This window comes from Acidovorax bellezanensis (assembly GCF_025421555.1).
Taxonomy (GTDB): domain Bacteria; phylum Pseudomonadota; class Gammaproteobacteria; order Burkholderiales; family Burkholderiaceae_C; genus Comamonas; species Comamonas bellezanensis.
This window is the reverse complement of the sequence record NZ_JAODYH010000014.1, coordinates 57,423-111,367: the sequence shown is the minus strand read 5'-3', so window position 1 is coordinate 111,367 and position 53,945 is coordinate 57,423. Positions and strand designations below refer to the sequence as shown.

Sequence of the window (53,945 nt, the reverse complement as noted above, 5' to 3'; positions counted from 1 at the left end):
GGTCACCGCCTGCGGCCCTTGCCTGAAAGCAGCCTGCTCGGTGATTGCCGGCTCCACCCCGCGCCGGCCGCACCCGGCGCGGTTTTGTCAGCTGCGCTTTTGCAGGCTCTGGACCACGCTGGAGAAGTCCAGTGCCCCATGGCCGGCCATGGAGTGCATGGCGTAGAGCGACCGTGCCATGCCGCCCAGCGGGGTGGCGGCCTTGACGGCCGTGGCATTCTCCTGGGCCAGGCCCAGGTCCTTGAGCATCAGATCGGTGCCGAAACCGCCGGCATAGCCTTTGCTGCTGGGCACGCTGTCCTGCACGCCGGGCCAGGGGTTGTACTTTTCCAGCGCCCAGTTGCCGCCCGAGCTGCGGCGCATGATTTCGGACAGCACCTTGGGGTCCAGGCCGTTGGCCACGCCCAGGGCGATGGCTTCGCTGGTGCCGATCATCAGAATGCCCAGCAGCATGTTGTTGCAGATCTTGGCCGTCTGGCCCGCGCCCACGGCGCCCGCGTGGAAGATGTTGGCCCCCATTTTTTCCAGCAAGGGCTGGGCGCGCGCCAGCTGCGCATCGCTGCCGCCGACCATGAAAGTCAGCGTGCCGGCAATGGCGCCGCCCGTGCCGCCCGAGACGGGGGCGTCGATGAAGTCAATGCCCGCGGCGTCGGCGGCCTGGGCGACCAGCTGGCTGGTGGCCGCGGCGATGGTCGAGGAGTCGATCACCAGCGTGCCGGCAGCTATCTGCGACAGCAGCCCCGGCTGGCCGGGCTTGCCCAGGTACAGGGCCTGCACATGCTGGCTTGCGGGCAGCATGCTGATGACGACTTCGGCCTTTTGCACGGCGGTCTGGGCGTCGGCGGCGATGTTCAGTCCGGCGGCGGCGAACTTGTCGCGCGCGGTGGGCGACAAGTCGTAGGCCGCGACGCTGTGGCCGGCTTTTTGCAGGTTCAGGGCCATGGGGCCGCCCATGTTGCCGAGTCCGATGAATGCGATGCGCATGTTTGTCTCCTGTGGTGGTTTTGGGGGGAATCAGGTTTCGTCGACGATCAGCGCCTGGCGCGCGACCAGTTCGGCGCGCAGCTGCGAGCGGTGGCACAGGGCTTCGTCGGGGCAGTAGCAGCCCACGGACAGGGCGCTGTGTTGTGAAAGAGCGGCCAGCAGGTCCAGCGTGCGGGACGCGTCGGGCGCGGCCAGTTCCTTGCGGAAAGCCTTGAGAAACTGCTGCCAGGCTTTTTGCCCGGCTTCCGGGTCCCGCGCCACGAGCTGCTGCGCCTGCTGGGCCATGTGCATGGTGTCGGGCTGGGGTGACAGCAGGGGCAGCCACACGTCATACCAGTCCTGGCTTGCGAATTCGCTTTTGGGCACGCCGCGCGGCGGGCGCCGCACCGTGCCTATGCGCGTACCTTCATCAGGAGCGCGGGGGGAGCCGAGTCGGACGATGCGCAAGGGCATGGGTCAATCCTCCAGGACGCGCCGGGGTGGGCGCGCGGATGCGGGTTTGCGTGGCGTGGATGCTGTCGCCGCCTTGCGCGGCGGCGTGGCGCGCGCCTGCGGGTTGAAGGCCAGGGCCTGGTCGATCCAGTACTCCCACTGGGCGCGGCGCGCGTAGCCGTCGGGGTCGATGAAAAAGAAGCCCAGCATGCCGCCGCGCGGCGACAGCTCGCGCACGCCGGGCATTTCGAGAAACTCCGCATGGCGCTCGGGCGGCAGGCGCACCAGCAGCTCGTCGCGCTTGATGCCCAGGCATATCTTTGCGTCCACCATGAAGCACAGGCAGCCGAACATCTCACGCTCCTGCACGTCGGCGCGGCCGTCCAGCGCCTGGCGCAGGGCTTGCACCAGGCCGGCAGAGAAAGCGTCGGGATCGCGCGCCATGGCCGGGTTTCCTTCAGCGGATCGCGTCGGGCGCGTCGCTTTCCAGCATGCGCCGGGCGATGATCACGCGCATGATTTCGTTCGTGCCCTCGAGGATCTGGTGCACGCGTGCATCGCGCATCAGGCGCTCCAGCGGGTATTCGCGGATATAGCCATAGCCGCCGTGCAGCTGCAGTGCCTCGTTGCAGACCATGAAGCCCGCGTCGGTGGCAAAGCGCTTGGCCATGGCGCAATAGGTCGAGGCATCGCGCGCGCCGGCGTCGAGCTTGCTCGCGGCCAGGCGCACCATGTGCCGCGCGGCGACCAGTTCGGTCGCCATGTCGGCAAGCTTGAATTGCAGGGCCTGGAAGCTCGCCAGGCTTTTGCCGAACTGCCGGCGGGCATGCATATGCTGCTGGGCCTGGCTCAGTGCGCCCTGGCCGGCGCCGACCGAGCAGCAGGCGATGTTGATGCGCCCGCCGTCCAGGCCTTTCATCGCGATCTTGAAGCCTTCGCCCTCGCTGCCCAGCAGGTTCTGGACCGGCAGGCGCACGTTGTCGAAGTGGATGAGGCGCGTGGGCTGGCTGTTCCAGCCCATTTTTTCTTCCTTCTTGCCGTAGCTGATGCCTTCGAGGTGGGCGGGCACGGCAAACGCGCTGATGCCGGCCGCTCCCGAGCCGGGCTCGCCGGTGCGGGCCATCAAGACCAGCATGTCGGTGCTGCCGGCGCCGGAAATGAAGGCCTTGCTGCCGTTGATCAGGTAGTGGTCGCCTTGGCGCTGGGCGCGGGTGACCAGCGCGGCGGCATCCGAACCGGCGCCGGGCTCGGTCAGGCAGTAGGACGCGAGCTTGGCGCCGCTGGCCAGCTGCGGGCCCCATTCTTCACGCACCGCATCCTGGGCCCAGGTGCCCAGCATCCAGGTCGCCATGTTGTGGATGGTGATGAAGGCCGTGGTCGAAGGATCGACGGCCGCCATCTCCTCGAAGACCAGCGTGGCGTCCAGCCGCGGCAAGGCCAGGCCGCCGGCGTTCTCGGGGGCGTAAAGGCCGCAAAAGCCCAGTTCGCCGGCCTTGGCAATGGCGTCGCGCGGAAAGTGGCCTTCGGCGTCCCAGTGCGCCGCATGGGGCGCGAGTTCGGCCTGGGCAAACTGGCGCGCGGTGGCGGCAAAGGCCTGCTGTTCGTCGCTGAGTTCAAAGTCCATGGAGTATTCCTATCGTTGTCCGGGGGGCTCGCCGTTTTGCAGCCAATGCATCAATGCGGCGCGGCGAGCTTCGGTGGTCAGGCGCAAACAGTGGTGATAGCGCGCGGGCCAGTCGGCCAATGCTTCCTCGCTTGCGTGCGCCGTCTTGCATCCCGTGATGCGCTGGCGCGCCCAGGCGGTCTGGTCCTTGCGCAGGGCCGGACGCTCGTGCGCCGACAGCGCGCGCATCACGTCGCCATACAGAATGGTGTTGGCGGTGTCCGCGGCCTGGAAGTCGAGCACGGCGCAGGCGTTGCGTGCGGCCGCGCCGTTGGCGTCGCGCTCGCAGGCCGCACCGGCCTGGGCCTGGCTGGCGCCGGGCAGCAGCGCCAGCGCCAGGACGGCCGCGGCAAGAATGGGGCGGGGGGCAGAATCATGCAAAGCGTTCATGCCTCCATCATCCCAGCCTTGGCAGCCTTGTCAGTGCAGATTGATCGTCGTGTTGACGCGCGCCGCGGTCGTGTTGTCGTCGAACCAGCGCGCCGTGACGGTCTTGGTCTGGGTGTAGAACAGCACGACCTGCTTGCCGTAAGGGCCCAGGTCGCCGAGCTTGGAAGCGCGGCTGCCGGTGAACGAGAACATGGGCACGGGCACGGGAATCGGCACGTTGATGCCGACCTGGCCGACGTCGATCTCTTCCTGGAACTTGCGCGCTGCGGCGCCCGACTGGGTGAAGATGGCCGTGCCGTTGCCGTTGGGGTTGGCGTTGATCAGCGCGATCGCCTCGTCCAGCGTGTCGGCGGCCATCAGGCACAGCACGGGGCCGAAGATTTCCTGGTCGTAGATCGCCATGCCGGGCTTGACGCCGCTGAAGATGGTCGGGCCGACGAAATTGCCGTTGGCATAGCCTTGCACGGCGGGCTTGCGGCCGTCGAGTTCCAGCTTGGCGCCTTCGGCTTCGCCGCGGGCGATCAGGCCTTCGACGCGGGCCAGCGCCGCGCAGGACACCACCGGGCCGACATCGGTGCCCGACTCGACACCGGCGCTGACTTTCAACGTGCGCGCCTTGGCGACCAGCTCGGGAATCCAGTTTTGCGCTTCGCCCACCAGCACGGCGGTGGACACGGCCATGCAGCGCTGGCCGGCCGCGCCGAAAGAGGCACCGGCGAGCGCGTTGAGCGTCTGCTCCTTGTTCGCGTCGGCCAGCACGATGGCGTGGTTCTTCGCGCCCATCATGCATTGCACGCGCTTGCCGGCCAGGCTCGCACGGTTGTAGACATGGGTGCCGACCTGGGTCGAGCCGACAAAGCTGATGGCCTTGATATCGGGGTGATCGCAGATGGCGTTGACGGCCGCTTCACCGCCGTGGATCACATTGAGCACGCCTGGGGGCAGGCCGGCTTCCATGGCCAGCTCGCACAGGCGCATGGTGACCATGGGATCCTGCTCGGAAGGCTTGAGCACAAAGGTATTGCCCGTGGCAATCGCCATGGGGAACATCCACAGCGGAATCATCGCCGGGAAGTTGAAGGGGGTGATGCCTGCGCACACGCCCAGGGGCTGGAGGATGGAATAGGTGTCCACGCCGTTGGCGACGTTGTTGGCCAGTTCGCCCAGTTGCAGGTTGCCGATGCCGGCCGCGTGCTCGACCACTTCCAGGCCGCGGAACACATCGCCTTCGGCGTCGGCCAGGGTCTTGCCCTGTTCGGCGGTGAGCAGGGCGGCGAGTTCGCCCATGTTCTCGCGGATCAGCTGCTGCAGCTTCAGGAAGATGCGCGAACGCGTGCCGATAGGCGTCTTCTTCCAGGTGGCGAAGGCCGTCTTGGCGCTGCTCACGGCCAGGTTGATTTCTTCCGGCGTGGCGAAGGGCACGCGGGCCAGCACTTCCTGCGTTGCCGGATTGACCACGTTGCGCCACTGGGTGGTGCGGGATTCGACGAGCTTGCCGTCAATCAGCAGCTTGACGCTGGGGGCAAGAACCGAAGCGGCGGTAGGGGCGTTCATGGCAAAGTCTCCTGAGGGTGCGTGGGGTGGGCGTCTGGAATACCGTGACGATGCACTATGCTAGCTGTGCAAAATTCACACAGCAATAGCGGTTTATGCATTTTCGATTTGCAAAAATGCACAGGTCGCGCAAGCCGCGCCAGCCTTGGGGCGCGGGTTTTTTTTAAGGGTTTTCATGGACTGGGAACATCTGCGCTATTTCGCCGCCGTGGGCCAGCACGGCAGTCTGTCGGCCGCGGCCCGCGTGCTGCAGGTCGAGCACAGCACCGTGGCGCGGCGCATCCAGGCGCTGGAAAAAAGCCTGGGCCAGGCGCTGTTCACGCGCGAGTCGGGCGGGCTGCGCCCGAGTGAAGCGGGGCGCGCGCTGCTGCCGGCCGTGCAGGCCATGGCCCAGGCGGCGCAGGGCATAGAGCGCAGCGCCGACCAGGCAGCGGCGTCGACGGACGGCCCCAGCGGCCTGGTGCGCGTGGGCACGACCGAAGGCCTGGGCGCGACGCTGCTGGCCGCCAAGCTCGCGGCGCTGACCTGCCGCCACGCCCAGCTGTCCATCGACCTGCTGGCCTTGCCGCGCCTGCTGCATCTGTCGCGGCGCGAGGCCGACATCGTCATTTCGCTGGACCGGCCCAAGCGCGGCGCGGTGATCGTCAGCCGGCTGGCCGACTATGACCTGTATCTTTATGGGCAGCGCGAATACCTCGCGCGCCGGCCGCTGGTGCGCGAGACGGCGGATTTGCGCCACCATGCGTTTGTCCACTATGTCGACGACCTGCTGTTCACCAAGGAGCTGCAGCTGATCGACAGCCTCTACCAGCCCCAGCGCTACGCGTTTCGCAGCACCAGCATCACGGCCCAGTACGAGGCCGTGCGCGCGGGCGCGGGCCTGGGAGTGCTGCCGGCGTTTCTGGCCGACAAGGACCCCTTGCTTTCCCGCGTACACCAGCCCCAGGCGCGCTTCACGCGCACTTTCTGGATGTCCATGCCGCAGGAAGCGCAGTCCGTGCCGCGCATCCAGGCCGTGTGGCGCTGGCTCAAGGAAACGCTGCGCGAGGAGGCGCAGCGCTTGCAGCCGCCCGCCTGAGCGCTCGCAGGTGTTGCGTACAGCATTAAAAAACAATCAGGGTAAACCCTTTTGTAACGTGCAAAGCGGCATTCGGCGGCCCGGCATCGTTCACGGCGGGGGAGACTGCTTCAATAATAAGCTTGCCCGCACGGGTAAGGTTACTTTTGGAGATACGGGAGTTTGGCCCACATAGCATGGAGCTATTGCGCTGAAGGCCCACCGACCTGCTTGTCATGACCACCTTTTGCCCTGAAGAACTCGAACGGCTCCCCGGCTTTCATATCCGCCGCCTGCAGCAGATTGCGGTCGCCGTATTCATGGAAGAAACCCAGGATTTCGGTATCACGCCCGTGCAGTTCGCGGCCATCTCGGCCGTGCTGCGCCAGCCCGGCATGGACCAGCGCTCGCTGGCTCGCTTCATCGGCTTCGATACTTCGACCATTGGCAGCGTGATCGACCGGCTCGAAGCGCGCGGCCTGATCGTGCGCAACACCAGCCCGACCGACAAACGCGTGCGTTTGCTGACGGTGACGGCTTCCGGCACCGACCTGCTGCGCGAGGCCCAGCCTGCCGTGCTGCGTGCCCAGGAGCGCATGCTCGATCCCTTGCCCGTGGAGCAGCGCGAACTTTTCATGCAGATGATCACGCGGGTCAATCGGGAAAACCAAAGCCGCACTCTCGCGCCCAGCCTGTCGCGCGAACCGGCCTGAGCGTCGAGGCGCGCAGGGGTGCACAATGGTCCATCCGTTCATTCCTTTCAAGGTGCCCGCATGATTGTTACGACCACCCCCAGCGTTGAAGGCCAGCGCATCACCCGCTATCTGGGCGTGGTGGCCGGCGAAGCCATCCTGGGCGCGAATGTGTTCAAGGACTTGTTCGCCGGCATCCGCGACATCGTCGGCGGCCGCTCGGCCACCTACGAGAAAGAGCTGCAGAAGGCGCGTGAGATCGCGCTGCTGGAGATGCAGGAGCGTGCCCAGGCACTGGGCGCGAATGCCGTGGTGGGCGTGGACCTGGACTTCGAGGTGCTGGGCCAGGGCAACGGCATGTTGATGGTTTCGGCCAGCGGCACGGCCGTGGTGCTGGACGCCCATCGTCAGGAATGATGACCGTGAGTGCCTGCGGGCTGCGCAAATCCGCGAAAATCGCGGATTGAACGCATTCTTCAATGCACTTGAAAGGTTTCCATGAACGACAAGACCCAAGCTCCCGCACTGCCCGACCACCTTTGCATCGACCCCAGCAGCCCGCACCACGTCGCTGCCGTGTTCGAACACGACATCGGCATCCGCTTCAATGACAAGGAGCGCTTCGACGTCGAGGAATACTGCATCAGCGAAGGCTGGGTCAAGGTTCCCGCCGGCAAGACGCTGGACCGCAAGGGCCGTCCCCTGCTGATCAAGATCAAGGGCAAGGTCGAAGCCTTCTACAAGTAAGCGCCAGGCGCCGGCGCGCCCCGCTTGCCAAAGCGCCTCAGGGCGCTTTTTTTGCGTCCGGCCGGCGCAACCAGCCCAGCGCCCGGCTGTGGGCGATGCGGCCCTGGGACTCCAGGGCGTAGCGTTCGCGTGTCGTGCCAAAAGGGCCGGGGTTCTGCTGCACGACTTCGATGAAGTCCGCTCCCACGGCACTCACGATGGCCACATGCCCGTAGCGGTTGAAGGCCCAGGGCGCGAACACGATCAGATCGTCTTCCTGGGGCGTGGTGCCCGCGCCGTTGCGGTACTGGACCAGCATGCGCTCGGTATTCAATGCGCCATGCGGGACGCGGGCCGAGAAGAATTCCTTGGCGTTGCCCATGGCGTTGGGCATCCGGTGGTCGAAACGCTGGTAATAGTAGCGCTTGACGAATTCGACGCACTGGTAGCGCAGACCGAGGTTGTAGCCGTCGCTGGTGGTGAGGCGGCCCGAGACATGGTTGATCGCGCCGTTGTAGTACACGCCCACGCCCTTGAACTCGTCGAGCTGCTCGCCGGGCGTGTGCATGGGGTTGATGTTCACGCGCGTGGCGACGAGGTAGCCGGCGATCAGCAGCCCGGCGCAGACGGCGGCGATGAGCAGCGCCGCTTTGGCGGCAGGTCGCAGGGTGCGGCGGGCTTGGGCGTTGGCGGCGGCAATGGGCTTCATGGGGCAGGGCGGGCGGTGGACACGGCCAGCCTACCCTAGCGGCGGCGCCGCCAACGGGTTTCAGTCGGAAAATTCCGGGTCTTGCGCCCCCAGTGCCTGCGCCAGCGCGATCAGGCTGCGGTCGCTGCCGGCCGGCCCCAGCAGGCCCAGGCCCAGGGGCGCGCCCTCACGCCCGGCCAGCGGCAGCGAGATCTGCGGAAAGCCGCTCAGGCCCGCCGCGCACAGCATCTGCACGGCCCGGTTGCGGTAGTCCTCCAGCGTGGCCTCATCGGCCGCGCGCAGTGGCGCGATGTCGGGCATGGTCGGCAGCACCAGCACGCCGTCGCTGCCCAGCAGCGCGGCCAGGTGGGCGCGAAAGCGCGCGCGGAAGGCCTGGGCCTGGACCACCTGGCCGTCCGTCACCTGGGCCGACCAGGCAAACCGCTCCTTGACGCCCGGGCCGAGCACGGGTGCGTAGCGCGTGATGAACGGGCCATCGGTCATCCAGGCCTCGCGGCCCTGGAGGTAGCGGAAGTTCCAGTACATGGCGTCGAACGAATCGAGTGCCACGCGCGCGGCGGCGGGCGTGCCCAGCACCGCCTGCACCCGGGCCAGTGCCGCATCCCAGGCCGGGCGCACGACCGGATCCACCAGGTCCCAGATGTCGCTGGCCAGCAGCAGGCGTGGGCGCACCGGCAGGGGCGCGGGATCGGGCGCGAGCAGCACATCGGCCACGCGCGCGAAAGTCCGGGCATCGCGGGCCAGCCAGCCGCAGGTGTCGAGGCTGGGCGACAGGTCCAGCGCCCCCTCCAGGCTCACCCGGCCGTGCGTGGGGCGGATGCCGTACAGGCCGCAATGGCTGGCCGGCGCGCGCACCGAGCCGCCCGTGTCGGTGCCCAGTGCGAAGTCGCACAGCCGGCTGGACACGGCCGAGGCCGAGCCCGAGGACGAGCCGCCGGTGATGCGCTCGGGCGCCGCGCCATTGAGCGGCGCGCCGAAATGGGCATTGCTGCCGTTCATGGAGAAGGCCAGCTCGTCGGTCACGGTCTTGCCGGCGAAGGCCGCGCCCGCGTCCAGCAGCTTTTGCACGCTGGGCGCGGTGCGGGTCTTGGTGCCCGACAGGGCCAGCAGCAGCGGATTGCCGCCGCCCGTGGGGTAGCCGGCCACGTCGAACAAGTCCTTGACGCCGAAATACAGGCCGCTGAGCGGGCCGGTGCCGGCATGGGGCACGGGGACGTCGGGGTAGGGAACAAAGGCGTGGGCGGGATCGTTCAGTGGCATGGGAGCTTTCAGGGCAGGTGTTCAGGCGGGAAGCAGGGTCGGCGCCAGGGCGGCCGCGGCGTCGGTGCGCAGGCAGCGCGCCTGGTGGCCGGGCGCCACGACCACCGGCGCGGGCACGGCCTGCAGGCAGTCCTCGGTGGCCAGGCGGCAGCGCGGCGCAAAGGCGCAGCCCGGCGGGATGGCCGTCAGGTCGGGCGGGGCGCCGGCAATGGTCGACAGCGGCTGGCCGCGCTGCATGGCGCCATGGGCGCGGCTTTGCAGCAGGGCGATGGTGTAGGGGTGGCGCGGGTTGCGGATCAACTGCTCGGCCGTGCCTTCCTCGACGATGCGGCCGGCATACATCACGGCAATGCGGTCGGCGACCTCCACGGCGGCGCCGATGTCGTGGGTGACGAAGACAATCCCCAGGCCCAGATCCCGCTGCAGCTCGCGCAGCAGCAGCAGGATCTGGATCTGCACCGTGGCGTCGAGCGCGGTGGTGGGCTCGTCGGCCAGCAGCACCTGGGGATTGCAGGCCAGGGCCAGGGCGATCATGGCGCGCTGGCGCATGCCACCGGACATCTCGTGCGGGTAGGCCTTGAGGCGTTGCGCGGGACTGGGAATGCGCACGCGTTCGAACAGCTGCAGGGCGCGTTTTTCGGCGTCCTGGCGGCTCACCGCTTCGTGGCGGCGGATCGCGCCGACGATTTGCGCGCCCACGGCATAGACCGGGTCCAGGGCCAGCAAGGGGTCCTGGAAAATCATCGCGCAGGTCTTGCCACGGTACTGGTTGAGCGCGCGCAAGGGCATGCTCAGCACGTCGTGGCCGGCCACTTGCACGCGGCCCTGCATCACGGTCTTGCGTTCGGGGTGCAGGCGCAGCAGGGTGCGCAGGGTCACGCTCTTGCCAGAGCCGGACTCGCCGATCAGCGCCACGCATTCGCCGCGCTGCACGCTCAGGCTCACGCCGCTGACCGCCTGCACGGGTTTGCGGCCGCCGATGAAGCGGACGTTCAAGTCCTCGATCTGCACCAGAGGGGTCGTGGGAGAGGTCATGCTGTGCTCCATCAAGTGGCCAACGCGGGGGCGGATTGGGCGACGGGGGCCAGGGGGTGGCCGCTGCCCGCCTCGTGCACCAGGCAGCGCGCGTGGTGCAGGCGCTGCACCGGTGAGACGGCGGGCACCTGCGTGGCGCAGACCGCGGCGGCCTGCGGGCAGCGCGGATGAAAGCGGCAGCCCGCAGGCGGGTTGATCGGGTTGGGCGGATCGCCCGCGAGCGGCGCCTGTTGGGTGCGGTGGCGCGGGTCCATCGACGGCACGGACGACAGCAGCGCCTTGGTGTAGGGGTGGGCGGGCGCCGAGAACAGCGCTTGCGAGGGCCCGATCTCCGCCACCTGGCCCAGGTACATGACCATCACCCGGTCGCTGATGTAGTTCACCACGCCCAGGTCGTGGCTGATGAAGACATAGGTCAGGCCGAATTCGCGCTTGAGGTCGGCCAGCAGGTTCAGCACCTGGGCCTCGACCGACTTGTCCAGCGCCGAGACGGCTTCGTCCAGGATCACCATGCGCGGCTTGAGCGCCAGCGCGCGCGCAATGTTCACGCGCTGGCGCTGGCCGCCCGACAGCTCATGCGGGTAGCGCTCGGCAAAGCGCGCCGGCGCCAGGCCCACGCGCTCGAGCAGGTCGCGTGCGCGCGCCACCGATTCGCGGCGCGAGACGCCGTGGACCTGCGGGCCGAAGGCAATCGAGTCCTCGATGGTCAGACGCGGGTTCAGCGAGGCATAGCTGTCCTGGAACACCATTTGCACCTGGCACAGGAATTCCTTGCGCGACAGGGCGCGCGAGCCGACGGTGCGGCCGTCGAAGATCAGTTCGCCGGCCGTGGGGTTCATCAGGTGCATCAACAGGCGGGCGGTGGTGGATTTGCCGCAGCCCGACTCGCCGACCACGCCCAGGGTTTCACCCTTGAGCACCTCGAAGTCCACGCCGTCGACGGCGCGCACCACGCCCGCGCCGTGGGACAGCGGGAAATGCTTGACCAGGCCGCGCACGGTCAGCAGCGGCTGGGCGGGACCGCCGACATCGACAAAGCTGGAAGAAAGAGTCATGGCTTATCCCTTGTTGTCCATGGCCGTGCGCAGGCCGTCGGACAGCAGATTGAACGAGATCGAGGTGAGGAAAATCATCAGGCCCGGCAGGGCCGCGACCCAGGGCTGGGTGTAGATGGCGGTGCGCAAGGTGTTGAGCATCAGCCCCCATTCGGGTTCGGGCGGCTTCACGCCCAGGCCCAGGAAGGACAGGCCCGAGGCCAGGATCATGGACACCGCGATCAGGCTGGTGGCGTAGACAAAGATGGGCCCGAGCACATTGCCCAGCACATGCACGCGCACGATGTGGAAGGCGCTGGCGCCGGTGGCGCGGGCGGCTTCCACATAGTCGCGGTTGCGGGCCTGGGCGGTGACGCTTTCGGCGACACGCACGATCTGCGGGATGAAGACAATGGTCAGCGAGACCAGCGAGTTGACGATGCCCGCACCCAGCGCGCCTGACAGGGCGATGGCCAGCAGCACCGAGGGGAAGGCATAGAACACGTCGACGGTGCGCATGATCACCGTATTGACGGGCCCGCCGGCATAGCCCGCGAGAATGCCTATGCCCGTGCCGATGGCGAAGGCCAGCAGCACCGGCGTGATGCCGATGAACAGCGACAGGCGCGCGCCCACCATCAGGCGTGAGAGCATGTCGCGGCCCAGCTCGTCGCTGCCCAGCGGCAGGCCTTCGGTGCCTATGGCCTTGAGGCGCTTGAGGATGGACGCGGCATAGGGGTCGGCCGGCGCCAGCCAGGGGCTGAACACGGCCATCAGCACCAGCGCCAGCACCACGCAGGCCGCGCCCACGGCCACGGGGTCGTGCAGGAAGCGTTGCAGCACAGAGGCCCAGTAGCCGCGGCTGCGGTGCTCGGGCAGTGGCTTGACGGCGGCGCCAGGCTTTCCAGCAAGGGTCAGGGAATGCATCGAGGGTCTCCTTGGAATGGGGCGTCAGCGCACGATGCGCGGGTCGAGCAGGGTCTGGACGACATCGACGATGAGGTTGAGCAGCACGAAGAACACGGCCAGCACCAGGATCGAGCCTTGCAGCAGCGGCAGGTCGCGCTGGAAGATCGCCTGGTTGAGCAGGAAGCCCGTGCCCGGCCAGGAAAACACGGTCTCGATCAGGATCGAGCCGCCCAGCAGGTAGCCCAGCTGCAGGCCCATCACCGCCAGCGCCGTGGGCGCCACGTTCTTGATCACATGGCGGAAGATGCCGGCGTGGGTGAGACCCTGGGCCTTGAGGCCGACGATGAATTCCTGGTCCAGGATTTCGGCCACCAGGGCGCGCACGGTGCGGGCGATGATGCCCATGGGAATGACCGACATGGTGATGGCCGGCAGCAGCATGAATTGCACATGCTCCCAGTTCCAGGCCCAGTCGCCCGAGCCGCCGGGGCCGGCACCGGTGGCGGGCAGCCACATCAGCTGCGACGAGAAGACGATGACCAGCACCATGCCCAGCCAGTAGTGGGGCACGCTCACGCCCAGCACCGACAGCAGGGAGGCGCCGCGGTCCAGCCAGGAGCCGCGGAAATATCCGCCGACAAAGCCGAACAGGCTGCCCAGCACAAAACCGATCAACGTGGCCACCACGGCCAGGCGCAAGGTGTTGACCACCGCCGTGAGCACCTCGCTGGTGACGGGCCGGCTCGTGGCGATGGACATGCCCAGGTCGCCGTGCAGTGCGCGCCAGCCCCAGCGCAGAAACTGTTCGGGCAGGGGCTGGTTGAAACCGTACAGCTCCCGCATCTGGGCTTGCAGCTCGGCCGAGGCGTCGGGCGGCAGCACCGACACCAGCGGGTCCCCGGGAGCGATATGCACCAGGGCGAAGCACAGCAGGGCCACGCCGAGCAGGATGGGAAGGGTGTAGAGAATGCGGCGGACGAGGTAGGCGAGCATGGGCGGGCGGGCGTTGGGGGTCTTGGAAGGCGCGGGCCGAGGTCCGCGCAGGAGACGTCCCAGGCCGGGCGCGGCCTGGGAAACGCGGCGCTTACTTCAGGGTCATGGTCGCGATGTCGATGAACCAGCTTTGCGGCTGGACCACATGGCCGACCTTGGCCGACATCGCGCGCGGCCCGACGTCATGGGCCACGAACAGGAACGGGGATTCATCCACGATCAGCGTGTGCAGCTCGGCCAGGGCCTTGTCGCGCTCCTTGGCATCGAAGCTGGTGCGCGCCTTGTCCACCACGGTGTCGACCTGTTTGTTGCTGTAGAAGCCCCAGTTGTTGGACACCGGCGGGAAGGCCTTGGTGCTGACGAAACGCACCATGGCAAAGAACGGGTCCATGGTCGCGGCCGTCACGTTGGTGGCGCTGGCCTTGTTGGCGCCCGCATCCTTGGCACCCAGGCGCCAGCCCGAGAACAAGGTGTTCCACTCGACCACGTCGAACTCGACATCGAAGTGGCAGGCCTTGAGGTTTTGCTGGATGAACTCGTTCATCGGCAGGGGCTGCATCTGGCCCGATCCCGAGGCCGAGGTCTGGATCTTCACTTTCAGCGGCTTGGCCGCGCTGTGGCCGGCCTGCTGCATCAGTGCCTGGGCCGCCTTCACGTCGTACTTGATCTGGAAGCTCGGGTTGCCGCGCCAGGGGTGGCCGGGCTCGAACATGCCCGTGGCCGGCTCCATCTGGCCGTTGAGCAGCTGCTTCATGCCGGCGCGGTCCACGCACAGGTTGGCCGCATGGCGCACGCGCTTGTCCAGCCAGGGCGAGCCTTCGGCGAAGGAGAACTGCCAGGGCCAGATGTGCGGCTGGAGGTTGGAATACAGCTTGAAGCCCCGGCCCTTGAGGGTGTCGACCGCGTCGGGCGCGGGCGCTTCGATCCAGTCCACCTGACCGCTCATCAGGGCCGCGGTGCGCGAATTGGCTTCGGGCAGCGGCAGCAGCACCACCTTGTCGATGGTGGGCGTGCGCTTGGGATCCCAGTAGGCGCTGTTCTTCACCATTTCGAAGCGTTCGCGCGGCACGAAGCGCGAGCCCTTGAACGGGCCCGAGCCCGAAGGATCTGCGGCGAACGCGGTCCAGGCGGCCTTGCTGCGCTCGGCTTTGCCGCTGACCGAGGCGGGCACGGCGGCCAGCTTCTTCGCCCAGTGGGCGGGCGACGCCATGAACAGGTTGGACAGGTTGATGGGCAGGAAGGCATCGGGCTCGGACGTGGTCAGCTCCACCGTCAGATCGTTGATCTTGCGGGCCGTGCGCAGCGTGGGCATGCGCGAGGCCGTCACGCCGACCTGGGCGGGATCGAAGTGCTCGGCGTCCTTGTCCAGCACCTTTTGCACGTTCCACACCACGGCGTCGGCCGTCAAGGCGCTGCCGTCATGGAACTTGACGCCGGGACGCAGCTTGAACACCCACTTGGTCTTGTCCTTGGCATCGGCTTCCCAGGACAGGGCCAGACCGGGAATCAGCGCGCTGGGCTGGTCGGTCTTGCTCAGGTCCCACTGGGTCAGGGCGTCGTACAGCGGAATGCCGGTGAAACGGTTGCCTTCGAAGCCCTGGTCGGGCTGGCCCGAGGTGCGGGGGATATCGGCGGCCGTCATGGCAATGCGCAAGACCTTTTCCTGCGCCAGAGCGGACGTCGCGCCGCCGGCCAAAGCCATCGCCACTGCCAATGCCACGCCGTTGAACGCGGGCTGGGAAACAGAGAAACCAGAAGACTTACGCATCGGAGACCTTCCTAAAGGGGCTGGGGTATGCAGCCCGATGCAAGTGTCGTGCCAACATGAAGGTATCGTTAATCGATACAAAAAGTATCGATTTCGCTATATCTGGCATGCTTTATGCGGTTCATGCGTCTTTCACCAAGGAGGGCATGGGTATGAACACAATGGCTACGGGTTTGCGAATCGATGGGGATCGCCTTTGGCAGTCGCTGATGGATCTGGCGCGGATAGGCGCCACCCCCAAGGGGGGTGTCTGCCGCATTGCCTTGACCGACGAGGACCGCGCGGGGCGCGACCAGGTGGTGCAGTGGATGCGCGAAGCCGGGCTGGCGGTGCGCATCGACGAGGTGGGCAATGTCTTTGGTCGTCGTGCGGGCACCGATCCGGCTGCCCGGGCCGTGGCCACGGGCAGCCATATCGACACCCAGCCCACGGGGGGGAAATTCGACGGCAACTACGGAGTGCTGGCCGGGCTGGAAGTCATGCGCACGCTCAATGCCCACGGCATCCAGACCCTGGCGCCGCTGGAGGTGGTGTTCTGGACCAATGAGGAAGGCACGCGGTTCACGCCGGTCATGATGGGTTCCGGTGCATTTGTGGGTGTATTTGGTGCAGAAGACGTTCGCTTGCAACAAGATGGCGCAGGCCTGCGGGTGGGGGCCGAGCTGGAGCGCATCGGCTATCGGGGTGATGTCGCCTGCGGCGATGTGCCCGGCGGCCCGTTCGCGGCCTACTTCGAGGCCCATATCGAGCAGGGCCCGGTGCTCGAAGCCTATGACATGCCGATAGGCGTGGTCAGCGGCGCGCTGGGCCAGCAGTGGTATGACGTGACCGTGAGCGGCATGGATGCGCACGCCGGCCCGACGCCGATGGAGTTGCGCCACGATGCCATGCTGGCCGCGGCGCGCATGGTGGATGCGGTCAACCGGATTGCCCATGACGAGGCCCCGCACGGTCGCGGCACCGTGGGCCATATGCAGGTGCTGCCCAATTCACGCAACGTCATTCCCGGGCAAGTAAAGTTCACGGTGGACTTTCGCAACCTGTCGCAGGACGGCCTGGATCGCATGGACCGGATCATGCACGACCAGTTCGCGCAGCTGGCAGCCCGATGCCGGTGCACGGTGGAGATGGAACAGGTGGTGAAGTTCGCGCCCTGCCACTTTCACCCCGACTGCGTGGACAGCGTGCGCAACGCAGCCGAGCAGCTGGGCTACGCGCACATGGAGGTGGTCAGCGGCGCGGGCCATGACGCGGTCTACATCAACAGTGTGGCGCCCACCGGCATGATTTTCGTGCCCTGCAAGGACGGCATCAGCCACAACGAGATCGAGGATGCGAAGGCCGAGCACCTGAGCGCGGGCTGCAACGTGCTGCTGCACGCCATGCTGGCCCGCGCCGGCCTGGCCTGATCCGCGTTCAGACCACGGGGGCCAGCTGTGAGATCGATCGCGCGCAGGCGATCACCAGCGGCCCCAGCTGGCGTTCGGCATCGGCCATGCTCCAGCGGCTGGTGGGCGGCGCGACATGCACCGCACCGATGACCCGGCCGCTGACATTGAACACCGGCGCGGCCAGGCCCATGTCGCCGAGGAACAGCTCTTCACAGTTGGTGGCGTAGCCGTGGTCGCGGCTGCGCTGCAGCTGCTGCTCCAGGGCGCCGACTTCGGTCAGGGTGGCGCGGGTGCGCGCGGGTCGGGGCATGGCCAGCAGCAGGGCGCGGGCCTGGTCCCCGGGCAACTGGCTGAGGTAGGCGCGGCCGCAGCTGCTGGCGTACATCGGCACCCGCGTGCCCACTGGCGTGAGCACGGGGATGTGCTGCGTGGTCAGCACCTGGGCCAGGTAGACCATGTGGTGGTCCGTGGGCTCGGTCAGCGTGGCGGTTTCACCGCTGTCGCGCGCGAGCTGGGCCAGGTAGGAATGGGCGGCCGTGATCAGCGGATGCGCGTCGAGGTAGTTGAAGCCCAGTTCGACGACGCGCGGCAGCAGCCCGAAACGCCGCGTCAACGGATGCTTGCCGATGTAGCCCAGCGCCTGCAGCGTGTGCACCGAGCGTTGTGCCGATGCCTTGCTCATGCCGGTGCGCTGGCTGATTTCGCCCAGGGTCAGGCTGCGATGGCCGGCATTGAAGGCGCACAGCACCTGCAGGCCTTTGGCGAGCGACTGGTTGAAGAGGGCGTCGGGCGGCTCGGCGCAAGAAGGCTGGGGCATGGTCCGCTGGAGTGTAGGCGCTCAGGCCGTGGCCTGCAGGGCGTCGCCCAGTGCGCTGACCAGGCGGTCGATTTCCGCCTCGGTGCTGATGAACGGCGGGGCCAACTGGATGGTGTCGGCGCCGTAGCGCACGTAAAAGCCCAGTTCCCAGCATTGCATGGCGATCTCGTAGGGGCGCCTTGCCGGCTCGCCGGGCAGGGGATCGATGCTGATGCCCGCGGCCAGGCCGAAGTTGCGGATATCGAGCACGTGCTTGGCGCCACGCAGGCCGTGCACCGCGTTTTCGAAGCAGGGCGCCAGCGCCTTGACGCGCGCGGGCAGCTCTTCTTTTTGCAGCAGGTCCAGCGCGGCCAGGCCGGCGGCGCAGGCCACGGGGTGGGCCGAGTAGGTGTAGCCGTGGGCGAACTCGAGCAGGTATTCGGGGCCGCCGGCGGCCATGAAAGTGTCGTAGATCTCCTTGCTGGCGACGCAGCCGCCCAGGGGCTGGACGCCATTGGTGACCTGCTTGGCGAAGTTCAGGATGTCGGGCGTGACGCCGAACACTTCCGCCCCCGTCCAGCCGCCGCAGCGGCCGAAGCCGGTGATGACTTCGTCGAAGATCAGCAGGATGCCGTGCTGGCTGCAGATTTCGCGCAGGCGCTGCAGGTAGCCGGCGGGCGGAATCACCACCCCGGCCGAGCCGGAGAAGGGCTCGACGATGACGGCGGCGATGGTGCTCGCATCGTGCAGGGCGATGATGTCCAGCAGGCGGTCGGCCAGTGCGCGGCCGTCGATGGCCGGCATGCCGCGGTGGAAGCCGCCGGGCGCCGGCTGGGTGTGGGGCAGATGGTCGGCTTCCAGGCCCTGGCCGAACAGCTTGCGGTTGCCGGCGATGCCGCCCACCGAGATGCCGCCGTAGTTCACGCCGTGGTAGCCCTTCTCGCGGCCGATCAGCCGCGTCTTGCCGGCCTGGCCCTTGGCGCGCCAGTAGGCCCGGGCCATCTTCAGCGAGGTATCGGCGGCTTCCGAGCCCGAGCCGGTGAAGAACACATAGTCCAGGCCTTGGGGCGTCAGCTCCTTGATGCGGTTGGCCAGCGCGAAGGCCGCGGGGTGGCCGAACTGGAAGGCGGGCGCGTAGTCGAGCTGCAGCGCGGCCTGGCCCACGGCCTGGGCGATTTCCTTGCGCCCATGGCCCAGGCCCGAGCACCACAGGCCTGACAGGCCGTCGAAGATCTGGCGGCCGCGCGCATCCTGCAGATAGGCGCCCTGGGCGCCGACCACCATGCGCGGGCGGGCCTTGAAGTCGCGGTTGCCGGTGAAAGGCATCCAGTGGGCGTCCAGCCAGGCGGAGTCCATGCGCGTGGCGGTGGAGGCGGGCTGGGCGATGTCGGTGAAGTCCATGGGGCGCTCCTCGGGCGGGAAAGACGGTGGCAAAAGCCCATTGTGCGAGCCCGGCCCATTTTCTTGAATGGCCGAAAGCCGATGTTTACTTGCGCGCCTTCGCAAGCAATCGATGCAGGACCCCTGCCATTGCGCTCAGCGGCGCTGCTCCAGGGCCAGGCGCACGGCCAGGCCGGCCAGCACCGTGCCCATGATCCATTTCTGCGCGCGCAGCCAGTGGGGGTTGTCGCGAAACCACAGCGCGATGTGCGCCGCGAACAGGGCGATGAGGAGGTTGACGGTGAAGCTGGTGCCGATCTGGACCATGCCCAGCGTCACGCTTTGCCAGAACACGGAGCCTTGCGCGGGCGAGACGAACTGCGGAAAGATCGACAGATAGAAAATGGCCACCTTGGGGTTGAGGATGCTGGTGAACAAGCCCATGGCAAACAGCTTGCGCGGTGATTCGGCCGGCAACTGCGTGGTCTGGGCGAAAGGCGACAGGCCTCCGGGGCGCACGGCCTGCCAGGCCATCCACAGCAGGTAGGCGGCGCCCGCCCATTTGAGCAGTTCGAAGGCCAGAGGCACGGCCATGAACAGGGCGGTGAGCCCCAGGCTGGCGGCCAGCATGTGCACAAAGAATCCCAGCACCACGCCCGCCAGCGAAATCACGCCCGCCGTGCGCCCCTGGCAGATGGAGCGCGAGATCAGGTACAGCATGTTCGGGCCGGGCGTGAGCACCAGCAGCAGGGCGGCCCCGGCGAAAACCAGCAGGTCGTGGGTGGGAATCATGGCGATGAGGCAAGAATCGGACAGGATGGCGTAGCGTGCCAGCAATCGTGCCGGCTGTCGAGCCGTTGCCGCCGGCGCTGGGCCCAAAGCTTGCTACGCTGCGTGGCATGACATCCCGACCTCCTGCATTCGACCTGCCTTGCGCGCCCGCGCCGCGTTCCCGTGCCGTACTGGGCCAGCTCAGCGACATGGACCTGCGCCTGCTGCGCGTCTTCCAAAGCGTGGTGGAGTGCGGCGGCATGTCGGCCGCCGAGCTGGAGCTGAACATCAGCGCCTCCACGCTCAGCCGGCATATCAAGGATCTGGAGGAACGCCTGGACCTGGTGCTGTGCCGGCGCGGGCGCGCGGGTTTCGCGGTGACGCCCGAGGGGCTGCAGGTCTATGAGGCCACGCTGCAGATGCTGGGCGGGGTGGAGTTGTTTCGCAGCCGCATCGACGAGATCCACGACCGCATGGGCGGGACGCTGGACGTGGCGGTGTTCGACAAGACGGTCACCAATCCTGCCGCGCACCTGGACCGCGCCATCGGGGATTTTCACCGGCGGGCGCCGGAGGTGAACCTGCATTTGCATGTGCGCAGCATCAATGCGGTCGAGCGCGGGCTGATGGATGGGCGTTTCCAGGTGGGCATCATTCCCGCGCACCGGGCTTCGGCCAGCCTGGTCTACCGCACGCTGTTTGGCGAGCACATGCGGCTGTACTGCGCGGCCGGGCATCCGCTGTTCGGTGCCGACCATGCGGGCCTGGATTGGGAAGCGCTGCGCAGCTACCCTTTTGCCGGGCTGGGCTACCACTCCCCCAATATGGCGTTGAGCCACAGCGCGCGCCTGCCGCGCAAAGCCACGGGCTTCGACCAGGAAGCGATTGCCACGCTGATCCTGTCGGGTTGCTATATGGGCTTCCTGCCCGACCATTACGCCCAGGCGCTGGAAGCGGCCGGCCGTCTGCAGGCCGTGGCGCCCGCGCGCTTTCACTACGACTGCGAGTTCGTCGCGTTGTGGCGGCTGTCGCCTGCGCCCAGCCGGGCGGCCCAGGCCTTCATCGATTGCCTGGTGGCCGCGCACGGCGGGGGGCTGCCGGATTGAGCCCGGGGCCTATGGCCGGCCCAGGCAGCGCGCCAGCACGGCGGCCGCTTCGCCCTGGCGCGGTCCGGGGCGCGACACCAGATCGACTTCGGCCGTGCTCAGCGTGCAGATGCTGCCGCTGCGCACGGCGGCGATCGCGTTCCATCCGGGGCGGCGCGCGAAGTCGGCCGCCTTGGTCTCCGGCGTGTGGATGATGAGCTGCGGGTTCTGGCGCACGATGTATTCGGGCGCCAGCCGCGGGAAGGGCCCGAGCGAGGCCGCGACGATGTTGCGTGCCCCCAACTGGGACAGCAGCTCGCCGATGAAGGAGTGCGGGCCGGCCGCGTAAGGCGTGGCGTCGACTTCGAAGTAGACGCTGCGCCCCGCGCTCGCCTGCACCGACCGCGCGACGCGCTGCACGTCGGCCTGCATCTGCGCGAGCAGCGCGGGCGCGCGTTGCTGCTGCAGCAAGCTGTCCAGCGTGCGCAACTGGGCCTGCATGCCGGCCGTGTCCTGGGCGTCGATCACCAGCACGGGAATGCCGAACTGGGCGAGCTGGGCCATCAGGGGCGGCGCGTAGGCCATGAGCACGACATCGGGGCGCAGGCGCACGATGGCCTCGATCTGCGGCGCATGGATCTTGCCCAGGCGCGGCAGGCGGGCGACCTGGGGCGGATAGTTCGAGGACGCGTCCACGCCCACCAGACGATCGCAGGCGCCGAGCGCGCACAGCCACTCCGTGGTCGAGGGCAGCAGCGAGACGATGCGCCGCGGCACCTGGGCAAATTCGACCGTGCGGCCCTGGGTGTCACGCACCGCATAGGCCTGGGCGGGCGCGGCTCCCAACAGCGCGCAGGCCAGCAGGGCGCTGTACAGAGCGCAGGGCCAGGAAATAAAACGGTGCGGCAGGGAAGAAGGCATCAAGGACAGGTAGCGGGGCGCGGACACCCCGCTACCTTAAGGCAAAAGCGCGCTCAGTTCTGCGGCGCCCATTTCATGCTGATGAAGAGCGTGCGACCGCCATTGGCATAGCCCTTGGTCGGAGCATAGTCGCGGTCGGCCAGGTTGTTGATCCGCGCCAGCAGCGCCCAGTCCTTGTTCAGCTTGCGCTGGGCGTAGAGGTTGACCACGCCGTAGCCGCCCAGGCTGTCGCTGTTGGCAGCATCGGTGAAGCGCGCGCTGTAGAGCTGGGCTTCGCTGCCCAGCGTCCAGCCCGCGACCTGGGTGTCGGCCGTGAGCTTGAACATGCGCTTGGAGCGGTAGGGCAGCAGCTTGCCGTTTTCCAGATTCTTGGGGTTGAGGAAGTCCAGCGACAGGCCCAGGTTCAGCCGGTCCAGGCGGGTCGCGCCGCTGAGCGTCAAGCCCTTGAGTTCCACGCTTTCCCAGTTGCGGTAGCAGTTGCAGGCCGGCATGCTGGTCCAGTCGTAAGTGATCTGGTTCTTGATCTTGTTGCGGTAGGCCACGGCGGACAGCTGATGGCTGCCGGCGGTGTAGTGCAGCCCGGTTTCGAGGTTGGTGCTGCTTTCTGGCTTCAGATCGATCGCGGCCTGGCCGGTGAAGCGTTCGTACAGCGTGGGCGTGCGAAAGGCCGTGCCGGCCGAAGCCACCCAGCGCAGCGTGTCACCCAGTTGCAGGCCGTAGCCCAGGCCGCCCGTGGTCTTGCTTTGCTGGTCGCGGATACGGTCATGGCGTGCATTGGCGTCGAACTGCTGCGCGCCATTGGCATAGCGCCAGCCCGCCGACAACGAATCCTGCACGCGGCGGCTGTCGGTGTTCTGGGTCCAGGCGTAGTTGGTGGTCAGCCGGTCCTCGCGCCGCTCGAGATCGAGGTTCAGGCGGTGGGCGCCCAGTTTCCACTGGTTTTGCCACAGGTAGTTGGTGCTGTTGCCCTTGGCGCTTTCGGGGGTCGTGGTGTTGCGCTGGGTGTCGTTGCGGGACTGGCCCAACTGCACCACGCTTTGGTAGCGGTCGCTCCAGGCGGCCTGCCAGCGCAGCGAGCCCGTGGTGTTCTTCACGGTGTCGAAGTCGTCGAAAGGCGGTGGGCTCTGGTCGTAATGGGCCTTGAGGCGGTTGTGCAGCAGGCGCGCATCGAATTGGTGGATGCCTTGTTTCAGGCCGGCATTGAGCCCCAGCGAAGAATTGGCATAGCCGTCCTTGTCGGGGTTGGCCACCCAGGGGCTGCCCACATTGAAGCCGTCACTGCGCTCGTCGGCCACATGCAGGCCATAGCTCCAGCCATTGGCGCCGCCTTGCAGGCCCGTGGCGACCTTGGAGCTGTGCTGGCTGCCCAGGCCGGCCTCGGCGTAGGCGCGCAGCGGACCGTCGCCCCGGCGCGTGAAGATCTGGATCACGCCGCCCATGGCATCCGAGCCGTAGATGGCCGCGGCCGGGCCGCGCAGCACTTCGATGCGCTCGATCTGTGCCAGCGGCAGGGCCTCCCAGACCGCTCCGCCTTGCATTTCCTGGCTGCTGTAGCGCACGCCGTCGATGAACACGGCCGTGTGCTGGTTGCCGGCGCCACGCAGCGATACCGAAGTGATCTGTCCGGGGCCGCCGTTGCGCGTGATCTGTACGCCGGGTACTTGGGACAGCAGGTCGGCGACACCGACGGCGCCGCTGCGCTCAATGGCCGCGGCGTCGATCACGCTCATGTCGGCCGTGACGGTGCGCAGTGGCTGGGGCAGGCGCGCGGCCGTGACCACCATGGTGTCCAGCGCGGGCGCGGTCTGCGCACCGGCGGCGGAGCACAGGCCGAGGACGGCCAGCGCGCAGGCGCTCATACGCGCCGGCACGCCGGCGTGGATTGCTTGGAAAAAAGTCATGAAAGGCATACCAGTTCGCGCCAGCGACCCCGCCGACACTTCACTCACAAGGCTTTTGCCCGGGGCAAAAACCACCTTGTTGGCCGGTATCCAGACTGGTGAGTGGACGGACATGGCCTTCCCGGCGTGGTGGACGCCAGTGGCTTGCAGATGTCCGTTGGCCTGCGATAACAGGTTCTGATCACTGACTGTTGCGGGGGCAGTACAGGCCAGGCGGGCGAAATGCATCGCCGCCACCCTGTTTCCCGTTTAACGGCCCGGCAAGAACTGCAGGGCACGCACCAACGCCGCGATTCTAGCGTGGTGCGGCGTCCTGGTCTTCAGGCCGAAAGCCGCAGCACGGTGACGATCACCACGCCTATGGCCAGATTGGCCGCGACCCAGAAGCGGATGCTGGCAAGGGCCTTGCCGCCGGCGGGCCAGTCGGCCGCTTGCACGGCACGATCGAGGCGCTTGAACAGTGCGAAACGGATATGGCCGAACAAGGCCGCCATCACCAGGCCCAGCGCCGCCATCACTTTCCACGACAGCGGCATATGGAATTGCAGGTCGGCCATGGCCGCCATCTGGTAGACCGAAGCCACCATGCCCAGGCCCGACAGCAGCAGCACCAGCACCGTCACCAGCATGGCCGCGAAAAAGCGCCGCAGCACGGCGTGCATCAGCGGCACCCGCACGGAGGGCTCCAGCGTCTGCACGGCGGGGCGCAGGAAAAAGTGCGAAAACACCATGCCGCCCAGCCAGACGATGACGGCCAGCAGGTGGATGTACTTGAGGGGGGCAAACAGCATGGAGGGCCTGTGGTTGGTAGTCGGTGGTCAGAGACCCGTGGTCTTGCGCGCTTCGGCCTGGCAGGCCGCGGCGGTGAAGAGCACGTCGGTCGAGGAGTTCAGCGCGGTCTCGGCGGAGTCTTGCAGGATACCGATGATGAAGCCAATCGCCACGACCTGCATGGCCACGTCGTTGGAAATGCCGAACAGGCTGCAGGCCAGGGGAATCAGCAGCAGCGAGCCGCCCGCCACGCCGGCCGCGCCGCAGGCACAGACCGACGCCACCACGCACAGCAAAATCGCCGTGGGGATGTCGACCACGATGCCCAGCGTATGGGCGGCCGCCAGGGACAGCACGCTGATGGTAATGCCCGCGCCCGCCATGTTGATGGTCGCGCCCAGGGGAATGGCGATGCTGTACGTGTCGGGATCCAGGTTCAGGCGCTTGGCCAGGGCCAGGTTGATGGGGATGTTCGCGGCCGAGCTGCGCGTGAAGAAGGCCGTCACCGCGCTTTCGCGCAGGCACATCAGCACCAGCGGGTAAGGGTTGCGGCGGATCTTGGCGTAGACGATCAAGGGGTTGACCACCAGTGCCACGAACAGCATGCAGCCTATCAGCACGCTCAGCAGGTGGGCGTAGCCGAGCAGGGCGGCCGTGCCCGCGTCGGCGAACGTGGCGGCGACCAGGCCGAAAATGCCCAGGGGCGCGCAGCGGATCACGCCCTGGATGATGGCCGTGATGGCGTTCGACAGGTCGCTCGTCAGGCGGCGCGTGCCTTCGCTGGCGTGGCGCAAGGCCATGCCTATGGCCACGGCCCAGACCAGGATGCCGATGTAATTGGCGTGCATCAAGGCGTTGATCGGGTTGTCCACGGCGCTGAGCACCAGGGCCATCAGCACTTCCTGGACATTGCCGGGCGGCGCGACCGTGGCGGCGGCCGCGGTCTGCAAGACCAGCGTCGAGGGGAACAGCATGCTGGCCGTGACGCCGACGATGGAGGCCGTCAGCGTGCCTATGACATAAAGCCACAGCACGGGCCGGATCAGCGTGGCGTCGCCGGGGCGGTGGTTGCTGATGGCGGCGATCACCAGGATCAGCACCAGTACCGGCGCCACCGACTTGAGCGCGGAGATGAACAACTGGCCCAGCAGCGCGACGCTGGGAGTGGCTGACGGCCACAGATAGGCGAAAGCGATGCCCGCGATCAAGGCAATCACGATTTGTGTCACGAGGCTGGTACGGTGCAACCAGTGCAGCAGTGGCTTGAAGATCATGGGAAAACGGAGGTTCAGTAAGGCGGAAAAGGCGCGGGGGGCGGCGGAATCCGCGCGCCGCTGCAGGCCGAGCAAGGCCGGTAAGGCCCCTGCCCGCAGGACGGAACGCGCGAGTTTAAGCGCTGCGGCCATAACCCGCCTGGCAGTGCTGTTCGCGACCGGATCATGGCCGTTCAGTCCGCCGCCGCCCCATGTGGGAGGGGTTTTGGCAACAATTTCCGGCCCTGGATGCCACCGGGCAGGGGCCGGGCATGCGCTTCGCCCGATAATCCAAGGCTATGTCGTCCCCCAAAGTTCTCTTCGGCTTCCACGCCGTCGGCGTGCGTCTGAAGACCGCGCCACAATCCATCGTCGAAATCTACTACGAGGCCTCGCGCCGCGACGCCCGCATGCGCCAGTTCCTGGACCGTGCGCGTGAAGCCGGAGCTCGCCTGATCGAAGCCGACGGCGAGCGTCTCGCCAAGCTCGCTGGCAGCCATGGCCACCAGGGCGTGGCGGCACGGGTCGAGCCCACCAAGCAGGTCACCTCGCTCGACGAGCTGCTCGAGAACCTGGAAGAAAGCGGCGTCAAGAACCCGTTGCTGCTGGTGCTCGACGGCGTGACCGATCCGCACAACCTCGGCGCCTGCCTGCGCGTGGCCGATGGCGCGGGTGCGCATGCGGTGATCGCTCCCAAGGACCATGCGGCCGGCATCAACGCCACCGTGGCCAAGGTCGCCAGCGGCGCGGCCGAGACCGTGCCGTATTTCATGGTCACCAATCTGGCGCGCACGCTCAATGAGCTCAAGGAGCGCAATATCTGGATCATCGGCACCAGCGGCGACGCCGAGAAGAATGTGTACCAGGTCGACCTCAAGGGCCCGGTGGCTCTGGTGCTGGGCGCCGAAGGCGACGGCATGCGCCAGCTGACGCGCAAGACCTGCGACGAGCTGGTGAGCATTCCCATGCAAGGCGCCGTGGAGAGCCTGAACGTCTCGGTGGCCAGCGGCGTGTGCCTGTTCGAAGCCGTACGCCAGCGACTCGCAGCAGCTTGATGCAAAAAAGGCCTGCGCAAGCAGGCCTTTTGCATTAAGTCTGGGTATCAGCGCCTTGTGGCAGGGCGCTGGCCTGGAATTGCAGGCCCAGTACGCGGGCCATTTCACTCAAGGTGGACAGGCGCGGGTCCAGGCCGCCGCTTTCCAGGCGCTGCACCGTCATGCGCGACAGTCCGGCGCGTTCGGCCAGATCGGCCTGGGTCATCTGCGCGGCTTTGCGCGCCTGGGTAAGTTGTTCTATCAAGGGATGGGTCATGGCGCGATCATCGCAAAAACAAGACCCCCACGCTTGCTCGCTTCGCGTAGCCGCGCTGGGGGGCGGAGCCCCTCAGATGCCTGGGCCGTCAACTCGCGGCTAGAAGCCCGCGGCCAGTCCGTCGCGGCGCGGATCGCTGGCGAACTGGTAGCCCTCGACGGCGCTGTCGCCCATGCGCCAGATGAACTGGCCGGCGCCGAAGTCCTGGTAGGGATCATCGATGACTTCCAGCTGGTGCCCCAGGGCCTGCAGGCCCGCCACGGTGGCGGGGTTCATGCCGGCTTCGACATTGAGCGCCAGGCCCTGGTTGTAGCGCCAGCGCGGTGCATCGCAAGCGGCCTGTGGCGACTGGCGGTAGTCGATCATGCGCACCAAGGTCTGCATATGGCCTTGCGGCTGCATGTTGCCGCCCATGACGCCAAAGCTCATCACCGGCTGGCCATCCTGGGTCAGGAAGGCCGGGATGATGGTGTGAAACGGTCGCTTGCCCGGACCCACCAGGTTCGCGCGGTTGGCGCCGTCCGGGTCGGCGCTGAAGCCGAAACCGCGGTTTTGCAGGCTGATGCCGAAGCTGGGCTCGACCACACCCGAGCCAAAGCCCGAGAAGTTGCTCTGGATGAAGCTGACCATCATGCCGCTTTCATCGACCGCACTCAGGTAGATGGTGCCGCCCTGGACCGGATTGCCCGCCTTGAAATCCTGCGCGCGCAGGGGATCGATGAGCTTTGCGCGCGATGCCAGGTAGGCATTGTCGAGCATTTGCGCGGTAGTCACTTCCATGCCGGCATCGGCCACATAGCGGTCGACATCGGCGAACGCCAGCTTCATGGCCTCGATCTGCAGATGCTGGGAAGCCACGCCATCCAGTGGCAGGCTGGCCAGGTCGAAATTCGACAGAATGCCCAGCGCGATCTGCGCCGCGATGCCTTGGCCGCCGGGCGGAATCTCGTGCAAGGTGTAGCCGCGGTAGTCCTTGGCCACGGGCGTGACCCATTCGGGCCGGTGCTGGGCCATGTCGGCCATGCTCAGGCAGCCGCCGTGCTGCTGCACAAAGGACGTGACCGCCGAGGCGATTTCGCCTTCATAAAAAGCCTTGCCGTGGCTGGCTCCGATGGCGCGCAGGGCGCGCGCGGCCGCTGGAAAGCGAAACAGCTCGCCCACGGCCGGTGGCCGGCCCGAGGGCATAAAGCTCTGGGCAAAGCCAGGCTGCGCCTGCAGCTCGGGTGCGCCCGCGGCCCATTTTTGCTGCACCACGGGAGGCACCAGGTAACCGCGCTCGGCGATTTCAGCGGCGGGCTCCATCAGGCTGGCGAACGGCAGCTTGCCGAAGCGCTCGTGCAATGCGACCCAGGCGCTGACGGCCCCGGGCACGGTGATGGAGTCCACGCCGCGGCGCGGAGGCTTGGCCTGTTTGCCGTAGCGTTTTTCGAAATATTCGGGCGTCCAGCCCTGGGGCGCGCGGCCCGAGGCATTGAGACCGTGCAACTGCGAGCCATCCCACAGGATGCAGAACGCGTCCGAGCCCAGGCCGTTGCTGACCGGCTCGACGATGGTCATGACGGCGGCCGCCGCTATGGCCGCATCGACGGCATTGCCGCCGGCCCACAGCATGCGCAAGCCGGCTTGCGCACCCAGGGGATGGGAGGTCGACACGCCATTGCGTGCGAAAACGGGCACGCGCACGGAGCTGTACGGGTTGCCGGGAGAAAAAGGGGCATTCATGGGAGTTCCTGACACGGGCGCGGGATCTTGGAAATTCAGTCGGTGGTAATGCCCAGCACCTTGATGTCGCGGGTCCAGCGTGTGAGCTCGCGGTCGATTTGCTCCTTGAATGTCTTGGGATCGCTGGATTCGGGGGTCAGGCCCTGGGCCTCGAGCTGCGCGCGCACATCGGGGCGGGCGATGATCTTGCGCACTTCCTGCGCCAGCTTCTCGACGATCGCCGGGTCCGTGCCGCCCGTGGTGAACAGTCCATACCAGGAAGTGAAGGCATAGCCGGGCAGGCCGGCTTCGGCGACGGTGGGCACGTTGGGCAGGGACTTCACGCGCTCCTTGGTGGTCACCGCCAGAATGCGGGTCTGGCCGGTCTTGGAGGAGCTGATGGCGGGTGGAATACCCGAGAAGATGGCCTGGACCTGGCCCGCGGAGACATCGGCAATCGCCGGGCCGTTGCCACGGTAGGGCACATGCACCAGATTCACGCCCGCCTGCTGCGCGAACAGCGCGCCGGCCAGATGCAGCGTCGAGCCGTTGCCCGAGGAGGCGTAGTTGATGGTGCCCGGATCCTTGCGCGCCGCGTCGGTCATTTCCTTGACCGTCTTGTAGGGCAGCTTGGCGTTCACCAACAGGGCGTTGCCCGACTCGGCCACCAGGCTGATCGGCTCGAGATCCTTGCGCGGATCATAGGAAAGCTTCTTGGACAGCACCGGCGCGATGGTGTTGCTGCCGATGGAGCCCAGCAGCAAGGTGTAGCCGTTCTTGGGGGACTTGGCCACGATGTCGTTGGCCAGCAGGCCGCCCGCGCCGCCCTTGTTTTCGACCACCACGCTCTGGCCCAGGCTCTGCTGCAGTTCCTTGGCCAGAATGCGCGCGACGATGTCGTTGCCGCCGCCGGCTGCAAAGCCCACCAGCATCTTGATGGGCTGTGAAGGCCAGGGATCGGCGGCCAGGGCCGGCGTGGCCAGGCCTGCGGCGCCGCAGCTCAGCAAGGTGGCGTAGGTGAAGAGCCGGCGGGACATGTGTTCAAGCATGGAAAACTCCAGAATTAATGCAGCGTGCAGGGCTGAAGTTGCCGATTTTGATGATAGAAAGCGCTTTGTGAAAGCTGGACTTTCTTCCGTCTCTTGAAAGAAAACCATTTATGCCAAGCCTGCGGATTCTTCGCACTTTTCTCGCGGTTTGCTCGCAAGGTTCGTTCACGGCGGCCGGACATCGCGTCGGGCTGACCCAGGTGGCCGTGGGGCTGCAGATGCGCACCCTGGAGGCCGACCTCAAGCGCAAGCTCTTCACACGCCAGGGCAAGCAGGTGGCGCTCAACGAGCAGGGGCGGGCGCTGGTGCCCATTGCTACGCAGCTGGTGGCGCTGTATGAACAGGCCAAGCACGGCACCCAGGCGGATGCGCCGCTGGCCGGAACCGTGCAATTCGGCTCCATCGTCTCGGCGCTGAGCGAGTTGGTGCGCGCTACGCTGGAGCTCAAGCGCCATCACCCCGCGGTGGACCTGCATGTGGTCTCGGGCAAGTCCAATCGACTGATTGCCCAGGTGGAAAACCATGAACTCGATGCGGCCGTGGTGGTGCATGACCCGGCGCTCAAGCGCCCGTCGCTGGTCTGGACACCGCTGTATGCCGAACCCATGGTGCTGCTGACCTCGCGCTCCTCCAGGCCGGCCGAGCCTGCCACCATGGTGCAGCGCTATCCGTTTATCCGCTTTGACCGCACCGAGCACACGGGCGAGCTGGTCGAGCGCACGCTGCGCCGGCTGCGCGCCAAGCCCCAGGAGTTCATGGAGCTGAACTCGATCGAAACCATTGTGGAACTGGTGAGCGACGGCATGGGCGTGGCCATGCTGCCGCTGCTGGCCAGGCATGCCTGGGACAAAAACCCGCGGCTACGGGTGGTGCCTATCCCTCAGGCAGCCGAAAGCCGCCAGATCGCCCTGGTGCAGTTGAGCACGGCGGCGCGCGCCGAGGTGGTCACGGCCGTGGGGCAGCAGTTTCTGGCGGCGCGGGGCGCTGCGGTGTGAGTTGCGTGTCGCATCCCGGGGGATGCTTGCGGACGGGCTTGCGCCCCCCGATTCCCAGGCCCTGGGCCTGCGCTGAAGCCTTCAGGCGAAGAGGTTGAGCCGGGTGCCCAATACGCCGAAGCGCGCCAGCTCGGGCTGCAGCAAGGCCTGCTGTGCAGGCGAAGGCCCCATGGCTTTGGCTTGGGGCGCTTCGCCGCGGCGCAGCACGGCCAGGCTCTGGGCATCGACCACGCGTTGCTGCGACCAGGCACGGGAGGCGTTGGTGAGAGCACTTTGGTAGGCGATGTCCATGGCGGCGGGTTCCTTGCGAATCAGATGTCAGAGTTGACGACCAGTGAACTGTAGCCAAGCAGCGGCCCTGGTCATGCTCGGAAGAAGCGCTGTGCAGCCGCGCTTTTCGGGCTTTCGGATGGTGCGTTCAATCCAGGCAGTCCAGGCTGCTTTGCTCGCAATAGGCCGGCACGGGCGGTGGTGCGGGATGGCGCGGCGGGTGGATATGGGCCTGGACATCGCGCAAGGCGGTGCGCAGCCCTTCCTCTATCGTTGGGTGATAAAAAGGCATGTCGAGCAGCTCGGCCACGGTGGCGCGCCGGGCAATGGCCCAGGCGATGAGGTGGGCCAGGTGTTCGCCCGCGGGCGCGCACAGCTGGGCGCCGAGCAGTTCGCCGCCTTCCGCCTTGGCATACAGCCGCAGCACGCCCTGGTTGCGCAGGCCGGCGCGGGCCCGGCCCTGGTTGGCGAAATCCACTCCGCCAATCGCGACTTCGTCGCTCCAGTGGTCGTCGTAGGTCAGGCCCACCGAGGCCACGGAAGGCTCGGTGAACGTGATCGCCAGGGGCGTGCGCCGGGCAAAGGCATGCGGGTGCTCGGCCATGGCGTTGTTGCCCGCGATCTCGCCTTCGTCGGCGGCTTCGTGCAGCAGGGCGCGGTCGGCGTTCATGTCGCCGGCCCAGAACACCGGCAACTGGCCCAATTGCAAAGTATGCGGGTCCACCTCGGGCAGGCCGCGCTCGTTGAGCGGCAGTCCCAGGTTTTCCAGGCCCAGGCCTGCTATGCGCGGGCGCCGGCCGGTGGCGGCAAGCATGGCGTCGACCTGCACAGAAACCTCGCCGGCGGCAATGGTGATCGCGCCCGCGTCGGCGGTCAGCAGCCTGGGTTCCTGCCCCAGCTGCAGGCGCATGGCGCTGGACAGGCTTTGCTGCAGCGCCGCACGCACCTGCGGGTCGCGGATGCCCGCCAGATGCTGGCTGCTGCTGAAGGCCGTGACGTCCAGGCCCAGATGGGCCAGGGCCTGGGCCATTTCCACGCCCAGCGGGCCCAGTCCGAGTACGGCGATGCGGCGCGGCAGGTCGTTTTGCTCGAACAGGCTGTCGGTGGTCAGCAGGCGCGGGCCCAGCGCCTGCCATTCTTGCGGGATGTGCGGGCTCGAGCCCGTGGCAATGACGAGGCTGCGCGCGCTCAAGGTGCGCTGGCCGTCGATCTCCACGGTGTGTGGATCCAGAATGCGCGCCCGGCCGGTGATGGCGCGCTGCCCCAGGTCGGCGGTGGATGCCAGCACGCCCTGGACAAAGCGGTCGCGTTCGTCGCGCACCCGTTGCAGCACGGCGGGAATGTCGGCGTGCAACTGCTCCGCGCCGCGCAGGCCGAAGGCCTCGAACTGGTGGCGCCGGTGGAAAGCGTGGGCCGCTTCGAGCAGCAGCTTGGACGGCATGCAGCCCACGCGGGCGCAGGTTGTGCCCCAGGGGCCCTGGTCGATCAGGGCAAAGCGTTGCGTGCGGCGGCGCACGGCGCGCAAGGCGGCCAGCCCAGCGGAGCCGGCACCGATGATCAGAACGTCGTAATCGTAGTCATGGGGCTGATGCATGCCACCACTGTGCGCGCCATGGGTGAATCGGCTTGTAGGCTGGGATGAAGCGCTGGCGCCAGACCAGGCGCCGCCAGGCGCTCTACTCAGGGTCCAGCCAGCCCACCCGGCCCTGGCCGATATCGTTGAGGCGCTGGACAAAGGCCGCGCTGGCGTCTTCGGGCATGCGCCACCGCAGCGTGACCAGACTGCCGTGCGCCACGTCCAGCAATTCGGCCTGGACGCCGGCGATTTCGCGGCGCAACAGGCCTTCAAGGGAGTAGGGCACGCTGCAGCGCAGGCAGGTCATGCGCTGCAGCAGGACCTTGGGCGCGGTCAGCAAGGCCTGGGCGACGCAGTCGGTGTAGGCGCGCACCAGGCCGCCCGCGCCCAGCTTGACCCCACCGAAATAGCGCACCACGGTGGCCAGCACGCCTTCGAGCTCCTGGTGGCGCAGCACATCAAGCATGGGCCGGCCCGCGGTGCCGCTGGGCTCGCCGTCGTCCACGGCCGCCGACTGGCCGCCCGCGAGCAGGGCCCAGCAGACATGGGCCGCTCCGGGGTGCTCGCGCCGCAGCCCGTCCACGACCTGCTGGGCACTGGCGCGGTCGGTCATGGGTTGCACGCAGCCGATGAAGCGGCTTTTCTTGATGATGAGTTCGCTGTGGGCGGGGGCGGCGAGGGTCTGGGGCATGGGGCTGCCGAGCTTAACGCAAGCCGTGCAGGCGACGGGTGACGTCAGGCTTCGCACTTGTCCTACATGCGTGAAAGGGGCGGTATCTTAGTCTCAAGGCACAAGGAGGCAATGCCCATGTCAAGCACCACGCCCCAGACCCGCGACCTGGCTGCACACACTTTCGGTCGCAACCATTTCAGCCCGCCGCCTTTGCCGGAGCGGCTGGAGAGGCCGCCGCAGATGGTTGCCGCGGACAGTGCGCAGGAGGTTCAGGCCGCGGCCCAGGACCTTGATCAGCGTATCCGCGATGTGGGTGAGTGGTGAAGCGCTCGAGCGCTCACTGAGTTCGGAGTGCCATGTCTCCTGATCGATTGCGAATGTCTCCATTACGGCCGCCCCGTCACAGAGGTGGCCGTTTTTTTGCCTTGAGTTGCCCGAGTGCAGAAAAGCACACCGTCGTGTCTGGCGTGCAAGACCCTGCTCCAGCAAAGACACCTGTGTAAAAGTACACTGGCCGGTTCCAGTCCCCACGATCGCCCATCGCCATGAACGCCCCAGTCGACGTTTCCTTTTTCGCACGTGCTGCCAAGCCGCTGACCAGCTACCGCCCGTACTGGGCCAAACGCTTCGGTCCGGCCAAGTTCTTGCCTACCACGCGCCAGGAAATGGAGCAGTTGGGCTGGGACAGCTGCGATGTCGTGCTTGTCACGGGCGACGCCTATGTCGATCACCCCAGCTTCGGCATGGCGGTGATTGGCCGCGTGCTCGAAGGCCAAGGCTTTCGCGTAGGCATTATTGCCCAGCCCGACTGGCAGAGCGCCGATGCGTTCAAGGCCCTGGGCAAGCCCAACCTGTTCTGGGGCGTGACCTCGGGCAACATGGACTCGATGATCAACCGCTACACGGCGGACCGCAAGATCCGTTCCGACGATGCCTACACGCCCGGCGACGTGGCCGGCAAGCGTCCCGACCGTGCGGCCATTGTCTACAGCCAGCGCTGCCGTGAAGCCTACAAGGATGTCCCCCTGGTGCTGGGCGGCATCGAAGGCAGCCTGCGCCGCATTGCACATTACGACTACTGGAGCGACAAGGTGCGCCGCTCGGTCGTGGTCGATTCCAAGTGCGACCTGCTGCTGTACGGCAATGCCGAGCGCGCGCTGGTCGAAGTGGCCCACCGCCTGGCCGCACGCGAGCCCGTGGAGAGCATCACCGACGTGCGCGGCACGGCCTTTGTGCGCCGCGCGTCCGAAGCCGGCTGGTTCGAGATCGACTCGACCACGGTGGACGAGCCCGGCCGCGTCGAAGCCCACATCAACCCCTACCAGACCACAAGCGAGCAGGCCGCGGCCCAAGGCAGCACCTGCAGCAAGGAAGACGGCGAGGCGGGCGCCGCCGCGTCCGCCGCCGCCGCGCCCGAGATCGCCGGCCCGAGCTGCGGCACCGGCAAGAACAGCCCGGCCCAGCGCCGCGTCGATGCACCCCTGGTCGCCGGCGTGGAAGAGGGCGACTTCGTCAAGCCCATACAGTTCGTGGTCAACCCCGCACTGCGCACCAAGCTCAAGGTGCCGCCGCGCGACCATTCGGTGATCCGCCTGCCCAGCTACGAGCAGGTCAAGAGCGACCCGATTCTCTACGCCCACGCCAACCGCGTGCTGCACCTGGAAACCAACCCCGGCAATGCCCGCGCGCTGGTCCAGGCCCACGGCGAAGGCACGACCGCCCGCGACGTCTGGATCAACCCGCCGCCGATCCCGCTGACCACGGCCGAGATGGACTACGTGTTCGATCTGCCCTATGCGCGCTCGCCCCATCCCAGCTATGCGGATGAGAACGGCAGCCACGAAGCCACGACCAAGATTCCCGCCTGGGAAATGATCCGCTTCTCGGTGAACATCATGCGCGGCTGCTTTGGCGGCTGCACCTTCTGCTCGATCACCGAGCACGAAGGCCGCATCATCCAGAGCCGTTCGGAAGAGTCCATCATCCAGGAGATCGAGGACATCCGCGACAAGGTGACCGGCTTTACCGGCACCATTTCCGATCTGGGCGGCCCCACGGCCAATATGTACCGGCTCGGCTGCCGCACGCCTGAAATCGAGGCCGCCTGCCGCAAGCCCAGCTGCGTCTATCCAGGCATCTGCCAGAACCTGACGACCAACCACGATCCGTTGATCAAGATCTACCGCCGTGGCCGTGCGCTCAAGGGCATCAAGAAGATCCTGATCGGCTCCGGCCTGCGCTACGACCTCGCCGTGCAGTCGCCCGAGTACGTCAAGGAACTGGTGCAGCACCACGTGGGCGGCTACCTCAAGATCGCGCCCGAGCACACCGAGCAGGGTCCGCTCACCAAGATGATGAAGCCGGGCATCGGCAGCTACGACAAGTTCAAGAAGATGTTTGAACAGTTCAGCGAAGAGGCCGGCAAGAAGCAGTTCCTGATTCCCTACTTCATCGCCGCCCACCCGGGCACCAGCGACGAAGACATGATGAATCTGGCCATCTGGCTCAAGAAGAGCGGGTTCCGCGCCGACCAGGTGCAGACCTTCTACCCCAGCCCCATGGCCACGGCCACGGCCATGTACCACTCGGGCCGCAACACGCTCAAGCGGGTGCGCCGCACGGTACTCAACGAAGATGAGTCGGTGGACATCGTGCGCGGTGAAAAGCGCCGCCGCCTGCACAAGGCCTTCCTGCGCTACCACGATCCAAACAACTGGCCGCTGCTGCGCGAAGCGCTCAAGACCATGGGTCGGGCGGATCTGATCGGCAACGGCAAGCACCACCTGATCCCGACGTTCCAGCCGATGACGGATGGCACCTACCAGAGCGCGCGCCGCAAGAACAGCACCGCGCCTGGCAAGGCCGTGGCCCGTCCCCAGGCGGCCGCTCCCGCCGGACGGAACACGACGGCGCCCGTCAAGGGCCAGCTGCTGACCCAGCACACGGGTTTGCCGCCACGCGCCGGCACCGGCGCCAAGCCGGCCGGCCGCCCTGTGGGCAAGGCCCAGGGGCGCCCGGCTCAGGGGCGCCCCGTTAGCAAGGGGCGCTAAGCCAGCATGGCGTGCAGCGGGATGTCCTGCTGTACCGCCATGACCTGCAGGTGTGCCACGGGCTGTTCGCGCACGAAGCGGCTGATGGCTTCGTGGGTCGCTGCCTGGCGCATGGTCACCACGTCGCCGCGGGCCGGCAAGCCCGCAGCGGCGCACAGGCGCGCGGCGAAATGCGGCTCCAGCGCGGCGATGGCGACCAGGCCGTCCTGGCAGCGGTAGGTGCGGTAGCCCGCGTGCGCGCCGCCGACGTCGCCCTGGGGCGCGGACATGCCCCAGTGCAGGGGCTGGGCCAGCCACTGGGCGGCCTGGAACAGACCGACATCCAGCAGTGCGCCAGCGCCGCAGCGCAGCCGGTGCATCTGGGTCTGCAAGATCGCTTCGGTGGCCATCAGCGCCCCCGTCATGTCGGCCAGCAAGGAGGCCGGCATGTGTTCGGAGTTGAGCAGTCCGGCTTCGGCCTGGTAGGTGAGATCGTGGCCCGGCGTGTCGGCCGCTTCGCCGGTCGCACCAAAAATACGCACCATGGACAGCTGTGGGTAGCGCTCCTGCAATTGCTCCCAGTCCAGCCCCAGCTTGCGCAGGGCGGTGGGGCGAAACGACGTCAGCAAGACTTCCGTGCGTGCCAGCTCGGCGTGCAGCTGCGCCTGTCCTTCGGGTGTTTTCAGGTCGGCCTGCAGGCGCTGCACCTGGGCGTGCATGTCGTTGTAGGCCTGCTCGCAATAGGTGTGCATGGGGTCGGCACTGCTGCTGCCGGGGGCGGCAGGGGGCTCGAGCTTGGTGCACTGTGCGCCCATGCTGGCGCAGCGCAAGAGGGTGGCCGGGCCGGGCAGGTTCAGTGCCAGGCTCAGAATACGGATGCCGCGCAGGGGCTGCAAAGGCAGGGCCGACCAGGAAGAGGGGGAATGCATAGTCATGGCCTTTGAAGTGCAGCAAAACGTCCGCGGATCGCGCGGACGCAGGAAAAACGCGCCGGCCTGGAGCGCCTGCGCCGTGGATGGGCAGCAGGCGGTTCTCCAGACCGCATCGGCGCAATGCCAATGTGTCGGGTTCCTGTCTTTATACGCACAGCTGCGCTGCCCGGGCCTCGGTGCTTTCCATGAGGGCCTGTTTCCAGGCCGTCAGGCGCTGACGGTCAGTCCAGCGCCGCGCCCAGCCGGCGTGAAATCGCGCGCGCGGCCTGCAGCAGCGGCGGCAGCATGGTGGCCTGCATGACTTCCGCGCTGGTACGGTTGGCCTGGCCGCTGATGTTGAGCGCGGCCACGGTCTGGCCGGAGCGGTTGGTGAGCGGCGCGGCCAGCGAGATCAAGCCTTCCTCGAGTTCCTGGTTGATCAGGCACCAGCCCTGGGCGCGGGCCTGGCGCACCTGTGCTAGCAGGGCCGGCACTTCGACGATCGTGTGCTGCGTGAAGCGTTCCATCGTCAGGCCCTGCAGGCGTTGCTCCAGTTCCGCGTCGGGCAGGCCGGCGAGCAGCACGCGCCCCATGGAAGTCCAGCAGGCGGGCAGGCGCGAGCCCACGCCCAGGTGGGTGCGCATGATCTTGTGCGTGTGCACGCGCATCACATAGACCACGTCCAGGCCGTCGAGCACGGCGGCCGAGCAGGACTCGCGCACCTGGTCGACCAGATCTTCCATCACCGGCTCGGCCAGGTTCCACAGGGGCATGGACGACAGATAGGCGAAACCCAGCTCCAGGATGCGCGGCGTGAGCCGAAACTGCCGACCGTCACTTTCGACATAGCCCAGGGTCTGCAGCGTCAGCAGGATGCGGCGCGCACCGGCACGCGTGAGCCCCGTGCGGGCGGCGACCTCGCTCAGCGTTTGCTGCGGGGCTTGCGCGCTGAACGAGTGGATCACTCCCAGCCCGCGGGCAAAGGACTGGACATAGCTGTCGCCGGGCTTGGGGTCTTGGGGGATGGGGGGCTGGACGGTCATGGGGGTCTTCTCTATAATTCATTATACGAACAAATGTTCTATAGGCGAACATTTGTCTGGATTTCCAATCCCCTCAGGAGACGCATTACATGATCAACAAGATTGCCGACTCGGTGGCCCAGGCGCTGTCCGGTGTGAAAGACGGCGCCACGGTACTGATTGGCGGCTTTGGCACGGCCGGCATTCCCAACGAACTGATCGACGGCCTGATAGAGCAGGGCGCGCGCGACCTGACGGTGGTGAACAACAACGCCGGCAATGCCGAGCAGGGCCTGGCGGCCTTGCTGAAGACAGGCCGTGTGCGCAAGATCATCTGCAGCTTCCCGCGCCAGGTGGACAGCTATGTGTTCGACGAGCTGTACCGCAGCGGCAAGCTGGAGCTGGAACTCGTGGCCCAGGGCAACCTGGCCGAGCGCCTGCGCGCTGCCGGAGCCGGCATCGGCGCCTTCTTCTGCCCCACGGCCTACGGCACCGAGCTGGCCGCGGGCAAGGAAACGCGCGAAATCAACGGCAAGCACTATGTGCTCGAGTACCCCATCCATGGCGATGTGGCGCTTATCAAGGCCGAGCAGGGCGACCGTTGGGGCAACCTCAACTACCGCATGTCGGCACGCAACTTCGGCCCCGTCATGGCCATGGCCGCACGCTACACCGTGGCCACGGTGCATGAAGTGGTCGAGCTGGGCCAGTTGGACCCCGAGAACATCGTCACCCCCGGCATCTTTGTCAGCCAGGTTGTGCGCGTGGACCGCGTCGCGACCCAGGCCGGCGGCATCAAAAAAGCAGCCTGACCGGCCTCTGACAAGGAAAGAAACACATGAGCAGCTACCAAAAACGCAGCAAAGACGAACTGGCCCAACGCGTTGCCCAGGACATCCATGACGGCGCCTACGTGAACCTGGGCATTGGCATGCCCACCCAGGTCGCCAACCACATTCCCGCGGACCGCGAAGTCATCCTGCAAAGCGAAAACGGCATCCTGGGCATGGGCCCGGCACCGGCCGCTGGCCTGGAAGACTACGACCTGATCAATGCCGGCAAGCAGCCCGTCACGCTGCTGCCCGGCGGCGCCTACTTCCACCATGCCGACAGCTTCGCCATGATGCGCGGCGGCCACCTGGACATCTGCGTGCTCGGCGCTTTCCAGGTGTCGGCCACGGGTGACCTGGCCAACTGGAGCACGGGCGAACCCGGCGCGATTCCCGCCGTCGGCGGTGCCATGGACCTGGCCATCGGCGCCAAGCAGACCTGGCTGATGATGGATCTGCTGACCAAAAAAGGCGAGAGCAAGATCGTCCAGCAGTGCACTTATCCGCTGACCGGCATCGCCTGCGTCAAGCGCATCTACACCGACCTCGCCACCCTGGCCTGCACCCCCGAGGGCCTCAAGCTCATCGATATGGTGCCCGGCCTCACGCACGCCGAACTCGAACAACTGGTGGGCCTGCCCATCCAAGCCTGATGCTGCGCTGAGCCCCCGTCTACCGCTGGACGCGGGGCGCAGCATCCCCTTTTTCGTTATTAGACCCATTCAGGAGACACCATGAACCAGGCTTTTATCTGCGATGCCATTCGCACCCCTTTCGGTCGCTACGGCGGCGCTCTGTCCAGCCTGCGCGCTGACGATCTGGGCGCCTTGCCGATCAAGGCGCTGATGGAGCGCAATCCCGGCGTGGACTGGGCAGTCGTCACCGACGTGCTGTATGGCTGCGCCAACCAGGCCGGTGAAGACAACCGCAACGTGGCACGCATGTCGGGTCTGCTGGCCGGCCTGCCGCTGGAAGTGCCTGGCGCGACCATCAACCGCCTGTGCGGTTCGGGCCTGGACGCCGTCGGCAGCGCTGCGCGCGCCATCAAGGCGGGCGAAGCCGGCCTGATGATCGCTGGCGGTGTGGAAAGCATGAGCCGCGCGCCTTTCGTCATGCCCAAGGCCGAAAGCGCTTTCAGCCGCAACAACGCCGTCTATGACACGACCATCGGCTGGCGCTTCGTCAACAAGCTGATGAAGGCCCAGTACGGCGTGGACTCCATGCCCGAAACCGCGGAAAACGTGGCCGACGACTTCAAGATCGAGCGCGCAGCGCAAGACCGCATGGCCCTGGCCAGCCAGATCAATGCCGCCGCCGCCATCGCCGCCGGTCACCTGGCGCGTGAAATCGTGCCCGTGGTCATCCCCCAGAAAAAGGGCGATGCCATCGTCGTGAGCCAGGACGAGCACCCCCGCGCGACCACGCTGGAAGCGCTGGCCAAGCTCAAGGGCGTGGTGCGTCCTGACGGCAGCGTCACGGCCGGCAATGCCTCGGGTGTGAACGACGGCGCCTGCGCGCTGTTGCTGGCCGATGAAGCCAGCGCCGCCAAGTACAGCCTGACGCCGCGCGCCCGCGTGGTCGGCATGGCCACGGCCGGCGTCGCGCCGCGCATCATGGGCTTTGGCCCCACGCCCGCGACGCTCAAGGTGCTGGCGCAAACCGGTCTGAGCCTCGACCAGATGGACGTGATCGAACTCAACGAAGCCTTTGCCGCGCAAGGCCTGGCCGTGCTGCGCGCCCTGGGCCTGCAGGACGACGACGCTCGCGTGAACGCCTGGGGCGGCGCCATTGCCCTGGGTCATCCACTGGGCGCCAGCGGCGCGCGACTGGCCACCACGGCCGTCAACCGCCTGCATGCCACCGGCGGCCGCTACGCGCTGTGCACCATGTGCATCGGCGTGGGCCAGGGCATTGCCGTGATCCTCGAACGCGTCTGAAACCATGGGTGACGCCGGCCGACCGTTCATTTTGTTCGGATCGGCCGGAACTCTTGGGGTGCTCAACCCCTCCAAGTGGAACCCGGCCCAACCCCGAGATCGCGGGGAGGCGGGTCCACACCAGGCGTTCCGCTCGCGCAACGCCGCTCTGAAGACGCTGGCCCAGGCCAGCCTTGGGCACGGCGTCTTTCTTTCGGAGTTTTCATGAATATTGCAAGCCAGAACACCCGCCCTGAATCCGCACGCGAACGGGTGCTGATCACCGGCGGCGCCAGCGGCATTGGCGCGGCCATCGCCGAGCGCTGCCGCGCCGAAGGTTTCGAGCCCGTGGTCATCGACCGCGTGGGCGACGGCATCCGCGCCGACCTGTCCGATGCGGCCGACACCGAGCGCGCGCTGCGCGAAGCCCTGGCTGGCGGCCCCATCACGCGCCTGGTCAACAACGTCGGTGTGGTGGTTCCGGCGGATGCCGAGCACCAGACCCTGGCCGAATTCGATCTGGCGATTTCGCTGAACCTGCGCTGCGCTTTCCAGTGCATGCAGGCGCTGCTGCCGGGCATGAAGGAAGCGGGCTTCGGGCGCATCGTCAACATGTCTTCGCGCGCCGCGCTGGGCAAGGAGCTGCGCACGGCCTATGCGGCCTCCAAGGCCGGCCTGATCGGCATGACGCGCGTCTGGGCCCTGGAGCTGGGCTGCCACGGCATCACGGCCAACGCCATCGGCCCGGGCCCGATCCGCACCGAATTGTTCGACCGCGCCAACCCGCCCGATGCGCCGCGCACCCGCGCCATTGTCGAGTCGGTGCCGGTCAAGCGCATAGGCACGCCCGACGACATCGCCCACGCGGCCAGCTATCTGCTGGACGAGCGCAGCGGCTTTGTCACCGGCCAGGTGCTGTATGTCTGCGGCGGCATGACCGTCGGCGTGGCCGGCGTCTGAGCGGCCGCGCCCTTGAATGAGCGCGCCATGGTTAGCATCCATGGTGGCGCACTTGCGGTGAGAGCGGCCTGTGCCTTGCGCTCACCTTGATCAGGCCCCCGCCATGGGGCCTTGATTGATGCCTGCTGCCCGATGGCGCCCATGCGCTCCAACGCAGCGGACCCGATTCCCTTTAGAGACAGAGAGATATAACCATGAAGACATTCACGCACTCCATCGCAAAATTGTCCGGCCGCCGTACGGCCCTCGCTACCTTGGCCGGTCTGGCCGTGGGCGCGGCCGTCCTGCCCACCAGCGTGCTGGCGCAGCCTGCCTTCCCCAGCAAGCTGATCACCATCATCGTGCCGTTCTCGGCCGGCGGCACGACCGACATCCTGGCGCGCATCGTGGCCCAGGGCCTGACGACGGAGCTGGGCCAGCCCGTGGTGATCGACAACCGCCCCGGCGCCGGCGGCAACATCGGCGGCCTGCTGGCTTCCAAGGCCCCGGCCGACGGCTATACGCTGCTCATGGGCACGGTGGGCACGCACGCCATCAACGCCTCGCTCTACAAGAAGATGCCTTTCGACCCGGTCAAGGACTTCGCTCCGCTGACGCGCGTCGCTAACGTGCCCAACCTGCTGGTGGCCAACCCCAAGCAGCCCTACAAGAGCGTCAAGGAACTGATTGCCTACGCCAAGGCCCATCCCGGCCAGGTGAACTACGCTTCGTCGGGCAGCGGCACTTCCATCCACCTGTCGGGCGAGCTGTTCAAGTCTATGGCCAAGGTCGACATGGTGCACGTGCCCTACAAGGGCAGCGCACCGGCCGTGACCGATTTGCTGGGCAACCAGGTCGGCATCATGTTCGACAACATGCCGTCCGCTATCCAGCACGTGCGCTCGGGCAAGCTGGTTCCCCTGGCCGTGACCACCGCCAAGCGCTCGCCTGAACTGCCCGACGTGCCGACCATCGCCGAAGCCGGCGTGCCCGGTTACGAAGCCACTTCGTGGTTTGGCATGCTGGCCCCGGCCGCCACGCCTGCGCCCATCGTCGCCAAGCTGAACGCCGCCCTGGTCAAGGTGCTGGCCCAGCCTGACGTGAAGAAGAAGATCAACGACCAGGGCGCGGAAGTCTATAGCGAAACGCCTGCACAGTTCGCGGCCTTCATCAAGAGCGAAAGCGTGAAGTGGGGCAAGGTGGTGCGTGAGTCCGGCGCAGTGGCGGATTAAGTAGCACCCCCTGAGCCGCTGACGCGGCTTCCCCCTCTCATCCTTCGGTGGAGGGGGACGGCAGCATCGCTGCGGGGCGGCCCTTGCTCGCTGCCCCTGGCTTTGGTCCGCGCCAGTTTCACAGGCTGTGGACTGAGTCGCTGCCATCACCAATTAAAAAACCCGCAGACCGTGAGGCCTGCGGGTTTTTTGTTGCCTGGGGCGCGAAGCCCCGAAGCCGTCTTAGATCACTTTGGCAATCGCTTGGCAGACGTAGTCGATGTTCTTGCTGTTCAGTGCAGCCACGCACATGCGGCCGGTGTCGGTGCCGTAGACGCCGAACTCGGAGCGCAGGCGCACCATCTGGTCCTTGGACAGGCCCGAGTAGCTGAACATGCCGACCTGGGTGGTGATGAAGGACATGTCCTGCTGCACGCCCGCGGCCTTGAGGCCGTCGACCAGCTTCTGGCGCATGGCCTTGATGCGCACGCGCATTTCGCCCAGCTCTTTTTCCCACAGGGCACGCAGCTCGGGGTTGGTGAGCACGGCTGCCACCACGGCGCCGCCGTGGATGGGTGGGTTGGAGTAGTTGGTGCGGATGACGATCTTGAGCTGGCTCAGCACGCGCTTGGCTTCATCGGCACTCGCGGCCACCACCGACAGGGCGCCCACGCGCTCGCCGTAGAGGCTGAAGCTCTTGGAGAACGAAGTCGAGACCAGGATGTCCAGGCCGGCGGCGACAAACTTGGCGATCACGGCGCCGTCTTCGGCAATGCCTTGGCCAAAGCCCTGGTAGGCCATGTCGAGGAAGGCCGTCAGGTTCTTGGCCTTGACGGCGGCAATCACCTGGTCCCACTGGGCGGCAGTGATGTCGTAGCCCGTGGGGTTGTGGCAGCAGGCGTGCAGCACGACGATGGTGCCGGGCGCTGCGGCGTTGAGGCTGGCCAGCATGCCTTCGAAGTTGATCGCGCGCTTGGCGGCGTCGTAGTAGGCGTAGTTGCCGACCTTGAAGCCTGCGTTTTCAAAGATGGCGCGGTGGTTTTCCCAGCTGGGGTCGGAAATCAGCACCTGGGCGTCGGGGCTGACCTTCTTGAGGAAGTCAGCGCCGATCTTCAGGCCGCCGGTGCCGCCGATGGCTTGCACCGTGGACACGCGGCCCGACGTCACGACATCGCTGTCGGCGCCGAAAACCAGGGCCTTGACGGCATTGTCGTAAGCGACGATACCGTCAATGGGCAGGTAGCCACGTGCCGTGGGCTGGGCCATCATGGTTTTTTCGGCGGCTTGGACGCATTGCAGCAAGGGCAGCTTGCCGTTGTCATCGAAGTACACGCCCACGCCCAGGTTGACCTTGTTGGGGTTGGAGTCAGAGACGAATTGCTCGTTCAGACCCAGGATAGGGTCGCGGGGGGCCATTTCGACGGCGGTAAACAAAGACATGAAAAAAATCCTCGGAGGATGAAAATATGGCTGCCAGCCCCAAGCTGCATCAATCGATTGGGTTAGCCCTGGAATTTTAGCGGCCTGCGGGGCAGGCTAGTATCACCACGTTATGCACCAAGCTACTGATCTGCCCTTGACGGGCCAATTTGTCACGTTTGAAGGCTCGCCGTTCGAGCTCTTTCAGCCCTATCCGCCGGCCGGCGACCAGCCGCAGGCGATTGCGGAGCTGGTCGAGGGCATCAACGACGGCGAAGTGTTCCAGACGCTGCTGGGCGTCACGGGCTCGGGCAAGACCTTCACCATGGCCAATGTGATTGCCCAGATGGGGCGCACGGCCATCGTCTTCGCGCCCAACAAGACCCTGGCGGCCCAGCTCTACAGCGAATTCCGGGAGTTCTTCCCCAAGAACGCCGTCGAATACTTCGTCAGCTATTACGACTATTACCAGCCTGAAGCCTACGTGCCGCAGCGCGACCTGTTCATCGAGAAGGACAGCGCGATCAACGAGCACATCGAGCAGATGCGTCTGTCCTGCACCAAGAGCCTGATGGAGCGGCGCGACGTGGTCATCGTGGCCACGGTGTCGGCCATCTACGGCATTGGCGAGCCCGAAAGCTACCACCGCATGGTGATGACGCTGCGCTCCGGCGATCGCATCGGTCAGCGCGACGTGATTGCCCAGCTGATCCGCATGCAGTACCAGCGCAATGACCAGGACTTCAGCCGCGGCAAGTTCCGCGTGCGTGGCGACACCATCGACGTGTTCCCGGCCGAGCACTCGGAGCTGGCGATACGCATTGAGCTGTTCGACGACGAAATCGAAAGCCTGCAGCTGTTCGACCCGCTCACGGGCCGCGTCAAGCAGAAGATCCCGCGTTTCACGGTCTACCCCAGCAGCCATTACGTCACGCCGCGCGACAAGGTGCTGGCGGCCGTGGAGACCATCAAGCTGGAGCTGTCCGATCGCCTCAAGGAGCTGGTGTCCCAGGGCAAGCTGGTCGAAGCGCAGCGGCTGGAGCAGCGCACGCGCTTTGACCTGGAGATGCTGGCCGAAGTAGGGCACTGCAAGGGCATCGAGAACTACACGCGCCATCTCTCGGGCGCGGCGCCGGGCGATCCGCCGAGCACGCTCACCGACTACCTGCCGGCGGACGCGCTGATGTTCCTGGACGAGAGCCACCAGATGATTGGTCAGCTCAACGCTATGTACAACGGCGACCGGGCGCGCAAGACCACGCTGGTCGAATATGGCTTTCGCCTGCCGTCGGCGCTGGACAACCGGCCGCTCAAGTTCTCCGAATTCGAGCAGCGCATGCGCCAGACGGTGTTTGTCTCGGCCACGCCGGCCGATTACGAAAAGACCCATGCCGGCAAGGTCGTCGAGCAGGTCGTGCGGCCTACCGGCCTGATCGACCCGGAAATCGAAGTGCGGCCCGCAACCCACCAGGTGGACGACGTGCTGCAGGAAATCCGGCTGCGCTCCGAGCTGGGCGAGCGGGTGCTGATCACCACGCTGACCAAGCGCATGGCCGAGCAGCTGACCGACTATTTGACGGACAATGGCGTCAAGGTGCGCTACCTGCACTCCGACGTCGACACCGTCGAGCGCGTGGAAATCATCCGCGACCTGCGGCTGGGCCTGTTCGACGTGCTGGTCGGCATCAACTTGCTGCGCGAAGGCCTGGACATCCCCGAAGTCTCGCTGGTGGCGATTCTGGATGCGGACAAGGAAGGCTTTCTGCGCGCCGAGCGCAGCCTGATCCAGACCATAGGTCGGGCCGCGCGCAACCTCAACGGCAAGGCTATCCTGTATGGCGACCGGGTCACGGAATCGATGCGCAAGGCCATCAGCGAAACCGAGAGACGCCGGGCCAAACAGACGCAATTCAACGAAGAAAACGGCATCACGCCAACAGCCATTGTCAAGCGGGTGAAAGACCTGATTGACGGTGTTTACAGCGAAAAAAGCGGAAAAGAGGCCGAGCGACTGGAGCAGGCCGACGCCCAGCGCTTGCGCGTGGAAGAGATGTCCGAGAAAGATCTGGCCAAGGAAATCAAGCGCCTCGAGAAGCAGATGCTTGAGCATGCACGCAGTCTGGAGTTCGAACAGGCGGCGCGCGTGCGCGACCAGTTGGCACAATTGAAGGCCCGTTTCTTCGGTGCTTCCGGCCGCGAAATGCCGGTGCTGTGAGAGGCGTCGGGGCCCTTGGCGCGGGGTACCCGACAAATTTGATGGGGATTGTGCTACACTAGGGCCAACATCCAATAACAACAAGACTTCGACGAAGAAGGGCTCTGAACCTTTTTACAGGGCGGAGTAAGGGCGGAGACGGTGCCCGGGCGAGTTCAGTACTCGCTACGGGTGTTTCTGTAACGAACAAGCCTGACTATTAAAGGAGCTCGCGATGCGTCTCACAACCAAAGGCCGCTTTGCGGTCACAGCCATGATCGATTTGGCCCTGCGCCAGAACAATGGTCCCGTCACGCTGGCTGCGATCAGCCAGCGCCAGCAGATTTCGCTGTCCTACCTGGAACAGCTGTTCGGCAAGCTGCGCCGCCATGAACTGGTCGAGTCGACCCGCGGCCCCGGCGGCGGATACACGCTGGCCCGCAAGGCTGCCGACATCACCGTGGCCGACATCATTGTCTCGGTGGATGAGCCTATCGATGCAACCCAGTGTGGTGGCAAGGAAAACTGCCTGGGTGAAGCCGGTCGTTGCATGACCCACGAACTGTGGGCCGCACTGAACCAGCGCATGGTCGAGTTCCTGGACTCCGTGACCCTGCAAAAGCTCGTCGATGAGCAACTGGCCAAGGGTGTGCAGATCGAAGACAAGCCTGTGGTGCGTCGTGCGATCTCTACGGCCCCCGTGGTCAAGCCCATACGCGTGAATGCACCGAATTCGGTGTTCGCCTTGGGCAACGTCTTCGCCAAGTCGTAATTCGGTCTCGCCAAAGCGGGTGCCAGCGCCGGGGGGCGAGGCACTGAGATATGTGTTGAGAAATTTCGTTTTTTGCCAGCCAGACATTTCATTGAGCCAGCCATGGACATGACCCCGCACTTCCCTATTTATCTTGACTACGGCGCGACCACTCCGGTGGACCCTCGCGTGGTTGATGCCATGATTCCCTGGTTGCGTGAGCACTTCGGCAATGCGGCATCGCGCAGCCACGCCTGGGGCTGGGAAGCCGAGGAAGCGATTGAAAAGGCCCGCGCCCATGTGGCCGACCTGATCAACGCCGATCCGCGTGAAATCGTCTGGACCAGTGGCGCAACCGAGTCGGATAATCTGGCGATCAAGGGTGCGGCCCATTTCTACCAAGGCAAGGGCAAGCACCTGATCACCGTGAAGACCGAGCACAAGGCTGTGCTCGACACCATGCGTGAACTCGAGCGCCAGGGCTTTGAAGTCAGCTATCTCGATGTGCAGGACAACGGTCTGCTCGATTTCGAAGTGTTCAAGGCGGCCATCCGCCCTGACACCATTCTCGCCAGCGTCATGCTGGTGAACAACGAAATCGGCGTGGTGCAGGATATTCCTCGCATCGGTGCCCTGTGCCGCGAAAAAGGCATCATCTTCCATGTGGATGCAGCCCAGGCGACCGCCAAGATGGCCATCGACCTGCAGACGCTGCCCGTGGACTTGATGAGCCTGACGGCGCACAAGACTTACGGCCCCAAGGGCATCGGCGCGCTGTACGTGCGTCGCAAGCCACGCGTTCGCCTGGAAGCACAAATGCACGGCGGCGGACACGAGCGCGGCATGCGTTCGGGCACGCTGGCCACACACCAGATCGTCGGCATGGGCGAGGCATACCGCATCGCCAAGCTGGAAATGCACGGCGACATCGCCAAGGCTCAGGCCTTGCACGACCGTCTGCTCGACGGCCTCAAGGACATGGAGCAGGTGTTCGTCAATGGCGACATGACGCACCGCGTACCGCATTACTTGAACATCAGCTTCAACTATGTGGAAGGCGAGTCGCTGATCATGGGCGTCAAGGGCCTGGCGGTTTCGTCGGGTTCGGCCTGCACGTCGGCCAGCCTGGAACCCAGCTATGTGCTGCGCGCCCTGGGCCGCAGCGATGAGCTGGCCCACAGCAGCCTGCGCATGACCATCGGCCGTTTCACGACCGAAGAAGAGATTGACTACGCGATTGGCACCATCCGTGCCAACGTCGAGAAGCTGCGTGAACTCAGCCCATTGTGGGAAATGTACAAGGACGGTATCGACATCAGCAGCATCCAGTGGGCCGCCCACTGAGCATTTATGCGGTGAAGAGATCGACGGTCTGAAGATTTGAAGAGGTAGACATCATGGCTTATTCCGAAAAAGTGGTAGACCACTATGAAAACCCCCGCAATGTGGGTTCCTTCGACAAGGGTGACGGCTCCGTGGGTACGGGCATGGTGGGTGCACCTGCTTGCGGCGACGTGATGAAGCTGCAGATCAAGGTCAACCCGGAAACCGGTGTGATCGAAGACGCGCGCTTCAAGACCTACGGCTGCGGCTCGGCGATCGCTTCGTCGTCGCTGGTCACCGAATGGGTCAAGGGCAAGACGCTGGACCAGGCCGCTGCGCTGAAGAACAGCCAGATTGCCGAAGAACTGGCCTTGCCACCCGTGAAGGTGCACTGCTCCATCCTGGCCGAAGATGCCATCAAGGCAGCAGTCAACGATTACCGTGCTAAGCACGCAGCGGTGGTGGCCGCCTGACATGGCCATCGCTCTCACTGAGGCCGCAGCACGGCATGTGAGCCGCTACCTGTCCCGTCGGGGCAAGGGGCTGGGCGTGCGCCTGGGCGTGAAGACCACGGGGTGTTCGGGCCTGGCCTACACGCTGGAGTATGTCGACAACCAGGCGCCTGAAGACCTGATCTTCGAGAACCATGGCGTCAAGATCATCATTGATCCCAAGAGCCTGGCCTACATCGACGGCACGGAACTCGATTTCGTGCGCGAAGGCCTGAACGAAGGCTTCAAGTTCAACAACCCGAACGAACGCGACCGTTGTGGTTGCGGAGAGAGCTTCCGCGTCTGAGGACGCCTGCCTGCGCCTGCGCATTTTTCCGGCACCGAACAACCGCCACCGCTTTTTTGTGCTGGCGGTTTTTTATTGATATGAATCTTCAATCCGACGACTTCGAGCTTTTCGCCTTGCCAGTGCAGTTTGCCCAGAATCGCGCGCACATCGACAGCCGCTGGAAGGAATTGCAGCGCGAAGCCCATCCCGACCGTTTTGCCGCCCAGGGCGCTGCCGCCCAGCGCGTGGCCATGCAGTGGTCGGTGCGCATCAACGAAGCCTACCAGCGCCTCAAGGACCCGCTCAAACGCGCGGCCTATCTGTGCGAGATGCGCGGTGCGCCCTTGCGCGCGGAAGACAACACGGCCATGCCGACCACGTTTCTTATGCAGCAGATGGAGTGGCGCGAAGCGCTGGAAGAGGCGCAGTCGGAAGCCGACGTGGACAGCCTGGAGGCCGAAGTGACCGAAGCGCGCCGTGCCTTGCTGGCCGAGTGCGAGCGACTGCTCGACGAGGCGCAGGATGCGCAGGCCGCAGCCCAGCAGGTAAGAGCCCTTATGTTTGTTGCACGTTTTGCGCGGGACATCGAGGTCCGGCGAGAGCAACTGCAACAATAGGCTTATCTCAGAACGGTTCTGAGGCAGAACATGTTTTCACGGCGTGCACTGCATTGGCAGGCCGCCCGCATCCCATTTTTCGAGAAGTTCTCATGGCGCTTTTGCAGATTTCAGAACCCGGGCAGTCTCCCGATCCGCACCAACGGCGCATTGCCGTCGGTATCGATCTGGGTACGACCCATTCCTTGGTGGCATCGGTGCGCAACGGCGTGGCCGAATGCCTGCCGGATGACCAGGGCCGCGTGCTGCTGCCGTCCATCGTGAACTATGCCGAGCAAGGCAGGCGCCTGATCGGCTACGACGCCGTGGCGGCCCAGACCTCGGATCCGCAAAACACCATTGTCTCGGTCAAGCGCTTCATGGGCCGTGGCCTCAAGGACGTGGCCGATGCTGAGCATCTGCCCTACGTCTTCGTGCAGCAGCCGGAGCAGGGGAGCATGGTCTCGTTGCAGACCCGCGCCGGCGCCAAGACCCCGGTGGAAATCAGCGCTGAAATCCTCGCCACCCTGCGTTTTCGCGCCGAAGACAGCTTTGACGACGAACTGTATGGCGCGGTGATCACCGTGCCGGCTTATTTCGACGACGCCCAGCGCCAGGCGACCAAGGATGCGGCCCAACTGGCCGGCATCAACCTGCTGCGTCTGATCAACGAGCCCACGGCCGCGGCCATCGCCTACGGCCTGGACAACGCCAGCGAAGGCGTTTACGCGGTCTACGACCTGGGCGGCGGAACGTTCGACATCTCCATCCTGCGCCTGACGCAAGGTGTGTTCGAGGTGATTGCCACGGGCGGCGATTCGGCGCTCGGCGGTGACGACTACGACGTCGCGCTCGCGCAGTGGGTGCTCGAGCAGACGGCTGCGCAGGTGGCGACGGCCGAAGACAAGGCCGCTGTGCGCCTGGCCGCGCGCCGCTGCAAGGAAGCGCTGACGGACGCCGAGAGCGCCACATTCCGCGCCGAGCTGTCCACGGGCGCCGTGGAGCGCGCAGTCACGCGCGCCGAGTTCTATGCCGCGACGCAGGCGCTGACCGCGCGCTCGCTGGCCGCCGTGCGCCGCGCGCTGCGCGATGCCGATCTCGCCAAGGACGAAGTCCAGGGCGTGGTCATGGTTGGCGGCTCGACGCGCATGCCCCAGGTCCAGCAGGCCGTGGGCGAATTCTTCGGCCAGACGCCGCTCACCAACCTGGACCCCGACGAAGTCGTGGCCCTGGGCGCGGCGATCCAGGCCAATCAGTTGGCGGGCAACAGCTCGGCCGATGACCTGCTGCTGCTGGACGTGATTCCGCTGTCGCTGGGCGTGGAGACCATGGGTGGGCTGGTGGAGCGCATCGTGGCGCGCAACGAGACCATTCCCACGGCGCGCGCACAGGACTTCACCACCTACGTCGACGGCCAGACGGCCCTGGCCATCCATGTGGTGCAAGGCGAGCGCGATCTGGTGGCGGATTGCCGCAGCCTGGCGCGGTTCGAGCTGCGCGGCATTCCTCCCATGGCCGCGGGCGCTGCGCGCATCCGCGTGACGTTCACGGTGGACGCCGACGGCCTGCTGTCCGTGGGTGCCAAGGAGCAGTTGAGCGGAGTCGAAGCGCACATCGACGTCAAGCCGTCGTACGGCCTGTCGGACGAACAGATCGCCCGCATGCTGCAGGAAGGCTTTGCCACGGCGGCCGAGGATATGAAGGCGCGGGCCCTGGTGGAAGCGCGGGTCGATGCCGACCGCATGCTGATCGCCACGCAAAGCGCGCTCGATGCCGATGGCGATCTGCTGACGGCAGCCGAACGGGCCACGATCGATGGCTTGATGGCCGCGCTGCGCGAGCAGCAAACCTCCACCGATCCGGCCGTGGTCGAAGCCGCGACCCAGGCCCTGGCCAAGGGCACGGAAGCTTTTGCCGCGCAGCGCATGAACCGCGGCATTGTCCAAGCCCTGGCGGGCAAGAACGTCCACAGCATTTCCTGATTTCGATCGAAGAGACCCCATGCCTGTCATCAAAATACTGCCCCACCACGAATACTGCCCGCAGGGCGCCGAGCTGCAAGTGCCCGCCGGCACGTCGATCTGCGAAGCGCTGCTCGACAACGACATCAAGATCGAGCACGCCTGCGACATGAGCTGTGCCTGCACCACCTGCCACGTGATCGTGCGCGCGGGCTTCAACTCGCTCAACGAAGCCGAGGAAGAGGAAGAAGACCTGCTGGACCGCGCCTGGGGCCTGGAGCCACAGTCGCGCCTGAGCTGCCAGGCCATCCTGGCCCAGGAAGACGTGACCGTCGAAATCCCCAAGTACTCGATCAACCACGCCAAGGAAAACCACTGAGATGGCGCGCCAGATTGTCCTTGACACCGAAACCACGGGCCTGTCCGCCGACAACGGCGACCGGATCATCGAACTCGGCTGTGTGGAGCTGCTCAACCGCAAGCTCACCGGCAACAACCTGCACATGTACTTCAACGCGGGCCGCGACAGCCACGAAGAAGCGCTGCGGGTGCACGGCATCACCACCGAGTTCCTCAAGGACAAGCCGCGCTTCGAGCAGCAGGTTGAAGAGATCCTGGCGTACCTGCAAGGCGCCGAGATCATCATCCACAACGCGGCCTTCGACGTCGGCTTTCTGAACAAGGAGCTGCAGCTCGTTGGCAAGCCGCCGCTCAAGAGCTGGGTCGATGGGGTCATCGACACCCTGGCCATGGCCAAGGAGCGCTATCCGGGCAAACGCAATTCGCTCGATTCGCTGTGCGACCGCCTGGGCGTCGACAACTCGGGTCGCAAACTGCACGGGGCCTTGCTGGATGCGGAGTTGCTGGCCGATGTCTATATCAACCTCACGCGCGGCCAGGACGCCTTGCTGATCGGGGAGGAGGCCACGGAAGATGCTGCCGGCCTGCCCATCGTGGCCCTGGATTTGCGCAGCGTCAGCTTGCATGTGCTCAACGCCAGCGAGCAGGAATGCGCCGCGCACGAAGATGTGCTCAAGCAGATCGACAAGGCCAGTGGACAGAAAACGATTTGGCGCAGCTTGGCTGGATAGCCCGGAAATTCGTGCCATAATAGCGGTCTTGTCGCAGCAGCGACACGGGCGATTAGCTCAGCGGTAGAGCACTGCCTTCACACGGCAGGGGTCACATGTTCGAACCATGTATCGCCCACCAATTCGAAACCCTCTTGAATCTCTGGTTCAAGAGGGTTTTTTCATGGCGAAGGGCACTGGCTCAACGCCTTGGGGTGGGCAAGGCTGCACTTTCCTGCCAAGGCGCTTATTATTTTCTGGACTGGTTTCTCGCATGACACAGAACGCTCACCCGGCCATCGTATTCTTTGACGGCAGTGCCTTGCGGATCGAGCAAATCATCGCGATCGCCCAGGGACAGTCCAGGGCTGCTCTGTCCCCTGCGCCGGAGTTTCGGGCGCGCATCCAGAAAGGCGCCGATTTCCTGGATCGTTTGCTGCGCGAGGATGGCGTGGTGTACGGGGTCACCACGGGTTATGGCGATTCCTGCACCGTGGCGATTCCGCCGGAATTGATGGCCGAGCTGCCGCACCATCTGTACACCTACCATGGCTGTGGCGCGGGCCGTTCGCTGACTCCGGTGGAAACGCGGGCCGTGCTGGCCTGTCGGCTGGCATCGCTGTCGCAGGGGTTGTCCGCGGTGAGCTGGACCCTGCTGCAGCAGCTGGCGCATTTGCTGGAACACGACATTTTGCCCATCATTCCGGCGGAAGGATCGGTCGGCGCCAGCGGTGACTTGACGCCGCTGTCCTATGTGGCCGCCGTGCTGTGTGGTGAGCGCGAGGTGTTGTGGAAGGGCGAACGCATGCCGGCCGCCGAGGCGCTGCAGCGCACGGGAGCGCAGCCGCTGAAGCTGCGCCCCAAGGAGGGCCTGGCGTTGATGAACGGCACGGCCGTCATGACGGCCCTGGCCTGTCTGGCGTGGCAGCGCGCCGACTATGTG

At 66.2% G+C, this 53,945-nt stretch carries 54 protein-coding genes, 1 tRNA gene and 1 riboswitch (1 of these 56 only partly in view); of the genes, 26 read left to right on the top strand and 29 right to left on the bottom strand.

Translation table 11 applies throughout. The features are described from left to right. Window positions 1-87: 87 nt before the first annotated feature. The 6 genes from mmsB to N0K08_RS20440 are packed head-to-tail and all read right to left on the bottom strand — an operon-like array spanning window position 88 to window position 5,023. Complete coding sequence (mmsB, locus tag N0K08_RS20465) at window positions 88-984, bottom strand: 3-hydroxyisobutyrate dehydrogenase (RefSeq protein WP_261502254.1); 897 nt, start codon at window positions 982-984, stop codon at window positions 88-90. A 30-nt stretch (window positions 985-1,014) separates the two neighbouring features. After that, entirely contained in the window at window positions 1,015-1,437 is a 423-nt protein-coding gene (locus N0K08_RS20460) for a DUF488 family protein, N3 subclade (protein WP_261502253.1), read from the bottom strand. Window positions 1,438-1,440: 3 nt separating this feature from the next. Continuing rightward, complete coding sequence (locus N0K08_RS20455; protein ID WP_261502252.1) at window positions 1,441-1,860, bottom strand: TfoX/Sxy family protein; 420 nt, start codon at window positions 1,858-1,860, stop codon at window positions 1,441-1,443. Between the two features lie 13 nt (window positions 1,861-1,873). Beyond that, a complete protein-coding gene (locus N0K08_RS20450) occupies window positions 1,874-3,040 on the bottom strand; it encodes an acyl-CoA dehydrogenase family protein (protein WP_261502251.1) in 1,167 nt (388 codons plus the stop codon). Window positions 3,041-3,049: 9 nt separating this feature from the next. Next, a complete protein-coding gene (locus tag N0K08_RS20445; RefSeq protein ID WP_261502250.1) occupies window positions 3,050-3,469 on the bottom strand; it encodes a lysozyme inhibitor LprI family protein in 420 nt (139 codons plus the stop codon). A 30-nt stretch (window positions 3,470-3,499) separates the two neighbouring features. Further along, window positions 3,500-5,023 carry a CoA-acylating methylmalonate-semialdehyde dehydrogenase gene (locus N0K08_RS20440; protein ID WP_261502249.1) on the bottom strand — a complete coding sequence of 508 codons (1,524 nt, stop codon included), beginning with the start codon at window positions 5,021-5,023 and terminating at the stop codon, window positions 3,500-3,502. Window positions 5,024-5,198: 175 nt separating this feature from the next. Between N0K08_RS20440 and N0K08_RS20435 the strand changes: the two genes are divergently transcribed. From N0K08_RS20435 to N0K08_RS20420, 4 genes are all read left to right on the top strand, one after another. Further along, window positions 5,199-6,101: a LysR family transcriptional regulator gene (locus N0K08_RS20435; protein ID WP_261502248.1), complete on the top strand. Its 903-nt coding sequence runs from the start codon at window positions 5,199-5,201 to the stop codon at window positions 6,099-6,101. Window positions 6,102-6,316: 215 nt separating this feature from the next. Next, a complete protein-coding gene (locus tag N0K08_RS20430) occupies window positions 6,317-6,793 on the top strand; it encodes a MarR family winged helix-turn-helix transcriptional regulator (RefSeq protein WP_261502247.1) in 477 nt (158 codons plus the stop codon). A 60-nt stretch (window positions 6,794-6,853) separates the two neighbouring features. Beyond that, window positions 6,854-7,189, top strand: a complete 336-nt coding sequence (locus N0K08_RS20425; RefSeq protein ID WP_261502246.1) for a heavy metal-binding domain-containing protein — start codon at window positions 6,854-6,856, stop codon at window positions 7,187-7,189. An 81-nt stretch (window positions 7,190-7,270) separates the two neighbouring features. After that, window positions 7,271-7,519, top strand: coding sequence for a DUF3297 family protein (locus tag N0K08_RS20420; protein ID WP_261502245.1), 249 nt, complete (start codon window positions 7,271-7,273; stop codon window positions 7,517-7,519). Between the two features lie 37 nt (window positions 7,520-7,556). Here N0K08_RS20420 and N0K08_RS20415 read toward each other — a convergent pair whose 3' ends face one another. The 7 genes from N0K08_RS20415 to N0K08_RS20385 form a co-directional block, all read right to left on the bottom strand. Beyond that, the gene (locus N0K08_RS20415; protein ID WP_261502244.1) at window positions 7,557-8,207 is read right to left on the bottom strand and encodes a CHAP domain-containing protein; all 651 of its coding nucleotides are present in this window, start codon (window positions 8,205-8,207) and stop codon (window positions 7,557-7,559) included. Window positions 8,208-8,267: 60 nt separating this feature from the next. Beyond that, window positions 8,268-9,467: an amidase gene (locus N0K08_RS20410; protein ID WP_261502243.1), complete on the bottom strand. Its 1,200-nt coding sequence runs from the start codon at window positions 9,465-9,467 to the stop codon at window positions 8,268-8,270. A 21-nt stretch (window positions 9,468-9,488) separates the two neighbouring features. Next, a complete protein-coding gene (locus N0K08_RS20405) occupies window positions 9,489-10,502 on the bottom strand; it encodes an ABC transporter ATP-binding protein (protein ID WP_261502242.1) in 1,014 nt (337 codons plus the stop codon). A gap of 11 nt (window positions 10,503-10,513) precedes the next feature. Further along, window positions 10,514-11,557 carry an ABC transporter ATP-binding protein gene (locus N0K08_RS20400; RefSeq protein WP_261502241.1) on the bottom strand — a complete coding sequence of 348 codons (1,044 nt, stop codon included), beginning with the start codon at window positions 11,555-11,557 and terminating at the stop codon, window positions 10,514-10,516. Window positions 11,558-11,560: 3 nt separating this feature from the next. Next, a complete protein-coding gene (locus N0K08_RS20395) occupies window positions 11,561-12,463 on the bottom strand; it encodes an ABC transporter permease (protein ID WP_261502240.1) in 903 nt (300 codons plus the stop codon). Between the two features lie 24 nt (window positions 12,464-12,487). After that, a complete protein-coding gene (locus N0K08_RS20390; RefSeq protein ID WP_261502239.1) occupies window positions 12,488-13,438 on the bottom strand; it encodes an ABC transporter permease in 951 nt (316 codons plus the stop codon). A 91-nt stretch (window positions 13,439-13,529) separates the two neighbouring features. Further along, window positions 13,530-15,140, bottom strand: coding sequence for an ABC transporter substrate-binding protein (locus tag N0K08_RS20385; protein WP_261502315.1), 1,611 nt, complete (start codon window positions 15,138-15,140; stop codon window positions 13,530-13,532). Window positions 15,141-15,352: 212 nt separating this feature from the next. Here N0K08_RS20385 and N0K08_RS20380 point away from each other — a divergent pair, with 212 nt between their 5' ends. Then, a complete protein-coding gene (locus N0K08_RS20380; RefSeq protein ID WP_408642988.1) occupies window positions 15,353-16,615 on the top strand; it encodes a Zn-dependent hydrolase in 1,263 nt (420 codons plus the stop codon). A gap of 7 nt (window positions 16,616-16,622) precedes the next feature. On the opposite strand, the gene N0K08_RS20375 is transcribed toward N0K08_RS20380, so the two are convergent. The 3 genes from N0K08_RS20375 to N0K08_RS20365 form a co-directional block, all read right to left on the bottom strand. Next, window positions 16,623-17,414: an IclR family transcriptional regulator gene (locus N0K08_RS20375; protein WP_261502237.1), complete on the bottom strand. Its 792-nt coding sequence runs from the start codon at window positions 17,412-17,414 to the stop codon at window positions 16,623-16,625. Between the two features lie 21 nt (window positions 17,415-17,435). Further along, window positions 17,436-18,794, bottom strand: coding sequence for an aspartate aminotransferase family protein (locus tag N0K08_RS20370; RefSeq protein ID WP_261502236.1), 1,359 nt, complete (start codon window positions 18,792-18,794; stop codon window positions 17,436-17,438). A 135-nt stretch (window positions 18,795-18,929) separates the two neighbouring features. Continuing rightward, complete coding sequence (locus N0K08_RS20365) at window positions 18,930-19,565, bottom strand: LysE family translocator (RefSeq protein WP_261502235.1); 636 nt, start codon at window positions 19,563-19,565, stop codon at window positions 18,930-18,932. Between the two features lie 107 nt (window positions 19,566-19,672). On the opposite strand from N0K08_RS20365, the gene N0K08_RS20360 reads away from it, so the two are divergent. Next, window positions 19,673-20,650 (top strand): LysR family transcriptional regulator, encoded by a 978-nt coding sequence (locus tag N0K08_RS20360; protein WP_261502234.1) that lies wholly within the window; start codon window positions 19,673-19,675, stop codon window positions 20,648-20,650. Window positions 20,651-20,659: 9 nt separating this feature from the next. Here N0K08_RS20360 and N0K08_RS20355 read toward each other — a convergent pair whose 3' ends face one another. The 4 genes from N0K08_RS20355 to sstT all read right to left on the bottom strand — a co-directional run bounded on the left by N0K08_RS20355 (window position 20,660) and on the right by sstT (window position 25,496). Further along, window positions 20,660-21,550 carry an ABC transporter substrate-binding protein gene (locus N0K08_RS20355; RefSeq protein ID WP_261502233.1) on the bottom strand — a complete coding sequence of 297 codons (891 nt, stop codon included), beginning with the start codon at window positions 21,548-21,550 and terminating at the stop codon, window positions 20,660-20,662. 53 nt (window positions 21,551-21,603) lie between these two features. Further along, the gene (locus N0K08_RS20350) at window positions 21,604-23,451 is read right to left on the bottom strand and encodes a TonB-dependent receptor domain-containing protein (protein ID WP_261502232.1); all 1,848 of its coding nucleotides are present in this window, start codon (window positions 23,449-23,451) and stop codon (window positions 21,604-21,606) included. Window positions 23,452-23,515: 64 nt separating this feature from the next. Beyond that, window positions 23,516-23,752: riboswitch (cobalamin riboswitch) on the bottom strand. A gap of 19 nt (window positions 23,753-23,771) precedes the next feature. After that, entirely contained in the window at window positions 23,772-24,242 is a 471-nt protein-coding gene (locus N0K08_RS20345) for a CopD family protein (RefSeq protein WP_261502231.1), read from the bottom strand. Window positions 24,243-24,269: 27 nt separating this feature from the next. Further along, window positions 24,270-25,496 carry a serine/threonine transporter SstT gene (sstT, locus tag N0K08_RS20340; protein ID WP_261502230.1) on the bottom strand — a complete coding sequence of 409 codons (1,227 nt, stop codon included), beginning with the start codon at window positions 25,494-25,496 and terminating at the stop codon, window positions 24,270-24,272. 278 nt (window positions 25,497-25,774) lie between these two features. Here sstT and rlmB point away from each other — a divergent pair, with 278 nt between their 5' ends. Then, window positions 25,775-26,530 (top strand): 23S rRNA (guanosine(2251)-2'-O)-methyltransferase RlmB, encoded by a 756-nt coding sequence (gene rlmB / locus N0K08_RS20335; RefSeq protein WP_261502229.1) that lies wholly within the window; start codon window positions 25,775-25,777, stop codon window positions 26,528-26,530. A 34-nt stretch (window positions 26,531-26,564) separates the two neighbouring features. On the opposite strand, the gene N0K08_RS20330 is transcribed toward rlmB, so the two are convergent. From N0K08_RS20330 to N0K08_RS20320, 3 genes are all read right to left on the bottom strand, one after another. After that, the gene (locus N0K08_RS20330) at window positions 26,565-26,786 is read right to left on the bottom strand and encodes a helix-turn-helix transcriptional regulator (protein ID WP_408642987.1); all 222 of its coding nucleotides are present in this window, start codon (window positions 26,784-26,786) and stop codon (window positions 26,565-26,567) included. Window positions 26,787-26,885: 99 nt separating this feature from the next. After that, window positions 26,886-28,508 (bottom strand): gamma-glutamyltransferase family protein, encoded by a 1,623-nt coding sequence (locus N0K08_RS20325; RefSeq protein WP_261502228.1) that lies wholly within the window; start codon window positions 28,506-28,508, stop codon window positions 26,886-26,888. A gap of 35 nt (window positions 28,509-28,543) precedes the next feature. Next, the gene (locus tag N0K08_RS20320) at window positions 28,544-29,536 is read right to left on the bottom strand and encodes a Bug family tripartite tricarboxylate transporter substrate binding protein (RefSeq protein ID WP_261502227.1); all 993 of its coding nucleotides are present in this window, start codon (window positions 29,534-29,536) and stop codon (window positions 28,544-28,546) included. Window positions 29,537-29,646: 110 nt separating this feature from the next. On the opposite strand from N0K08_RS20320, the gene N0K08_RS20315 reads away from it, so the two are divergent. Then, window positions 29,647-30,531, top strand: a complete 885-nt coding sequence (locus N0K08_RS20315) for a LysR family transcriptional regulator (RefSeq protein ID WP_261502226.1) — start codon at window positions 29,647-29,649, stop codon at window positions 30,529-30,531. Window positions 30,532-30,612: 81 nt separating this feature from the next. Here the strand turns inward: N0K08_RS20315 and N0K08_RS20310 are convergent, their stop codons facing one another. The 3 genes from N0K08_RS20310 to N0K08_RS20300 form a co-directional block, all read right to left on the bottom strand. Beyond that, window positions 30,613-30,822, bottom strand: a complete 210-nt coding sequence (locus tag N0K08_RS20310) for a hypothetical protein (protein WP_261502225.1) — start codon at window positions 30,820-30,822, stop codon at window positions 30,613-30,615. Window positions 30,823-30,949: 127 nt separating this feature from the next. Then, the gene (locus N0K08_RS20305; protein ID WP_261502224.1) at window positions 30,950-32,395 is read right to left on the bottom strand and encodes a dihydrolipoyl dehydrogenase; all 1,446 of its coding nucleotides are present in this window, start codon (window positions 32,393-32,395) and stop codon (window positions 30,950-30,952) included. Window positions 32,396-32,477: 82 nt separating this feature from the next. Continuing rightward, window positions 32,478-33,068, bottom strand: a complete 591-nt coding sequence (locus N0K08_RS20300) for an IMPACT family protein (RefSeq protein ID WP_261502223.1) — start codon at window positions 33,066-33,068, stop codon at window positions 32,478-32,480. A gap of 117 nt (window positions 33,069-33,185) precedes the next feature. On the opposite strand from N0K08_RS20300, the gene N0K08_RS20295 reads away from it, so the two are divergent. Both N0K08_RS20295 and N0K08_RS20290 read left to right on the top strand, forming a co-directional pair. Then, window positions 33,186-33,374 carry a hypothetical protein gene (locus N0K08_RS20295; RefSeq protein ID WP_261502222.1) on the top strand — a complete coding sequence of 63 codons (189 nt, stop codon included), beginning with the start codon at window positions 33,186-33,188 and terminating at the stop codon, window positions 33,372-33,374. 221 nt (window positions 33,375-33,595) lie between these two features. Beyond that, window positions 33,596-36,100, top strand: coding sequence for a YgiQ family radical SAM protein (locus N0K08_RS20290; RefSeq protein WP_261502221.1), 2,505 nt, complete (start codon window positions 33,596-33,598; stop codon window positions 36,098-36,100). On the opposite strand, the gene N0K08_RS20285 is transcribed toward N0K08_RS20290, so the two are convergent. Both N0K08_RS20285 and N0K08_RS20280 read right to left on the bottom strand, forming a co-directional pair. After that, entirely contained in the window at window positions 36,097-37,008 is a 912-nt protein-coding gene (locus N0K08_RS20285) for a CoA transferase (protein WP_261502220.1), read from the bottom strand. The genes N0K08_RS20290 and N0K08_RS20285 overlap by 4 nt on opposite strands. Before the next feature lie 224 nt (window positions 37,009-37,232). Beyond that, window positions 37,233-38,033, bottom strand: coding sequence for an IclR family transcriptional regulator domain-containing protein (locus N0K08_RS20280; protein WP_261502219.1), 801 nt, complete (start codon window positions 38,031-38,033; stop codon window positions 37,233-37,235). 89 nt (window positions 38,034-38,122) lie between these two features. Between N0K08_RS20280 and N0K08_RS20275 the strand changes: the two genes are divergently transcribed. The 5 genes from N0K08_RS20275 to N0K08_RS20255 all read left to right on the top strand — a co-directional run bounded on the left by N0K08_RS20275 (window position 38,123) and on the right by N0K08_RS20255 (window position 42,929). Beyond that, window positions 38,123-38,824, top strand: a complete 702-nt coding sequence (locus N0K08_RS20275) for a 3-oxoacid CoA-transferase subunit A (RefSeq protein WP_261502218.1) — start codon at window positions 38,123-38,125, stop codon at window positions 38,822-38,824. Between the two features lie 26 nt (window positions 38,825-38,850). Next, window positions 38,851-39,495, top strand: a complete 645-nt coding sequence (locus N0K08_RS20270) for a 3-oxoacid CoA-transferase subunit B (RefSeq protein WP_261502217.1) — start codon at window positions 38,851-38,853, stop codon at window positions 39,493-39,495. Window positions 39,496-39,576: 81 nt separating this feature from the next. After that, window positions 39,577-40,779 (top strand): 3-oxoadipyl-CoA thiolase, encoded by a 1,203-nt coding sequence (pcaF, locus tag N0K08_RS20265; RefSeq protein ID WP_261502216.1) that lies wholly within the window; start codon window positions 39,577-39,579, stop codon window positions 40,777-40,779. Window positions 40,780-40,983: 204 nt separating this feature from the next. Beyond that, complete coding sequence (locus N0K08_RS20260) at window positions 40,984-41,718, top strand: SDR family NAD(P)-dependent oxidoreductase (RefSeq protein WP_261502215.1); 735 nt, start codon at window positions 40,984-40,986, stop codon at window positions 41,716-41,718. A gap of 194 nt (window positions 41,719-41,912) precedes the next feature. Beyond that, the gene (locus N0K08_RS20255; protein ID WP_261502214.1) at window positions 41,913-42,929 is read left to right on the top strand and encodes a Bug family tripartite tricarboxylate transporter substrate binding protein; all 1,017 of its coding nucleotides are present in this window, start codon (window positions 41,913-41,915) and stop codon (window positions 42,927-42,929) included. 222 nt (window positions 42,930-43,151) lie between these two features. Here N0K08_RS20255 and N0K08_RS20250 read toward each other — a convergent pair whose 3' ends face one another. Then, on the bottom strand, window positions 43,152-44,348 hold the full coding sequence (locus N0K08_RS20250; protein WP_261502213.1) for an amino acid aminotransferase: 1,197 nt from the start codon (window positions 44,346-44,348) through the stop codon (window positions 43,152-43,154). A gap of 112 nt (window positions 44,349-44,460) precedes the next feature. Here N0K08_RS20250 and uvrB point away from each other — a divergent pair, with 112 nt between their 5' ends. From uvrB to N0K08_RS20195, 11 genes are all read left to right on the top strand, one after another. Beyond that, a complete protein-coding gene (gene uvrB, locus N0K08_RS20245; RefSeq protein WP_261502212.1) occupies window positions 44,461-46,542 on the top strand; it encodes an excinuclease ABC subunit UvrB in 2,082 nt (693 codons plus the stop codon). Between the two features lie 214 nt (window positions 46,543-46,756). Next, window positions 46,757-47,293, top strand: coding sequence for a Fe-S cluster assembly transcriptional regulator IscR (gene iscR / locus N0K08_RS20240; protein WP_261502211.1), 537 nt, complete (start codon window positions 46,757-46,759; stop codon window positions 47,291-47,293). Between the two features lie 102 nt (window positions 47,294-47,395). Beyond that, a complete protein-coding gene (locus N0K08_RS20235) occupies window positions 47,396-48,616 on the top strand; it encodes an IscS subfamily cysteine desulfurase (protein WP_261502210.1) in 1,221 nt (406 codons plus the stop codon). Window positions 48,617-48,669: 53 nt separating this feature from the next. Then, window positions 48,670-49,068, top strand: a complete 399-nt coding sequence (gene iscU / locus N0K08_RS20230; protein WP_261502209.1) for a Fe-S cluster assembly scaffold IscU — start codon at window positions 48,670-48,672, stop codon at window positions 49,066-49,068. A 1-nt stretch (window position 49,069) separates the two neighbouring features. Further along, window positions 49,070-49,393 carry an iron-sulfur cluster assembly protein IscA gene (gene iscA / locus N0K08_RS20225; protein ID WP_261502208.1) on the top strand — a complete coding sequence of 108 codons (324 nt, stop codon included), beginning with the start codon at window positions 49,070-49,072 and terminating at the stop codon, window positions 49,391-49,393. An 80-nt stretch (window positions 49,394-49,473) separates the two neighbouring features. Continuing rightward, complete coding sequence (gene hscB, locus N0K08_RS20220; protein ID WP_261502207.1) at window positions 49,474-49,992, top strand: Fe-S protein assembly co-chaperone HscB; 519 nt, start codon at window positions 49,474-49,476, stop codon at window positions 49,990-49,992. 92 nt (window positions 49,993-50,084) lie between these two features. Further along, complete coding sequence (gene hscA, locus N0K08_RS20215) at window positions 50,085-51,953, top strand: Fe-S protein assembly chaperone HscA (protein WP_261502206.1); 1,869 nt, start codon at window positions 50,085-50,087, stop codon at window positions 51,951-51,953. A 19-nt stretch (window positions 51,954-51,972) separates the two neighbouring features. Continuing rightward, the gene (gene fdx / locus N0K08_RS20210; RefSeq protein WP_261502205.1) at window positions 51,973-52,311 is read left to right on the top strand and encodes an ISC system 2Fe-2S type ferredoxin; all 339 of its coding nucleotides are present in this window, start codon (window positions 51,973-51,975) and stop codon (window positions 52,309-52,311) included. Between the two features lies 1 nt (window position 52,312). After that, the gene (gene dnaQ, locus N0K08_RS20205; protein WP_261502204.1) at window positions 52,313-53,023 is read left to right on the top strand and encodes a DNA polymerase III subunit epsilon; all 711 of its coding nucleotides are present in this window, start codon (window positions 52,313-52,315) and stop codon (window positions 53,021-53,023) included. 46 nt (window positions 53,024-53,069) lie between these two features. After that, window positions 53,070-53,144 (top strand) — tRNA-Val (locus N0K08_RS20200). Between the two features lie 132 nt (window positions 53,145-53,276). Continuing rightward, on the top strand, window positions 53,277-53,945 hold the beginning of the coding sequence (locus tag N0K08_RS20195) for an HAL/PAL/TAL family ammonia-lyase (protein WP_261502203.1). Its footprint extends 885 nt past the window's final position; 669 of the gene's 1,554 nt are visible here — the first part of the coding sequence; its start codon is at window positions 53,277-53,279; its stop codon lies beyond the right edge, outside the window.

What these genes read in the sequence shown, in the direction of transcription:
- N0K08_RS20415 (WP_261502244.1), bottom strand. Translation starts at nt 8,207, where the DNA reads ATGAAGCCCATTGCCGCCGCCAACGCCCAAGCCCGCCGCACCCTGCGA.
- fdx (WP_261502205.1), top strand. Translation starts at nt 51,973, where the DNA reads ATGCCTGTCATCAAAATACTGCCCCACCACGAATACTGCCCGCAGGGC.
- N0K08_RS20280 (WP_261502219.1), bottom strand. Translation starts at nt 38,033, where the DNA reads ATGACCGTCCAGCCCCCCATCCCCCAAGACCCCAAGCCCGGCGACAGC.
- rlmB (WP_261502229.1), top strand. Translation starts at nt 25,775, where the DNA reads ATGTCGTCCCCCAAAGTTCTCTTCGGCTTCCACGCCGTCGGCGTGCGT.
- N0K08_RS20330 (WP_408642987.1), bottom strand. Translation starts at nt 26,786, where the DNA reads ATGACCCATCCCTTGATAGAACAACTTACCCAGGCGCGCAAAGCCGCG.
- N0K08_RS20385 (WP_261502315.1), bottom strand. Translation starts at nt 15,140, where the DNA reads ATGGCTTTGGCCGGCGGCGCGACGTCCGCTCTGGCGCAGGAAAAGGTC.
- N0K08_RS20290 (WP_261502221.1), top strand. Translation starts at nt 33,596, where the DNA reads ATGAACGCCCCAGTCGACGTTTCCTTTTTCGCACGTGCTGCCAAGCCG.
- N0K08_RS20315 (WP_261502226.1), top strand. Translation starts at nt 29,647, where the DNA reads ATGCCAAGCCTGCGGATTCTTCGCACTTTTCTCGCGGTTTGCTCGCAA.
- N0K08_RS20250 (WP_261502213.1), bottom strand. Translation starts at nt 44,348, where the DNA reads ATGTCTTTGTTTACCGCCGTCGAAATGGCCCCCCGCGACCCTATCCTG.
- N0K08_RS20305 (WP_261502224.1), bottom strand. Translation starts at nt 32,395, where the DNA reads ATGCATCAGCCCCATGACTACGATTACGACGTTCTGATCATCGGTGCC.
- N0K08_RS20405 (WP_261502242.1), bottom strand. Translation starts at nt 10,502, where the DNA reads ATGACCTCTCCCACGACCCCTCTGGTGCAGATCGAGGACTTGAACGTC.
- N0K08_RS20445 (WP_261502250.1), bottom strand. Translation starts at nt 3,469, where the DNA reads ATGAACGCTTTGCATGATTCTGCCCCCCGCCCCATTCTTGCCGCGGCC.
- iscU (WP_261502209.1), top strand. Translation starts at nt 48,670, where the DNA reads ATGGCTTATTCCGAAAAAGTGGTAGACCACTATGAAAACCCCCGCAAT.
- N0K08_RS20460 (WP_261502253.1), bottom strand. Translation starts at nt 1,437, where the DNA reads ATGCCCTTGCGCATCGTCCGACTCGGCTCCCCCCGCGCTCCTGATGAA.
- N0K08_RS20360 (WP_261502234.1), top strand. Translation starts at nt 19,673, where the DNA reads ATGACATCCCGACCTCCTGCATTCGACCTGCCTTGCGCGCCCGCGCCG.
- hscA (WP_261502206.1), top strand. Translation starts at nt 50,085, where the DNA reads ATGGCGCTTTTGCAGATTTCAGAACCCGGGCAGTCTCCCGATCCGCAC.
- dnaQ (WP_261502204.1), top strand. Translation starts at nt 52,313, where the DNA reads ATGGCGCGCCAGATTGTCCTTGACACCGAAACCACGGGCCTGTCCGCC.
- pcaF (WP_261502216.1), top strand. Translation starts at nt 39,577, where the DNA reads ATGAACCAGGCTTTTATCTGCGATGCCATTCGCACCCCTTTCGGTCGC.
- N0K08_RS20345 (WP_261502231.1), bottom strand. Translation starts at nt 24,242, where the DNA reads ATGCTGTTTGCCCCCCTCAAGTACATCCACCTGCTGGCCGTCATCGTC.
- N0K08_RS20310 (WP_261502225.1), bottom strand. Translation starts at nt 30,822, where the DNA reads ATGGACATCGCCTACCAAAGTGCTCTCACCAACGCCTCCCGTGCCTGG.
- N0K08_RS20255 (WP_261502214.1), top strand. Translation starts at nt 41,913, where the DNA reads ATGAAGACATTCACGCACTCCATCGCAAAATTGTCCGGCCGCCGTACG.
- N0K08_RS20355 (WP_261502233.1), bottom strand. Translation starts at nt 21,550, where the DNA reads ATGCCTTCTTCCCTGCCGCACCGTTTTATTTCCTGGCCCTGCGCTCTG.
- N0K08_RS20425 (WP_261502246.1), top strand. Translation starts at nt 6,854, where the DNA reads ATGATTGTTACGACCACCCCCAGCGTTGAAGGCCAGCGCATCACCCGC.
- N0K08_RS20390 (WP_261502239.1), bottom strand. Translation starts at nt 13,438, where the DNA reads ATGCTCGCCTACCTCGTCCGCCGCATTCTCTACACCCTTCCCATCCTG.
- N0K08_RS20320 (WP_261502227.1), bottom strand. Translation starts at nt 29,536, where the DNA reads ATGCTTGAACACATGTCCCGCCGGCTCTTCACCTACGCCACCTTGCTG.
- N0K08_RS20380 (WP_408642988.1), top strand. Translation starts at nt 15,353, where the DNA reads ATGGGTATGAACACAATGGCTACGGGTTTGCGAATCGATGGGGATCGC.
- N0K08_RS20370 (WP_261502236.1), bottom strand. Translation starts at nt 18,794, where the DNA reads ATGGACTTCACCGACATCGCCCAGCCCGCCTCCACCGCCACGCGCATG.
- N0K08_RS20400 (WP_261502241.1), bottom strand. Translation starts at nt 11,557, where the DNA reads ATGACTCTTTCTTCCAGCTTTGTCGATGTCGGCGGTCCCGCCCAGCCG.
- N0K08_RS20365 (WP_261502235.1), bottom strand. Translation starts at nt 19,565, where the DNA reads ATGATTCCCACCCACGACCTGCTGGTTTTCGCCGGGGCCGCCCTGCTG.
- hscB (WP_261502207.1), top strand. Translation starts at nt 49,474, where the DNA reads ATGAATCTTCAATCCGACGACTTCGAGCTTTTCGCCTTGCCAGTGCAG.
- N0K08_RS20260 (WP_261502215.1), top strand. Translation starts at nt 40,984, where the DNA reads ATGAATATTGCAAGCCAGAACACCCGCCCTGAATCCGCACGCGAACGG.
- N0K08_RS20300 (WP_261502223.1), bottom strand. Translation starts at nt 33,068, where the DNA reads ATGCCCCAGACCCTCGCCGCCCCCGCCCACAGCGAACTCATCATCAAG.
- N0K08_RS20350 (WP_261502232.1), bottom strand. Translation starts at nt 23,451, where the DNA reads ATGACTTTTTTCCAAGCAATCCACGCCGGCGTGCCGGCGCGTATGAGC.
- N0K08_RS20275 (WP_261502218.1), top strand. Translation starts at nt 38,123, where the DNA reads ATGATCAACAAGATTGCCGACTCGGTGGCCCAGGCGCTGTCCGGTGTG.
- N0K08_RS20325 (WP_261502228.1), bottom strand. Translation starts at nt 28,508, where the DNA reads ATGAATGCCCCTTTTTCTCCCGGCAACCCGTACAGCTCCGTGCGCGTG.
- sstT (WP_261502230.1), bottom strand. Translation starts at nt 25,496, where the DNA reads ATGATCTTCAAGCCACTGCTGCACTGGTTGCACCGTACCAGCCTCGTG.
- N0K08_RS20375 (WP_261502237.1), bottom strand. Translation starts at nt 17,414, where the DNA reads ATGCCCCAGCCTTCTTGCGCCGAGCCGCCCGACGCCCTCTTCAACCAG.
- N0K08_RS20430 (WP_261502247.1), top strand. Translation starts at nt 6,317, where the DNA reads ATGACCACCTTTTGCCCTGAAGAACTCGAACGGCTCCCCGGCTTTCAT.
- N0K08_RS20410 (WP_261502243.1), bottom strand. Translation starts at nt 9,467, where the DNA reads ATGCCACTGAACGATCCCGCCCACGCCTTTGTTCCCTACCCCGACGTC.
- N0K08_RS20420 (WP_261502245.1), top strand. Translation starts at nt 7,271, where the DNA reads ATGAACGACAAGACCCAAGCTCCCGCACTGCCCGACCACCTTTGCATC.
- uvrB (WP_261502212.1), top strand. Translation starts at nt 44,461, where the DNA reads ATGCACCAAGCTACTGATCTGCCCTTGACGGGCCAATTTGTCACGTTT.
- N0K08_RS20435 (WP_261502248.1), top strand. Translation starts at nt 5,199, where the DNA reads ATGGACTGGGAACATCTGCGCTATTTCGCCGCCGTGGGCCAGCACGGC.
- N0K08_RS20450 (WP_261502251.1), bottom strand. Translation starts at nt 3,040, where the DNA reads ATGGACTTTGAACTCAGCGACGAACAGCAGGCCTTTGCCGCCACCGCG.
- iscA (WP_261502208.1), top strand. Translation starts at nt 49,070, where the DNA reads ATGGCCATCGCTCTCACTGAGGCCGCAGCACGGCATGTGAGCCGCTAC.
- N0K08_RS20440 (WP_261502249.1), bottom strand. Translation starts at nt 5,023, where the DNA reads ATGAACGCCCCTACCGCCGCTTCGGTTCTTGCCCCCAGCGTCAAGCTG.
- mmsB (WP_261502254.1), bottom strand. Translation starts at nt 984, where the DNA reads ATGCGCATCGCATTCATCGGACTCGGCAACATGGGCGGCCCCATGGCC.
- N0K08_RS20455 (WP_261502252.1), bottom strand. Translation starts at nt 1,860, where the DNA reads ATGGCGCGCGATCCCGACGCTTTCTCTGCCGGCCTGGTGCAAGCCCTG.
- N0K08_RS20395 (WP_261502240.1), bottom strand. Translation starts at nt 12,463, where the DNA reads ATGCATTCCCTGACCCTTGCTGGAAAGCCTGGCGCCGCCGTCAAGCCA.
- N0K08_RS20235 (WP_261502210.1), top strand. Translation starts at nt 47,396, where the DNA reads ATGGACATGACCCCGCACTTCCCTATTTATCTTGACTACGGCGCGACC.
- iscR (WP_261502211.1), top strand. Translation starts at nt 46,757, where the DNA reads ATGCGTCTCACAACCAAAGGCCGCTTTGCGGTCACAGCCATGATCGAT.
- N0K08_RS20295 (WP_261502222.1), top strand. Translation starts at nt 33,186, where the DNA reads ATGTCAAGCACCACGCCCCAGACCCGCGACCTGGCTGCACACACTTTC.
- N0K08_RS20270 (WP_261502217.1), top strand. Translation starts at nt 38,851, where the DNA reads ATGAGCAGCTACCAAAAACGCAGCAAAGACGAACTGGCCCAACGCGTT.
- N0K08_RS20285 (WP_261502220.1), bottom strand. Translation starts at nt 37,008, where the DNA reads ATGCATTCCCCCTCTTCCTGGTCGGCCCTGCCTTTGCAGCCCCTGCGC.